Here is a 57,671-nt window from a genome sequence, read left to right on the forward strand (position 1 = left end):
AATGCCATGATCGATCCTTCGTGCGTGGTGAATGGATGTCAGCGACCCAGAACCAGCGGGCTGAGGAGGGGGTCGAAGTCGATGGCCGAGAGCACGGCCGCACTGCGGTACACCCGCTCGGCCGGATGGTCGGCGATGACGCCGTGCACGCCCATGAGCTGGACGCCCTCGCGAGCGGCGTTCCGGTAGAGCTTGCCGATCTGTGCCACGCACCGCGACACCTGCAGCTCCGCGTCCTCAGCATCGGGTGACCGGGTGAGGGCCTCCCACAGGGCGAGGCGAAGGGTCTCGATCTCCATGAACAGATCGGCGAGGACGAAGGAGACACCCTGGAAGCCGACCAGCGGCCTGCCGAACGCGACCCGCTCGCGGCCCCAGTCGGCCGCGTACCGCGTCGTCGCCTCCGCGCTGCCGAGTGAGACGGCGGCCTGAACGAGGCGAGACACGGAGACCGCACCCACGAGACCATCTCGTCCGAGCTCGGCCGAGGCGGGCAGTCGCAGGTCGTCGATCCTCGCGGTGGTGGCCAACCCGAGGGCTGCCAGCGCGACGCGGCGATCATCCGTGCCTTCGAAGGTGACGGCCGACGGGGCACCTTCCACCACGAAGCCGACCAGCCGGTCGGTGTCGTCGCGGGCGATGATCACGGACACGCCAGACTCGCCAGCGAACGCGACCGCCGTCTTCTCGCCGGAGACGACCCACTCGTCGCCGTCACGCCGGGCCCTCGTCTCGATCTCGGACGGAGCACGACCGTAGCCCTCGAAGAGCATCAGGCTCGCCGGGGCCAGGGGGGACTCCGCGAGCCTGGGCAGGTAGGTCTCGCGCTGGTCCTCGGTGCCGCACGCGGCGATGATCCAGGCGACCTGCCGAGAGGTCACCCAGCCCAGCGCAAGCGCGGGGTCTGCCCATGCGAGCTTCTCGGCCGCGATCGCGAAGCTCAGCGGGTCCCCCGTCCCGCCGGCGAACCCGTCCGAGCCGGGCATCGAGACCCGGCTGAGTGCACTGGCAAACTCGCTGGGCACCGAACCCTTCTCCTCCGCGATGGCGGCGAAGGGCCGCAGCGTCTGCGCCGCGAGCTCCTGCAGCTCGTCGCGCAGGGAGATCTGACTGTCGTTCAGAGCAAGATCGAACACGGCCTGATGCCCTTTCCGGTGGATGCGAGGATCACATCCGTAGACGGTCGGCCACCGGCCCGTCAGTTTCCACTGGCTGTTCCGCGCACCTGAACCTGCTTGGTCACGTGCTGCGTAAGGCCTCGACCGGCAACCGGTCGGCGATCTGTTGCACGGTGCGGCGGACCTCCGCGGCATCGCTCGGTGCGAGGACGCGGGCCGGCACGCCGGCCAGCGACACCGCGGCCACGGCCTGCGGCCTTAAAAGACGAGTGCCGCGACACAGAAGACCGCTTGGCGTGACTCTTCTCGATCGTAGGCCAGCCTCGATCGCAGGCCAGCCTCGTCGTGCGGATGCCTCGATCCGCTGGAGCAACAGGCGAGGCAGCACCATGGACGACCGGCGGGCGCGAGGCATCGGCTTGACCAGGATCGTCCGCACCGTCGCGGCCCCGCTGATGGGCAGCAACGACTTGCCCACGGCCGTGCAGGTGGCCGGCACTTGCCCGCCCACCCGTGTCGGCCCAGCGGCGCCTCCCCTGGCGGTGAGCTTCTCCAGGTGCACCACCTCGTCGCCGTCCAACACCCCCAGATGCACGGTCGCCCCGGTACGTTCGAAGAGTCCCGCCAGCGGCACCCTGACGTAATGGGCCCGCTGGAGCCGCTCCGACGAGCTGAGCGCCAACGCAGCTCGAACCAGCTCGGCCCGAGGCTATAGCGGTGTCCTGACCGCCCGACGAATCCCTCGTTGATCAGCTCCGACAAGACCCGGCGAGTTTCTTCGGCGGCTCAGCGAAGCTGCGCGAGCTCGGTGACTCCGGCCTCGCCGTCGCCCGCCACCAGTGACCTCAGGACGCGCGCAGCCTTCGCGATCGAGGACAGTCCGTCGTTTGGGAGAGCATCGTACCCCGAGTCGCAGGCGTCACCGGACATAAGACCCATCCCGTCGACTTCGTCGGGCGGCGAAGCGGCGGCGCCGTCTCTATCGTCAGCAAGTCGAGTTCAGAAGCGCCGAACTGTGACGATCTTCGTCATACCCCTACACTGCTCCTGCCAGGAATTCGCGGAGCACGGCGACGAACCGATCGTGATGCTCGATCTGCGCCCAATGACCGCACTTGCCGATCCCGTAGATGCGGGCGTTCGGGATGTGCGTGAAGTAGTAGACCCCGGCGTCAAACGTTACGAATCGATCGTCACGGCCGTGGATGACCAGCGTCTCCTGCTGGATCGCCGCGAGGTCGGACGGGGTGAAGTCCCACGGAACCTCGAAGGTGAACGTCGCCCGGTGCGATGCCTCGACCTCGGGGCGCAACGCCCGCGGAAGACGCTCGGCGGCGATCTCGTGCAGGCGGTCACCGAACATCGACGGCTCGTAGACGAAGTCGGTCAGCAGCGCCGCCATTGCATCGACAGTTGGCTCGTCGTAGAACCCGATCAGCTTCGGCAGCGAAGGGCCGACCGGCAGTGGGGCACCACCGGAGCCCATCAGCACCAACCGATCCACCCGCTCAGGGATGTCTCGCACCATGCCGAGCGCCCACATCCCGCCCATCGAGTTGCCCACGACGGTGAAGGTGTCGATCCCCATCGCGTCGACCAGTCCTACCAGCGTCTCGACCCGAAGCTGGGTGTACGGCCCGAGAGCGGCGGGGCGCGGATCGGGCTGGCTTGAGTCGCCGAAGCCGATCACGTCGGGCGCGACGCAGTGGAAGTCATCGGCCAACTCCTCGAGGATCGCCTGCCAGTTGGACGCCGCGGTCGCTCCTGGACCCGACCCGTGCAGGAACAGCAGCGTCGGCGAGCCTGGGTCACCCGACTCGTTGACGTTGAACTCCAGGTCGCCGACACCGACGCGCTTCACGCGGACCGCGGGCGCTGTCTGCTGCGCTGCGCTACTCATGCTGCCCACTCTCACACGCGGACGCCCTCGGCGCGCAGAACGGTTCCACACGCCGGAAAGGCCCTGGGCTCCGGACGGGACCGTCCTCCCTTCCGGTCTCAGCCTCCTACATAGTGATCGAACACGTCACCGGCCATGAGCGTCGCAGGCTCCCCGTCGAACACGATCTCGCCACGCCGCATGACGTACGCTGCGTCGGCCATGGCCATCGCCCGGTCCACGAACTGGTCGATGAGCAGGAGCGCCGTTCCGCCTGTTGCCATGGCTCCGAGGAACTCATAGATCTTGTCGACCATCACCGGCGAGAGGCCCAAGGAGGGCTCGTCGACCACGATCAGCCGCACGTCCCTGACGTACGCCGCGGCCATGGCCAGCATCTGCTGCTCACCGCCACTCATCGTGCCGGCCTGCTGGCCGAGCCGATCCCCTAGGATCGGGAAGGCGGCCACTGCACGCTCGATCGCCTCGGTCTCACGGTCCGGCGAGGCCTGCAGCTGGAGGTTCTCCCGGACGGTCAGGGAGCGATAGACGGCCCTGCCCTCCGGGATGTGGCACAGACCCTGCTGCGCGCGCCGGAACGGCTCGAGTCGCGTGACGTCGTCGCCGAAGAACTGGACGCTGCCCTCCTTGACCGGCAGCAGCCCGCTGACGGCCCGAAGCAGAGTGGTCTTTCCCGCGCCGTTGGGTCCGACGAGGGCCGTCACCGACCCGGCGTCCACCCGCAGCGAGACGCCGCGCAGGACGTCTGTCTGCCCGTAGCCGACGCTCAGGTCCGAGACGAGCAGCGCCGCGTCGTTCTCGGGAGCACTCGTCGTGTCGATCGGGCTCTGGCTCATGGTGTCCCTCCGGTGACGAGACAGTTGTCGGCCTTCGGCAGGTGCTGGGCGAAGGACGATCCCAGGTAGGCCGCCTGCACCACTGCGCTGGCCGCGACCTCGGCGGGAGTTCCCTCGAACAACGGCTTGCCGAAGTCGATGACGTACAGGTAGTCGCACACCTGCATCACGAACGCCATGTCGTGCTCGACGAGTAGGATCGCGCAGTTTCTCTCCTGCACGACCCGCTCAAGCACCGCTCGGAGTCGATCGCTCTCGGCGTGGTCCAGACCCGCCGATGGCTCGTCCAGCATGAGCACGTCGAAGTCGCCGGCCAGGCAGCGCGCCACCTCGACGAGGCGGCGTTCGCCCGTCGACAGGTTGCCTGCGGGTACCTCAGCCAGGGCGGCGATGCCACACAACTCCAGCGCCGACTCGGTCGCGGCCGCGACCACGCTCCGCTCGCCGGGAGCGACACGTACGGCCATCTGCGACAAGGGATTCCACCCAGCCGCCGCCGCCTCCCGCCCCATGGCCACGTTTTCCCGCACGGTCAACGAGCCGCAGAGCTCCGTGACCTGGAACGTGCGCCCCAGACCCGCACGTGCCCGGCGTTGCGCGCTGAGGCCGCCGATGTCCTCCCCGTGGAGCAGCACGCGCCCCGTCGTGGAACGCACCAGGCCGCTGCAGGCGTTGAACATCGTCGTCTTGCCCGCGCCGTTGGGACCGATGAGGCCGGTGACCCGACCCATCGGTGCCGAGATGGTCACTCCGTCGACAGCACGCAGACCGCCGAAGTGGACTCTCAGTTCGCGCACGTCGAGACCATCCGCCCCGGGCGGGCGCGGTGCCGCACCTGGAACCGACGGCAGGTCCGCCAGCGTGACGGACCGGCCCTGTGGCGACCATGCGAACCTGGCGAGGAGGTCGCTGAAGCGCTTCGGCAGCGGGGCCGCGCCGCCCTGCAGGGAGACCGCGACGGCGAACGCTCCGAAGAGGAGGTTCAGCCAGTTTTCGAGGCCCTCGCCGTGCAGGTAGGCCGGAAGGATCGCGACGGGCAGTCCGAAGATCGCGTACCAGGGCGCGCCCAGCGGTGCGATCACGAAGATCACCAGCAGGACGAGCGAGTGGAACGACGTGTAGTTCGCGTCGACGTAGGTCGCGTAGCTGACGGTTGTGCCGTACAGGATCCCCGAGAGGCCAGCGAAGAAGCCCGATAGAGCGAACACGAGGACCTTGATGCTGCTCGTGGTGAGCCCCATCGCCTGGACCGCCGTCGGAGACTCCGAGAGCCCACGCAGCATGCGCCCCAGTCGGCCGCGGTCGATCAGGTACATGAAGACGGCTGTCGCGACCGTGATCGAGAGTAGGAGGTAGTAGAACGCCTCGTCGGTCTCGGCCCACGATGGCCTCGGCATCAGACGGCCCACGCCGTCGTTCCCGAAGGCGAAGTCGAGCGGATAGACCAACCGCTCGACCGCAATGCCGAACGCCAGGGTCGCCAGAGCGAGGAACAGTCCCCTCAGACGAATCGCCGGAAGGGCCACGAGCGCAGCCACGGGGACCACGACCAAGGCGCCCAGCAGCACGGCAGGGGCCCAGCCAAGCCCCGCCTGGGTAACGATCTGGGAGAATGTGAAGGCACCGATGCCCGCAAACGCGGCGTGACACATGGATACCTGACCGGAGGTCCGCACAAGCAGCCCCAGCGACAGGAGCATGATCATCAGCGTCAGTCCGTGCATGTAGTTGATCAGCTCCAGCTCGGCGTACCGTGGAGCCAGGGCCAGCAGACCCACGACGATGACCGCCATGATCGCCATCACGGATCCCGGCGCTCGCGTCCGCACCACGATGCGTTGCTGGGTCTGACGCGCTTCGCCGAGCTTCCGCTTCGGAGTGACCATCAGCGCCACGAGCAGGACGATGAAGGGCAGGCTAATCGGCAGGCCCGACAGCCAGGAGACCTCGATCGTCCATCGCTGCAGCAGCGCCGCTACGACGCCGAGCACGAGTCCGCCCACGGACGTCAACGGAATGCTGGTGAAGCCGCCGAAGGCGGCTGCACCGATCGCGGAGACCACGAGATAGGTCAGCGCGATCGACTCCAGACCGACCATCGGGGCCAGCAGGACCCCGGACGCGGACGCCAACGTCGATCCGATGATCCAGGCCGCGCGACGGACCCGGTTCGGGTTCGTGCCGTGGAGACCGACGAGTGCGTCGTCGTCGACCACCGCCCGCATTGCCAGCCCCATGCGGGACCGACGGAAGAACGTGTAGAGAGCCGCCGCGGCGAGCACCGCCACGCACGTCACCTGGAGCTGATCCCAGCCGATGTTGACGCCGGCGAGGTCGAAGGTCGACTTGCCGCCCGGCAGGTACTGATCCATCCGGAGCGGATCCGGGCCGAACTTTAGGGTGGCGAGCGCCTGGACCATGAGGATCATGCCGACCGTGCCGACGATCTGCAGCGCGACCCGGCGGTGCACAATGTGGCGTCCCACCAGCTCCAGCACCACCCCCAGGACGGCACCCAGCACCGGAACGGCGAGGGCGAACGCGATGGGCCATGGCACCCCGTGGACCTGCCAGAGCCAGTAGAAGAGGTACGCGGCGACCGCGGCGATGGCGCCGTGCGCGAAGTTGAAGATGCCCGAGGTCTTGTAGGTGATCACGAGTCCGGAGCCGGCGAGGCCGTAGACGGCACCCGTCGTGATGCCGGCGATGATGTAGGGCAGGAGACTGCTCATGAGGGGTTCCTTGGTCGTCTCGAGGCAGACGATGTCTCTGAAGCACCATCGTCATGGCGGCGCTCCAGAGACATCGTCGCGGCTACAGGCAGGTCGAGGCGAGCTCGCCCGTCTCACCGTTGCCCGACTCGCCCTGTGCGGGGAGCAGCTTCGGCGATGCGTCACCGGCGGTATACTCAGCCATCCAAAAGCAGTTGATCTTCGGCTGAGGGCCGTTCTCCGTAAAGGTCAGGGGCTGGGGCAGGAGCCCGCCGAGCGTCTCGTCCTTCACGCCGCTCAGCGCCTTCTTGACCCCCGCGGGTGAGACGTCGGCCACGTCGGTGCCGTCCAGCGCCTTGCGGAGCAGCTCGAGCTGCACCCACGTGGAGGTGGCGACCGGCGTCCGGGTGACGGTCTTGCCCGCGTGCTTGCTCATCGCGTCGTTGAAGGCCTTGACGCCGGGGTGATCGATCCACCACGGGAACGAGTTGATCGGCCCGATGAACGTGACGCCCTTGACCTTCGACATGGAGTCCTGGTTGAAGCTGGCCGTCGTCGTGCCGAAGACGCCCGCGTATCCCTGGCGGATGCACGCCTCAGCCACGCGGCTGCCGGGCACCGGCGAGAGGTCGAGCTGGATCTCGTCGACCTTCATGTCGATGAGCTGCAGGCACTCGGCCGTATAGTCAGGGGCGGACGACGTCACCTTCGGGCCCGAGTCGTACTCGATGCCTAGCTTCTCGGACGCGGCTGAGTACACGTCGCTGACGCCGGCGCAGATCGGGGACTCGGCACAGTACACGTTCCCGAGCTTCTTGACCCCGTGTGACTTTGCGGCCGTGACGACCGCGGGCACATAAGTCTCGGCTGCTGTCGTTGCGGCGTAGAGATTGCTAAGCTTGCCCACGGCACCGGGTGCGTACGACAGACCGAGCACCGGCACGCCGGACTTCTCCAGGTACTCTAGCACCGGCGCCTCCGCCGTGCTGTCGGCGACGATGACGGCCGACACCTTGTCGCGTTGCACCAACTGCCGGGCCACGGTGAGACCCGCAGCGGGGTCCGCCTTGGTGTCTCCGATGACAATTTCGACCTCGTGGCCCCCGATGCCACCGAGCTCGTTGGCGTACTTGGCCCACGCCTCAGCGACCGGGGCCGTCATGCCGACGAGGCTTGCGCTGTGGCCAGTGACCGAGGTGGCCACACCGATCTTGATGGGCCCTGCCGAAGCCGTACCGCCGTCGTCGTTACTGCCGCCACACGCGGTGACTATGAGTGCCGTGGTCACGATGAATGCCGCAAAGGTGGACATTCGGCGATGAAAGGGTGCGTTGATCAAGGGACTTCTCCAAAACCTAGACGGACCGCTGGAGGTTCGCTCGTGCTATGTCGACCGCGTCGCTCGAGCCCTCGGCGCGTGATGTAATGCACGACACTAGGTATGGGGGCTTGCGCCGACCGACAGCCGTTCAGCACACCGGAACAGTCTGGCGCGCGTGGGCACGCCGCGACGGGCCAGACCGCACCTGATTCGTCCGCCGCCGCGCCCGGTGAGCCGAACAAGCGTGGGCCTCGGTTCCAGAGATCGGAACATCGTCTCGCAGGGATCAGGATCTGTGTTCAAAGTCACGATGCACACCCGAAGCGACCCTGCCCCGATCCCGCGCCACTGAAGAAGTAAAGGGAGCCGCGACGCCATGAACGACCCGAAGGATGCTGGCGCATCGCACGATTTTGAGGACTTCACGCTGACGTCGCTGCTGCGGCGACAGGTCGACGAGCGGCCGGGATTCAGCGCGGTCCGCGACGAGGCATGCGAGTTCACCTACGCGGATCTGTGGACAAGCGCCGCGAAGCTGGCCGGAGGTCTTTCGTCGTTGGGCGTCGCCGAAGGCGACCACGTCCTCCTCATGCTCGACAACTCCGCGGACTATGCGCTCGCCGTCATCGCCGTCAACTTTCTGGGTGGTGTGAGCGTCCCGGTCAACACGATGCACAAGGGAACCATCCTCGAGCATGTCATTCGTGACAGCGGAGCGACGAAGGCAATCGTCGAGGCGAATCACTTTGACACCTTCCTGGTCGCCTGCGCCGAACCGATGAAGACGATCGTCGTCCGCGGGGACCTCGGCGCCACGCCGGCGATCCCGGCGACGCGCCTGGCCACCTTCGCCGAGGTTGCCGCCGCCGAGGCGGTGGTCCCCTTGGAGCGCAAGGTGTGGGACACCCTGCTCATCGGATACACGTCGGGCACGACCGGCAGTTCGAAGGGCGTCAAGCTGTCCAACGGGTACGCGCTGACCGTCAGCCATCCTGTGGAGCTCCAGAAGGTCACGTGGAGCGACCCGGTGTTCTACGTCGTCTGTCCCATGTTCCACATCACCGGGTTGGCTGGTGGCCTGTTCGCTGCGATCACGGCCGGAGGAACCACGCACATCGCGAGCCGCTTCAGTGCCAGTACGTTTGCCGAAGACGCGACTCGCGCCGGCGCGACCGCGACGACGCTGGTCGGCACCATGGCCGACTTCCTTCTGCGCCAGCCCCCGAAGCCGTCGGATGCCGACTGCAGCCTGCGCAGCGTGGCCATGATCCCGGTGCACCCGCGGGTCGAAGAGTTCGCCGACCGCTTCGGCGTGGAGGTTCGGACGTCGTTCGGCTCCACGGAGTCGAACGCCATCCTCACCGTGGACGACCGTGAGGGGATCGCTCGCAGGTCCTGTGGCAAGCCACGGAGGGGTTTCGACGTCCGCATCGTCGATGAGCACGACATGGAGGTGCCTCCCGGAACGGTCGGAGAGGTCATCGCACGCAGCGACCGCCCTTGGCTCATCGGTGGGGAGTACCTCGGGAACGTCGAGGCCAACGCGAGGGCATGGCGCAACGGATGGTTCCACACTGGCGACCTGCTCAAGCGCGACGCGGACGGCTACCACTACTTCGTTGACCGCACCAAGGACGCCATCCGTCGACGCGGAGAGAACATCTCCTCGGTTGAGGTGGAGCGCGAGGTGCTCGCCCATCCTGAGGTCGAGGTGTGCGCCGCGGTGGCGGTCGATGCCGAGCACATGGAGCAGGAGGTGAAGATCTACGTCGTTCGTCGCGCCGGCTCGACGCTGACCGAGGAGGTGCTGGTCAAGTTCCTCATCGACCGGATGCCCCGCTACTCGGTCCCGCGGTACGTGAAGTTCGTCGAGGACCTCCCGCGCACCGCCACGGCGAAGATCCGCAAGGACCTCTTGCGCAAGGAGTCGAACGACGACGTCTGGGATCGGGAGACCGCTGGAGTCCAGGTGCCTCGCTGATCTCGAGCGAGCTGCCGTCATCGGCCTGCAGGAACGCCTGTCCTCCGGCGCGACCGTCGTCGTGCTGAACGTCGTAGAGGCGGGACTGTACATAGCTCCTCTGTCAAGCTGGGGGTGTGGAGTCGGTGCGTAGGGCTTGGTAGACGACGTCGGATAGGCGTCGTTTCAGCACGCGGAGGGCTTCGAGGCCGCCGTCGCCGCCGGGAGGTTGCCCGTCCTTCGCTGGCTCCGTCACCCCACAGACATACCAACCCGCACGCCGTTCCTCCCCCGGACCGCCGAACATGGCCTCAGGTGGACGCCGCCGCGGGCAGGTCCAGCACCAGGAGCTGGTCGTCCGGGCCGACCAGCACGCGGTGCCGCCGGGCGTACGCCTGCGCGGCCGGACCGAAGGCCGGGTCGCCCCGCGGGACCACCCGACCGAGGCCGGTACGGCACCGGCCGCCCCGGCACACCTGAACCTCGGCCGGTCGGCGGAAGTGCCGCCACCAGCACTTGTCCGAGGCGTCGCCGACGAGCACGACATACCGCTCCCCCGCCACGGCGTAAAGCACCGGGAGGCTCACCGCCCGCCCGTCGGCGGCGCGGTATCGCACCTCGCACAGTTGCCCGTCGAGCAGGCCATGCAGGCGCCGGGAACGCAGGACCGCCAGAATCAGCCGGTTGACCACGGCCGGCGGCCGATGGGCGTGCCGGTGCCGTCGGGCGGGACGGACGTCGCTGTCAGCCATGAGTTTCCTCCAGGTCCGCGTACCCCCTCGATGTTCGCCCCGGGCGGGCCCGGGTGCAGGGTCTTGCGGCCCGGTCCGTCGGACGCGTCGGGAGCGGGTCAGCCGGTGTGCACGTGCGGCCGCCGAGTCGGGTCGGGTTCCTGCCGACGCAGGATCTCCCGGGTGACGGGGGCGATCTCACCCTGACCGAAGACCAGGTAGCGCAGGAAATTGCCGGCAGGGTTGCCCTCGGTCCACTCGAAGTAGATGTGGGGGCGGCGATGGGTCAGGTCGCGGATGTGTAGCAGGAGCGCGGCGAGGGCGTTGGGCACGGAGGAACTGGCCAACCGGAGCACCCGGTACCTGCCATGCACGATCGCCCCGCTGACGTGCAACTCGGTCTCGAAATCCGACGGATCGGTGACGGTGACCTCGACGAAGATGACGTCACTGTCGGCCGGAAAGTCATTGTCCTTCACGATCTGGGCCAGTTTGTCGCGATACTCGGCCGGATTCCCCGTGCTCGACTCGTGCGCGATCAGCCGGATGCGCCGCCGGGCGCAGTCGACGACGAACCGCCGGGCCGTCGCGTCCAGTTCGACCGCCTCGACCCGCAGCTCGAACGCCCGGAACAGCCGGGAAAGCAGGGACACCGCGATGATGCCGGCGATGAATGCGGCGGCGATCTTCACACCGTCGGGCCGCTCCACCACGTTCGCGATCGTGGTGTAGACGAAGATCACCGCGATGATCCCAAACGCCACCGTACGACCGTGCTGGCGCCGGTGTCGGGCGGAGAGCGTCACCGCGGTCGCCGCCGACGTGATCAGCACCAGCACGCCGGTGGCGTAGGCGCCGCCCTGGGCGTCGACGCTGGCGTTGAAGATCACCGTGATCAGGAACGCCACCGCGGTGAACACCAGCACCAGCGGTCGCACCGCGCGGGCCCACGTGGGCGCCATGCCATAGCGGGGCAGGTAGCGCGGGACCAGGTTGAGCAGGCCGGCCATCGCCGAGGCGCCGGCGAACCACAGGATCGCGATGGTGGACAGGTCGTAGACGGTGCCGAACACCCCACCGAGGTGCTGGTGCGCCAGGTACGCCAGGGCCCGCCCGTTCGCCGGCCCGCCCGGCTTGAAGGCGTCGGCTGGGATGAGCACGGTGGTGACGATGCTGCTGGTCACCAGGAAGATGCTCATGATCACGGCGGCGGTGGTGAGCAGGCGACGCGCGCCCCGGATCCGCCCGGCCGGCGTCGCGTCGGTGTCGTCCGGGTCGCCCTTGATGTGCGGCATGACCGCGACGCCGGTCTCGAAGCCGGACAGGCCCAGCGCGAGCTTGGGAAAGACGAGCAGCGCGATGCCGATCATGAGTAGCGGGTCGCCGTGCTGCGCGGTCAGTGCGGTGGTCCAGTCGCCGACCACGGTGGGGTGAGTGAGCACCCGCCAGAGCCCGTCGACCACCACCACGGCGTTGAGTGCCAGGTATACCCCCACCAGCCCGACGGCGATGCCGATCGCCTCGGTGAATCCCTTGAGGAACACCGCGCCGAGCAGCGCCACCAGCAGGAGCGTGACGATCACCGGGTGGCCGCGCAGGCTGTCTGGCCAGAACGGGTTCTCATCGATGTGCGCGGTGGCATCGGCCGCCGACAGGGTGATGGTGATGATGAAGTCGGTCGCCGCGAAGCCGAGCAGAACCAGCACGAACACCTTGCCCTGCCAGTAGGTCAGCAGCCGCACCAGCATCGCGATGGAGCCCTCACCGTGCGGGCTGTCGTGCGCGACCCGCCGGTAGACCGGCAGCGCCCCGAGCAGGGTGACCAGGACCAGCACCAGGGTTGCGATCGGGGACAGCACGCCGGCGGCCAGCGCCGCGATGCCCGGCTGATAGCCGAGGGTGGAGAAGTAGTCCACGCCGGTCAGGCACATGACCTTCCACCAGGCGTGGCGGCGCTGCTGCGGCGGGCGGGCGTACGGGCCCTCCCGAGCCGGGCGGGCAGCCGTGTCGGCCAGCAACCAGCCCCGCAGTTGGCGTTTCTCCCGTTCCCGTACCCGGTCGCGCGCGCTGACGCTCATCGTGCCTCCCCAGTTCTCCGGTAACCGGAAGAGCGGGCCCAGCACGTACCTGCTGGCCGGGCAAGACCCAGGCGTTGCCGCACGGCTACCGGACCATCGCCCGGTCAACCACGACGTTCCGTCGCCCATGATCAGGCCCGCAGGGCGGACCGGCGACCGTCACTACGCAGATTTAACGCGTAGCCACGTCTTTTTCACGCCGTTTTGACGCCGACGCCCTTGACCCGCCGCGAGGCCGAAACGCGTACGGTGCCGCCGTCAAGAAGTCAGGGCCGGTAGCGGTAGCCCATACCCGGTTCGGTGATGAGGTGCCGCGGGCGGGCGGGGTCGTCTTCGAGCTTGCGGCGCAGCTGCGCCATGTACTGCCGTAGGTAGTTGGTCTCGTGCTGGTATTCCGGGCCCCACACGTCGTGCAGCAGCTGGCGCTGGCTGATCAGCTTGCCGGGGTGGCGCAGCAGCTTGTCGAGCATGGCCCACTGGGTGGGGGTGAGCCGCACCTCGGTGCCGTCGTCTCGGGTGACGGTGCGGTCGGCGAGGTTGACGGTGTGCCGGCCGACCCGGGCGGCGGCCGTCGTGGCGGGCGCCGCAGTGTCGGCCGGTGTCGAGGTGAGGCGGCGGGTGACCGCGCGGATGCGGGCGAGGAGTTCGTCGACGCCGAAGGGTTTGGTGACGTAGTCGTCGGCGCCGGCGTCGAGGGCGGCGACCTTGTCCTCGCTGCCGGCCCGACCGGAGAGCACGATGATCGGCACGGTGGTCCACCCGCGGAGTCCTCGAATGACGTCGATGCCGTCGAGGTCGGGTAGTCCCAGGTCGAGCACGACCAGGTCCGGGGGATGACTGACGGCGGCCTTGAGGGCCGCGGCGCCGGTGTCGGCGACCTCGACGTCGTAGCCGCGGGCGCGCAGGTTGATCCGCAGAGCACGCAGGATCTGCGGTTCGTCGTCGACGACGAGGATTCGGGTCATTGCGGCGGCCCTTCTGGTGTCGTCTGCGCGGTGGCGGGCAGCCGCAGCACCATAGTCAGCCCGCCGCCCGGGGTGGTCTCGGGGGTGATGCTGCCACCCATGGCCTCGGCGAGGCCGCGGGACAGGGCGAGGCCGAGTCCGACGCCGGTCTGGTTGTCCCGGTCACCGAGGCGCTGGAACGGCAGGAAGACGTGTTCCCACTGGTCCTCGGGGATACCCGGCCCGGTGTCGATGATCCGCAGCTCGACCTGCCCGGCGTGGGCGCTGGCGGTGATGGTGGGCGGCTGCCCGGGTGGGCTGTGCCGCAGCGCGTTGGCCACGATGTTGACCAGCACCCGTTCCAGCAGGCCCGGGTCGGCGGCGGCGGCCGGCAGGTCGGCCGGAATGTCGGTGGTGACATCGGCCGCCATCGGGCCCAGTTCGTCCAGTGCCCGCGGTACGGCGTCCTCCAGCCCGATCGCGGTGGTGGAGACCCCGAGCGCGCCGGCCTGCAGCCGGCTCATGTCCAGCAGGTTCGCCACCAGCCGGTGCAGCCGGTCCAGGGACTCGTCGGCGGTGGCCAGCAGCTCCTCGCGGTCGTCGGCGTCGAACTCGACGTCATGGCTACGCAGGCTGCTCACCGCCGCCTTCGCCGAGGCCAGCGGCGTACGCAGGTCATGGCTGACCGCGGCGAGCAGCGCGGTGCGCATCCGGTCGGCCTCCGCGAGCGGCCTGGCGGTGGCCGCCTCCTCGGCAAGGCGTTCCTGGCGCAGCGCGACGGCGGCCTGGGCGGCGAACGCCTCGACCACCCGACGGTCGGCAGCCTCCAGTCGCCGGCCGGCGAGCACGACGGTGAGCCGGTCGTCGACCGGTACCGCCGTCTCTCCCGCGCTGGGACTGCACACCGGCGCCTCTCCCACGCTGGCCACGACCCGCCAGGCGCCCTCCTCGCGAGCTCGGCCGGGCCGCCCCTCGGCGTCCGCGGCCAGTTCCAGGACGCTGACCGCGCGCAGCGCGAAGGTCTCCCGCAGCCGGTCCAGCAGCGCGGGCAGCGGACGTTGCCCGCGCAGCACGCCGCCGGCGACGGTGGCCAGCGTCTGCGCGTCGGCGGACGCGCGCGCCGCCTCTCTGGTCCGCCTCGCCGCCACGTCGACCACCCCGCTCACCGCGACCGCGACGCCGACGAAGACGCCCAGGGCGAGCAGGTTGTCCGCCTCGGCGATGGTCAGGGTGTAGTAGGGCGGGGTGAAGAACCAGTTCAGCAGCAGGGACCCGCCGAGCGCGGCGGCCAGCGCCGGCCACAGCCCGCCGACCAGCGCCACCCCGACGACTCCGGCGAGGAACAGCAGGATGTCGTTGGTCAGGGTGAGATCCGGCAGTGCCCACAACAGCAGCGTGAGCAGCGGCATCCCCAGCCCGGCCAGCGCGAAGCCGAGCATCCGGCGTCGGCGCGACAGTGCCGCCGGGACCCCGCTCGTGCGCCGGCCCCGACCCGCCTCGGGATGGGTCACCAGGTGCACGTCGATCGCGCCGGAAAGCGCAGTGGTAGTCACCCCGACCCCGCGGGAGAACACCTGGGCGAGGCGTCCCCGCCGGCTCGCGCCGAGCACGAGCTGGGTGGCGTTGACCCCCTTGGCGAAGTCCAGCAGTGCTTGCGGCACGTCGGTGCCCAGCACCTGGTGGTACGTCCCGCCGAGGCTCTCCACCAGCACCCGCTGGCGGGCGAGCTGGGCCGGGTCCGCGCCGGCCAGGCCGTCGCTGCGGGCCACGTGCACGGCGAGCAGGTCGGTGCCCTTGCTGCGGGCGGCGATCCGGGCCGCCCGGCGGATCAGGGTGTCACCCTCGGGACCGCCGGTGAGCGCGACGACGACCCGTTCCCGGGCCTCCCAGGTGGCGGAGATGCCCTGCTGGGTCCGGTAGGCGTCGAGCTGGTCGTCGACCTTGTCGGCCAGCCAGAGCAGGGCCAGTTCGCGCAGGGCGGTGAGGTTGCCGACCCGGAAGTAGTTGCCCAGCGTTGCGTCGATCTTGTCGGGGCGGTAGATGTTGCCGTGCGCCATCCGGCGGCGTAGCGCTTCCGGGGTCATGTCGACCAGTTCGACCTGCTCGGCGGCGCGGACGATTTGGTCGGGCACCGTCTCCCGCTGGGTGGTGCCGGTGATCTGGGCGACGACGTCGTTGAGCGACTCCAGGTGCTGGATGTTGACCGTGGTCAGCACACTGATCCCGGCGTCCAGCAGGTCCTGGACGTCCTGCCAGCGCTTCTCGTTGCGCGAGCCGGGGACGTTGGTGTGCGCCAGTTCGTCAACCACGGCGACATCGGGTCGGCGCGCGAGGACGGCGTCGAGGTCCATCTCGGTGAATTCAACGCCCCGGTAGGTCATCGTGCGGCGGGGCACCTGCTCCAGGTCGCCGATCATGGCGGCGGTGTGCTTGCGGCCGTGGGTCTCGACGAAGCCGATCACTACATCGGTGCCGCGTTCCGCACGGCGTTGGGCCTCCTCCAGCATGGCGTAGGTCTTGCCGACGCCGGGGGCGGCTCCCAGGTAGATGCGAAGCTCTCCTCGTGACACGCAGAAGATCCTCTCTGGTGAGGGCGCTGGGGAAGTCGGCTTCTTCGGCGCCCGCTGTGTGGCGGACCGGCGGGACGGTGTCGGGCAGGGCCGGCACCGCAGCTCGGCCCTGCCCGTAGACCGAGCATCAGCGGGCGGGGAACTTCTCGTCGAGGGCGAGGTTGAGTTCGAGGACGTTGACGCCGGGTTCGCCCATGAAACCCAGCGAACGGCCGGTGGTGTGCTCCTTGATCAGCTTACGGACCGCGGCCGGGTCCGCGCCGCGCTCGCGCGCCACGCGGGCGACCTGGATCTCCGCGTACGCGGGGCTGATGTGCGGGTCGAGGCCGCTGCCGCTGGCGGTGACCGCGTCGGCGGGTACCGCCGGCTCGGCGGGTGCGTCACCCCGGATGGGGGTGACCACGCCGCCCTCGGCGACGTAGTCGTGGCCCGACTGGGCCACCTCAACCGGCACCCCCTGATAGCTGCTCATGAAGGGAGTGGCCGGCGCGACCTGGTTGACGCTGACCACCCGGGTGATCCGGCCGGTCAGTCCGTCGGCCCGGAACACGGCCAGCACCGCGCCGACGCCGTCCGGGGTGCAGTACGGGCGCCGCCCGTCGACGCCGTCGAGGTCGCCGATCGCCTTGCTGCGGGAGCAGACCTGGGTGAGCAGGCTCTGGGTGGAGTCGTCGGGGTTGGTGGCGATGGTGTCGACCACGCTCTCCGGGCCGAGGTTGCTGGCCGCGGTGGCGGTGGGGTCGTAGCCGCCGCCGGCCGCGGACGGCCGGGACTGGAAGTAGCGGCGGACGGGGTTGCCGTCGGCGTCGGTGAAGGACTGCCCGATCAGCGAGCTGCCGACCTTCCGGCCGCCGACGGTCACCAGCGAGCCGTCGGCCTTGCCGTCGAGGCCGGGGAGCCGGCCGACGGCGACGAGGGCGAGCGGGTACGCCAGCCCGAGCAGCACCGTGAAGACGAGCACCGCGCGCAGGGCGGCGAGGTGTTGGGCGAGCCAACTGGGAAGGCGCATGTCAGATCCCCGGGATGAACTGGATGAGCAGGTCGATGAGCTTGATGCCGACGAACGGCACGATGATCCCGCCGAGGCCGTAGATCAGCAGGTTGCGGCTGAGCAGCTGCGACGCCGACGCCGGCCGGTACCGCACACCGCGCAGGGCCAACGGGATCAGCGCGATGATCACGAGGGCGTTGAAGATGACCGCGGACAGGATCGCCGACTCGGGGCTGGCCAGCCGCATCACGTTCAGCGTGTTCAGGCTCGGGTAGATGCCGGCGAACATGGCCGGGATGATCGCGAAGTACTTCGCGATGTCGTTCGAGATGCTGAACGTGGTCAGCGCACCACGCGTGATCAGCAACTGCTTGCCGATCTCGACGATCTCGATCAGCTTGGTCGGGTCGGAGTCGAGGTCGACCATGTTGCCGGCCTCCTTCGCGGCCGACGTGCCGGTGTTCATGGCGACGCCGACGTCCGCCTGGGCCAGCGCGGGCGCGTCGTTGGTGCCGTCGCCGGTCATCGCGACCAGCCGGCCGCCCTCCTGCTCCTTCCTGATCAGGGCGAGCTTGTCCTCCGGAGTGGCCTCCGCGAGGAAGTCGTCCACCCCGGCCTCGTCGGCGATCGCCCTCGCCGTCCGCGGGTTGTCGCCGGTGATCATCACGGTCCGGATGCCCATCCGGCGCATCTCGTCGAACCGCTCACGCATGCCGGCCTTGACGACGTCCTTGAGGTGGATGACGCCGAGCGCCCGGGCCGGCCCACCGTCGACGTGCTCGGCGACGACCAGCGGGGTGCCGCCGCTGCCACTGATCGCGTCGACCAGCTCGCCGACCTGCTCGGTCGGGTGGCCATCGTTGTCGCGTACCCACTTCATCACCGCTGCGGCGGCGCCCTTGCGGATCCGGCGTCCGCCCCCGTCGACGCTCTCCGCGCCCAGGTCGACGCCGCTCATCCGGGTCTGTGCGGTGAAGGGCACGAAAGTGGCGTGCGGGATGAGTCCCGGCTCACGCTCATGCAGCCCGAATTCGTTCTTCGCGAGGACGACTACCGACCGGCCCTCGGGCGTCTCGTCGGCCAGGCTGGAGAGCTGCGCGGCGTCGGCGACCGCCACCGCGTCGACGCCCTCGACCGGCAGGAACTCGGCGGCCTGCCGGTTGCCCAGGGTGATGGTGCCGGTCTTGTCGAGCAGCAGTGTGTTGACGTCACCCGCCGCCTCGACGGCCCGGCCGCTCATCGCCAGGACATTGCGCTGGACGAGGCGGTCCATGCCGGCGATGCCGATCGCGGACAGCAGCGCGCCGATGGTGGTCGGGATGAGGCAGACCAGCAGCGAGACCAGGACGATGCCGGTGACGCCGGCGTCGGTGACGGCACCGGAGTCCAGTGCGGCCGCCTGGTAGCCCTTGGAGAAGATGGCGAGGGGCTGGAGGGTGACGACGGCCAGCAGGAAGATGATCGTGAGCGCGGCGAGCAGAATGTTCAGCGCGATCTCGTTCGGGGTCTTTTGCCGGTTGGCGCCCTCCACCAGCGCGATCATCCGGTCGATGAAGCTCTCCCCCGGCTTCTGCGTGATCTTGACGACGATCCGGTCGGAGAGCACGCGGGTGCCGCCGGTGACGGCGCTGCGGTCACCGCCGGACTCCCGGATCACTGGCGCGGACTCGCCGGTGATGGCGGACTCGTCGACGCTGGCGATGCCCTCTACGACGTCGCCGTCGCCGGGGATGATCTGCCCAGCCTCGACCAGGACGATGTCGCCCTGCTTTAGGTGCGGCGCGGGGACGGCCTCGTCGCGGTAGGCGTTCGCCGCCGCGCCGGGCATCCAGCCGACGAGCCGGGTGGCGATGGTGTCCTGCTTCGCCCGGCGCAGCGTGTCGGCCTGGGCCTTGCCGCGTCCCTCGGCGACCGCCTCGGCGAGGTTGGCGAAGAGCACGGTCAGCCACAGCCAGACCGCGATCGCGATCGCGAACACCGACGGGTCGGCGACGGCGAGCACCGTGGTGAAGAGCGCGCCGATCTCGACGATCAGCATGACCGGGTTGCGCCAGAGCGTACGGGGGCCGAGCTTGCGCAACGCGTCCGGCAGCGAGCGGATCAGTTGCTTCGGGTCGAGCAGGCCGCCGCCGCCCCGGTTGCCCTGGGTGGCCGGTGTGCCGGCGGTGCCCGCGTCGGCGGTGCCGTGCGGTGCCGGCGTGGACGTGGTCATGTCCTTCTCTCTCATGGTGGTCACAGCCCTTCGGCCAGCGGGCCGAGCGCGAGGGCGGGCAGGAAGGTGAGGGCGACGAGGATCACCGTGACGCCGACGACCATGCCGATGAAGAGCGGCTTGTGGGTCGGCAGGGTGCCCTCGGAGGCGGGGGTGGGTTGTTGGCGGGCCAGCGAGCCGGCCAGCGCGAGGACGAAGATGATCGGCAGGAACCGCCCGAGCAGCATGCACAGCCCCAGCGCGGTGTTCCACCACGGCGTGTTCACGGTGATGCCCGCGAACGCCGAGCCGTTGTTGTTGCTCGCCGAGGTGAACGCGTAGAGCACCTCGGAGAGCCCGTGCGGGCCCGCGTTGAGCGCGGTCGAGTTGTTGCCCGTGGCGAATGCCGCAGCCGCGCCGATCAGCACCAGCGCCGGCGTGACCAGGAAGTACATCGAGGCGAACTTGATCTCGCGGGCGCCGATCTTCTTCCCCAGGTACTCCGGGGTTCGGCCGACCATCAGGCCGGCGACGAACACGGTGATCACCGCGAGGATCAGCAGGCCGTAGAGACCGGAACCGGTACCGCCGGGCGCGACCTCGCCGAGCATCATGTTGACCATCGTCATCATCCCGCCGAGCGACGTGAACGAGTCGTGGAACGAGTTGACCGCGCCGGTCGAGGTAAGCGTGGTGGCCGCGGCGAAGGTGGCGGAGTTCGACACGTCGAACCGCACCTCCTTGCCCTCCGGGGCCGCGCCGACCGCCTGCGGGACCGTGCCGTGGCCGGCCAACTCGAACACGTTGGTCAAGGAGATGCTGGCCAGCGCGAGGAGGGCCATCACCGCGGCGATCGCGTACCCCTGCCGGTTCTGCCCGACCATCCGGCCGAAGACCCGGGGCAGGCTGAACGGGATCACCAGGATCAGGAAGATCTCCAGCCAGTTCGTCCACGCGGTCGGGTTCTCGAACGGGTGGGCGCTGTTGGCGTTGTAGAAGCCGCCACCGTTTGTGCCCAGTTCCTTGATGACCTCCTGGCTGGCCACCGGCCCGCCCGTGACGTGCTGCGTGCCGCCGGTCAGCGTGGTCACGTCGGTGCCACCGGACAGGTTCTGCACCACGCCGCCGATCATCAGCGCCAGCGCGCCCAGCACCGCGATCGGCAGCAGGATCCGGAGCACGATCCGGGTCAGGTCGACCCAGAAGTTGCCCAAGTCGCCGGTGCGGCTGCGGGCGAAGCCGCGCACCAGCGCCACCGCCACGGCGATGCCGACGGCGGCGGAGACGAAGTTCTGCACCGCCAGGCCGGCCATCTGCACCAGGTGACCCATGGTCGACTCACCCGAGTACCACTGCCAGTTCGTGTTTGTCACGAACGACACGGCCGTGTTCCACGCACCGTGCGGCACCACCGGATCGAAACCCAGCGAGAGCCAGAGGTGGTTCTGCAGGCGCTGGAACGCGTACAGGAACAGGATCGACACCGCGGAGAACGCCAGCACGCTGCGGGCGTACACGCCCCAGGACTGCTCGGCCGCCGGGTTGACCCCGACCAGGCGGTAGATCCCCCGCTCGAACCGGGACGGCCGCTGCCCGGAAACCGCCCGGAACATGTAGTCACCAAACGGCTTATAGACCGCGACCAGGGCGGCCACCAAGGACAGGAGGAAGACGACGCCTGCTGTTGTCATGGTCATCAGAACCGCTCCGGGAACAGCAGGGCAACCACCAGGAACACGGCCAGGCCGATCGCCAGCACCAAGCCCACGGCATTGACAGCACTCACAGCTTCTCCACCGCCCGCACCATTAGGGCGAGCGCTGCGAACAGCGCCACCGTCAACACCACGAACACCACGTCAGACACGGCTGGCTCCCCTTACCGGCAATGAGTTCGTCACGACCGCCATCCGGTCGCGCCGGGCAATCAAAGCGCCTCAGGCGCTCGCCGGACAGGGCCGTTAACGCAACCATGACGCCGGCCGGTGGTTTCTTGACGCCCTTTTGACACCAGGGCCCCGGCAAGGTGGCGGTATGACCGTTGTGGGCGTTTGGGTGCAGACGCTCCGGATCATGGTGGTATAGAGACGGGCGTGGCCTTTCGATGATCATCCAGGTGTCGAGTCTGGGAAGATCAAAGAGGACCACGCCCGTTGGGATCGTCATCGCTGATTGACGTGTTGGCCGTGCACGCGGACCGCCTGGACGAGTCGTTGCCGGCGCAGCGCCGGTCGAGCCTGGTCGCGGCGTTGAGTGCGGTGCCGGACCGGCGAGATCCCCGCGGTGTCGTCCATGCGTTGCCTGGGGTCCTGGCCACGGCGGTCGCGGCGGTGCTGACCGGTGCCCGTTCCGCGGCGGCGGTCGCGGAGTGGGCCGCTGACGCGCCGCAGCAGGTCCTTGCTGAACTGGGCGTGTTCCGGGATCCGTTCACCGGGCTGTATCGGGCTCCGGACGAGTCCACGTTCCGGCGGGTCCTGGCCGGTGTCGATGCTGACGCCCTGGACGACACGGTCGGCCGGTGGGTCCTCGCGTGCCGGCCGGCGGCGGACACCGAGCGGCGGGTGTACAGCGTGGACGGCAAGACCTTGCGAGGCAGCGGCCCGGCCGGCGCCCAGGTGCATCTGCTCGCGGTGCTGGACCAGCACACCGGGACGGTCCTGGGTCAGGTCGACGTCGACGGCAAGACAAACGAGTTGACCCGCTTCCGGCCGCTGCTGGGCCCGCTTGACCTGACCGCGGTGGTCATCACCGCCGACGCCATGCACACCCAACGCGAGCATGCCCGCTGGCTGATCGACGACAAGAAGGCCGCCTACGTCTTCACCGTGAAGAAGAACCAGCCGCGCCTGTATCGCCAGCTCAAGACCCTGCCCTGGGCGAAGGTCCCGATCCAGGACGAGACCAGCACCCGCGGGCACGGTCGCTACGACATCCGCCGCCTGCAGGCAGTCACCTGCACCGGGCCACTCGCCCTGGACTTCCCGCACGCCACCCAAGCACTACGGATCGTCGCCGACGACTGAGCCTGACCACCGGCCGCTGGTCCACCGTCACCGTCTACGCGATCACCAACCTGAGCGCCGCCCAGGCCGGTCCCGCCGACCTAGCCGACTGGCTGCGTGGGCACTGGGCCATCGAAACTCTGCACCACATCCGCGACACCACCTACGCCGAGGACGCCAGCCGCCTGCGCACCGGCAACTCACCCCGCGTCATGGCCACTTTGCGCAACACCGCGATCAGTCTGCTCCGACTGGCTGGCGTCACCGCCATCGCCGCAGCCCTACACCACAACAGCCGAAACCCGCACCGGCCACTCCAACTACTCGGGATCACCTGAAACGGTCATATAGCTACCTTGCCCGAGCCCTGGGCCGCCTGGCCGCACTGCACCAACTCGTCCTCCAATCCCCGGCACCGGTCGTCGCCCAGGCCCTCGGCTTCCACCACACCACCACCCACCGCCACCACGCCGCTGCCGGTGGAACCTGGAACCGCTACAGCCCTAGCCGCAACGCACTGTGATCAGCGGACAGGGAATACAGGACAGTCGGATTACCGCACCCTGCCAGTCGGGCGGACCCTAAAGATCAACTAAATGATTCCGGTGACATGAGCGCTAGGAAACCCCTAAGGCCCGTGAAACTCAAGAACTAAAACTAAGGCAGAAGGTGTTAATCAAATGGCAACTCAAGACCTTGACCCGTTCCGGGTGGCGGTGGAGGGGGCGGCGGCGCCGCCTCCCGCCAATATTTCCCGACCGATTCTTGGGTGATCAGTTTGCCGGATAGTGTGGCTACCTCATCCTCGGTGTAGCGGTGGCCGTCGGGGGCGGTCTTACCCTGTAGTCCCTGTGCCCAGGCTTTCACCCATGCGGCCATCCCCCAGGGCTCGGGCAAGGTAGCTATATGACCGTTTCAGGTGATCCCGAGTAGTTGGAGTGGCCGGTGCGGGTTTCGGCTGTTGTGGCGTAGGGCTGCGGCGATGGCGGTGACGCCAGCCAGTCGGAGCAGACTGATCGCGGTGTTGCGCAAAGTGGCCATGACGCGGGGTGAGTTGCCGGTGCGCAGGCGGCTGGCGTCCTCGGCGTAGGTGGTGTCGCGGATGTGGTGCAGAGTTTCGATGGCCCAGTGCCCACGCAGCCAGTCGGCTAGGTCGGCGGGACCGGCCTGGGCGGCGCTCAGGTTGGTGATCGCGTAGACGGTGACGGTGGACCAGCGGCCGGTGGTCAGGCTCAGTCGTCGGCGACGATCCGTAGTGCTTGGGTGGCGTGCGGGAAGTCCAGGGCGAGTGGCCCGGTGCAGGTGACTGCCTGCAGGCGGCGGATGTCGTAGCGACCGTGCCCGCGGGTGCTGGTCTCGTCCTGGATCGGGACCTTCGCCCAGGGCAGGGTCTTGAGCTGGCGATACAGGCGCGGCTGGTTCTTCTTCACGGTGAAGACGTAGGCGGCCTTCTTGTCGTCGATCAGCCAGCGGGCATGCTCGCGTTGGGTGTGCATGGCGTCGGCGGTGATGACCACCGCGGTCAGGTCAAGCGGGCCCAGCAGCGGCCGGAAGCGGGTCAACTCGTTTGTCTTGCCGTCGACGTCGACCTGACCCAGGACCGTCCCGGTGTGCTGGTCCAGCACCGCGAGCAGATGCACCTGGGCGCCGGCCGGGCCGCTGCCTCGCAAGGTCTTGCCGTCCACGCTGTACACCCGCCGCTCGGTGTCCGCCGCCGGCCGGCACGCGAGGACCCACCGGCCGACCGTGTCGTCCAGGGCGTCAGCATCGACACCGGCCAGGACCCGCCGGAACGTGGACTCGTCCGGAGCCCGATACAGCCCGGTGAACGGATCCCGGAACACGCCCAGTTCAGCAAGGACCTGCTGCGGCGCGTCAGCGGCCCACTCCGCGACCGCCGCCGCGGAACGGGCACCGGTCAGCACCGCCGCGACCGCCGTGGCCAGGACCCCAGGCAACGCATGGACGACACCGCGGGGATCTCGCCGGTCCGGCACCGCACTCAACGCCGCGACCAGGCTCGACCGGCGCTGCGCCGGCAACGACTCGTCCAGGCGGTCCGCGTGCACGGCCAACACGTCAATCAGCGATGATGATCCCAACGGGCGTGGTCCTCTTTGATCTTCCCAGACTCGACACCTGGATGATCATCGAAAGGCCACGCCCGTCTCTATACCACCATGATCCGGAGCGTCTGCACCCAAACGCCCACAACGGTCATACCGCCACCTTGCCGGGGCCCTGGCCGATCGCCCAGGTGAGTGAACGCGCGTTCGAGTTCCAGGCGCCCCATCAGGACGCCGTCTGACCCGCTCATTGGTGCACCCTTGTCTCACTCGAGCTGACGTTGGTTCGAGTGCACCGGTGACCGTCGGGCCATCGCCCAGCTCGCTCGACCTTCGAGGTCCAGCGTGAGTTCTGCGAGGCCCGGCGGCCCGGGACACCCCGACTGGCAACAGGGCTATGCGCCATCGAGCGCCGCTCAATGAGCGACCGGCAGTGGTGTCCCGGAACCGCCAGGTGCTTCCCCACTGGTAGCGCAGCGGAGAGGCAACTATGAGTGTGACCGACACCGCCGCGTCGGCGCGAGGGAACTCGGCCGGGGTGGACTGGGCCAAGGACGACTACGCGGTCTGCGTGGTCGACGCCGACGGTGAGCCGTTGGAGCGGCTGACGCTGAAATACACCAGGACCGGCCTGAGACGGCTGATCGACCTGCTCGACCGGCATCGGGTGGACGCGGTCGGCATCGAACGCCCGGACGGGCCGATCGTAGATGCGTTGCTGGCCGCCGAGGCGACCGTGTACGTGATCCCACCCTCGCAGGTCAAGGCACTGCGCCGACGGTACGGCTCGGCCGGGAACAAGGACGACCGGTTCGACGCCTACGTCCTGGCCGACACCGTCCGCACCGACCGGCGCCGGCTGACCCCGCTCGTGCTGGACAGCGAGACAACCACCGGGCTGCGCAAGCTGTGCCGCGCTCGCAAAGACCTGGTCGCCCACCGCATCGCGGTCGCCAACCAGCTGCGCGCCCACCTGGCCACGGCGCTGCCGGCCACCGTCGAGCTGTTCAACGAGATCGACTCGTCGATCAGCCGGCAGTTCCTGACCCGGTTCACCACCCAGGACGCCCTGGACTGGCTGTCGCCCAAGCGCCTGGCCGCCTGGCTGAAGAGCGTGAGCTACTGCGGCCGCACCGACCCAGCCGTGCTGCACACCCGCATCAACGCCGCGCCTCGCGGCGCCACCGGCGACTACGGACAGACCCTGGCCGGCATCACCCGCGCCTACCTCGCCACCCTGGCCGCCATCGTGGCCCAGATCGACACCCTGAACCAGCAGATCACCGAAGCCCTCGACCTGCACCCCGACCGGGACATCTTCACCAGCCTGCCCCGCTCCGGCACCGTCCGCGCCGCCCGGCTGCTCGCCGAGATCGGCGACGCCCGCGGCCGGTTCCCCACCCCAGCGTCCCTGGCCTGCCTCGCCGGCGTCGCACCCTCGACCCGCGAATCCGGCAAAGTCCGCATCGTGACCTTCCGCTGGGCCGTGGACAAACAACTGCGCGACGCCGTCTGCGACTTCGCCGGCGACAGCCGCCACGCCAACCCCTGGGCCGCCGACCTCTACCAACGAGCCCGAGCCCGCGGCCACGACCATCCCCACGCGGTCCGTATCCTGGCCCGCGCCTGGCTGGACATCATCTGGAAATGCTGGACCACCAACACCCCCTACGACCCGGACCGCCACCGAGCCCTCCAACACCTGCTCAAACAAGATCATCAAGTGGCGGCTTGACACAGGGCAACTCACGCCGCAGCCAGGTCGTGAACGGACAGGTACACGCCATGCTTTCGGAATGCAGCCGGGGCCCATGCCAGGGCGTCGGCCCGGTGGATGGCCAGTTCGGCCGGGAACCACGCCCGGCGCAGCACACGTGCGTCGACCCATGCGGGCGGACCAAGATCCGCCTGAGCTAGCAAATGCTCCGCGACCGCGGCAAGCAGCGCGTCCCACCGCGGGTCCCCGGTTAGTACTGCAACGGCGGGTCGTGGCTTCGGCTGCTGATCGTTCGTTGACTGGTTGTGGTGGATGCGCAGTTGGTCGGGTCGTGGGATGCCGGGTTGGAGGAGTTGTTCTTCCGGTTCTCGCATCGGTTTACTCGAGTGGAGCCGCGGCGGCGGGCGTGGGCGTATGTGCGGGGGTTGCTGGCGCCGTTGGAGCGGCGCAACGGCTGGACCCTCGCGGAGCAGGCTGGGCATGTCTCGCCGGACGGGTTGCAGGGCATGTTGTGCAGCGCGGCGTGGGACCGGGACGCGGTCCGCGATGACGTACGCGACTACGTCGTGGAGCAGATCGGCGATGCGGCCGGGGTGCTCGTCGCCGACGAGACCGGGTTCGTCAAGAAGGGCCGCGCCTCGGCGGGGGTCCAACGGCAGTATTCAGGCACGGCGGGCAAGACGGAGAACTGCCAGATCGGCACGTTCCTGTGCTACGCCACGAGTCGGGGCCGGGCGTTGATCGACCGGGAGTTGTACCTGCCCAAGTCGTGGACCGGCGACCGGGACCGGTGCCGAGCGGCGGCGATCCCGGATGAGGTCGAGTTCGCCACGAAGCCGCAGCAGGCTCGGGCCATGCTGGAGCGGGCGATCACCGCCGGGGTGCCGTTTTCGTGGTTCACCGCCGACGAGGCCTACGGGCAGAACCCCGGCCTGCGGGGCTGGCTGGAGGAGCAGGACATCGCGTATGTGATGGCCACCCGATGCGACGACGAGGTGCCCTCCGGGTTGCATACCACCACCCGCGTCGATGAGCTGATCGCCAGAGTACGTGCGGGCGCGTGGCAGCGGCTGTCGTGCGGCGATGGCGCGCACGGACCACGCCGCTACGACTGGGCCCGGGTGCCGATCCGCCGCACCTTCGCCCACGGCCGCCGCGGCTGGGTCCTGGCCCGACGCTCGATCAGCGACCCTAGCGACATCGCCTACTACGTCTGCTTCGGCCCCCGCGGCATCCGACTGCGGGAACTCGTGCGGGTCGCCGGTAGCCGTTGGTCGGTGGAGGAATCGTTCCAGACCGCGAAGAACGAGGTCGGCCTGGACCAGTACCAGGTCCGCCGCTACGACGCCTGGTACGGCCACATCACCCTGGCCATGGCCGCTGCCGCGTTCCTCGTCGTCACCCGCGCCCGCGAAGCCGCAAAGGGGGCACCACCGGCAGCGAGGGCAGCCTGATCCCGCTGAGCAGCAACGAGATCCGCCACCTGTTCGCCCACCTCGTCCTGACCATCCGCCACCACGCCAGCCACATCCTGCACTGGTCCAACTTCCGCCGCCTACGCCAGGAACAAGCCCGAGCCGCCCACTACCGCAAACGACTCGAACCGCCATAAGTCACGACCCGCCGTTGCAGTATTAGGCCGGGCTCATCGCTTAACAGGTCAACCCTGGTTTCGGCGGGTTCCCAGCGGTACTCCTCGAGAAACTCCCATACGAGCTTCCAGCGAGTCTGGTCGGTGTCCGCGGAGACCAGATGGGTGGCCAGCCTGGCCAGACTCATCGGTTCGTAGCTGGTACCCATCGGGCAAGCCTCACCTTCGAGCGGACAGCTTCATCCGTTGCAGACTATCGCGGCGCCGCTCGCGAACACCGCAGAGGTGAGGTGGCGACGGGGCCCGATTTTCTTGCTGCACCCCTGCTCGGACCGTTCACTCACGCTGCGCTTACGGCATCGCTCTTGTGATCTTGGTGGAAGGCGGCGCAGTCTGTGGCGTTGCCGTGAACTTACAGGGGGTGCATGCGAGCGTGACTCTCAGTCAGATTGCGATCGAGAAGACGACGAAGCTGGTCGAGTTTCTCGCGGACGTGACGGCCGCAGTCGAGCGGGACCCAGTGTGCGACATTCTGGAGGACCCAGACGCGCCTGATCCGGTCATTTGGCTCGATGCCCTGCCGCGGGGTATTCAGTGGATGGCTAGCCTCGGGCCTTCGGTAAGGCCTGTCCGCATCGCGGATCTTGAAAGAGGAAGTGCCTTCTGATCTGGGATGATCTGACTTGTCTAAGCCTCGATCCACCGACGCAGTTGAGGGCGATCGCTAGTTGATCATTCCGATGTTGAGTGGTTCGGGGGCGTGCGGGAGTTGCCGATCACGTGATCGGTTTGCTCCGGGTGATTGTTCGGGGGCGGTAGTGGGGGTTGTGGCCTGTGGTCGGGCCGCCCGGTTCTGCTGGTGGGTGTGGTCAGCCGGGTGTGGTGTGGACGGCGGTGAACAGGTTGTCGAACCCGGCGGCCCACGGCCAGTGGTCGGGTAGGTGCAGGTGGATGGTGCGGGCTCGGTGCGCGATCCGGGCGGCGATGTTGATGATCCTGGTCCGGATTGTCGCGGGCCGGGCGGTGGCGTAGGCGCCCGCGGCGAGGTGGCCGGCGGTGCGGGTGAGGTTGTGCGCGATCGCGGCGCAGGTCAGCCAGGCGTTGTTCGCGCTGAACCGGCCGGAGGGCAGGTGCGCGAGAGGCCCGGCGATCAGGTCCGCGTTGACCTGTTCGATGATCGCGTGGGCGCGGTGCTGGGCCTCGGCCTGGACCAGGGTGAACGGGCTGTCGGTGAACACGGCGTGATACCGGTAGGTCGGCACCAGTTCTTCCTGGCCGGGAATCTGTGCCGGGTCGTCGCGACGGATCCGGCGCACGATCAGCCGGGCGGTCACCGCATGTCGGGTGCCCGCGAACGCGGTATACGTGGTCTCGGCGATCTGCGCGTCGGAGATCCACCGCCCGGCGTCTTCGTCCCAGACGGCCTGCGGGTACTTGATGTCGACCCACTGGTCGTCGGTGATGCTGTCGCACGCGACGCGGATCTTCGCGTCGATACGAGTGGTGACCGAGAACCGGACACCACGGCGCCGGCAGCAGCTGATGACGGTCTTGGCGTAGAACGCCGAGTCGGCCCGCACCACGATCTCCCCGGCTGCGCCGCATGATCGGGCGGTGGTGATCGCCTCGGCGATCATGCTCGCCGCGCCGCGGGCCGAGCCTGCGTTACCCGAACGTAGCCGGGTCGCTGCGATCACCGGCGCCGACAGCGGTGTGGAGATGGTGGCGACGAGAGGGTTGTAGCCGCGTAGGTAGACGTTGTAGCCGCCGACTTTGGTGTGGCCGAAGCCGATGCCCTGCTTCTGCTTGCCGTAGACACGGCGCAGCATCGAGTCGACATCCACAAAGGTCAGCACGCCGGCGCCGGCGAGGATCGGTGCCCGGCCGGCCAGGCCGATCAGGGTGTCACGGGCGGCGGCCTGCAACTGCCGCACGTGTCCGTGGGTGAACGTGCGCAGGAACGACCCGAGCGTCGACGGCGCGTACACGCTGGTGAACAGCGGCCGCATGCCGCCGTGCCGGGCGATGTCGAGGTCGTCGATGCTGTCCGCGCCGGCGAGCATCCCGGCCACGATCGTGGCGACCTTGCCCGCCGGGTTCGCGCCCTTGTCGGTCGGTAGCCGCACCCGGTCGTTGACCGCGTCATGCAGGCCCGCCTGCTCGGCCAGGCGCATCACCGGAACGAGACCGGCACAAGACACGAGATTCGGATCATCGAACGAGACGCGCGCCACCGGCGCGTCATGACGTAATCTCACCTGCGAGGTGCCCTCTCGAGCGAAGCGATAGAAGCGTGAGAACTCCTATCTTTCCAGCTCAGAGGGCACTCCCTATCTCCGGGATCCCCACCGATCAGACATTCATCGGTGGATCGAGGCTAAGGTCTAGATCGCCCGTCACGGAAGGCATTTGCTGGGTGAAGGCTACCGAAACGCGTCCGAGGGTGGTGGTCAGCGGTGACGGGCGGGGTGTGGTCGGCCATGCCGGTACGCGGCTGCTCGCCGATATGGCTGATGTCAGTGGGTTGACCAGCGGTTTCAGTGACGCTCTGGCGCTGCTGCGGCAGCGGCGGGCAGGAGAGTTGGTCCAGTACCATCTGTACCAGGATTCGATCGTCCAGTGCATGAAGGGTAAAGATTTCCTTTACACGCCGCCTCCGTTCGTTGACATCTACGCCGGGCTCACCGACTTGCAAGGGCTTTCAGGAACATGGTTCGCCGAGACGACCGAGACCGGCCTCGGCGTCGCGGATTCCGCAGTTAGACTAGCGCCACTTGATGTGGAAACCTCCAATCCGGGCTTCCAACGACTCGATCCAAAGGGCCAGAGACTCTACGACGATGCGTTGACGGAGTGCACGCCCACGAGCACGCCCGACGTCTACATCCCCGCCAACTCATCCAAACAGAATGACAAGCTGCTCGATCTATTTGCGAAGATGGAAAAAAGCAGGAGGTAGCGAAGGCGATTTCAGCCTACCGCTCCTGCATGAAAGGCAACAACCTAATCGTGGATAATTCCGACCACCTGATCGAGCAGTTGCAGCAGAAGTTCGGCAGTCTACCGCACGAGGCGATCGGCAAGCCAGACCGACCTGAATGGGCCGCCGCCGTACGGGAGGAACGCGCAGCGGCTGCAGCAGATGCAAAGTGCAGGAAGCCGGTACGCGACTTGTCGGCCATGCTTATCTCAACCGAGTTGGCGCAGTTCGAAGCAGATAACCGAGCTGGCATCCAGCAGGCTCAGCCTCGATCCACCGACGCAGTTGATGTCGTTCGCCGGTTGATCATTTTTGGTATTGGGTGATTCGGTGGGCGTGTGGGAGTCGCCGATCACGTGGTCGGCTTGCTCCGGGTGCGGGTTGTTGGGTGGGGGTGGAGTTGTGGCCTGTGGTCGGGCCGCCGGGGTTCTGCTGGTGGGTGTGGTCAGCCGGGTGTGGTGTGGACGGCGGTGAACAGGTTGTCGAACGCTGGCTGCCAGGGCCAGTGGTCGGGTAGGTGCAGGTGGATGGTGCGTGCCCGGTGTGCGAGGCGGGCGGCGACGTTGATGATCCTGGTCCGGATTGTCGCTGGCCGGGCGGTGGCGTAGGCGCCGGCGGCGAGGTGGCCCGCGGTGCGGGTGAGGTTGTGGGCGATCGCGGCGCAGGTCAGCCAGGCGTCGTTGGCGTTGAAGCGGCCGGAGGGCAGGTGGGCGAGGGGTCCGGCGATCAGGTCGGCGTTGACCTGTTCGATGATCGCGTGGCCGCGGTGCTGGGCTTCGGCCTGGACCAGGGTGAACGGGCTGTCGGTGAACACCGCGTGATACCGGTACTGGGGCACGAGTTCTTCTTGGCCGGGGATCTGTTGCGGGTCGTCGCGGCGGATGCGGCGCACGATCAGCCGGGCGGTCACCGCGTGTCGGGTGCCGGCGAACGCGGTGTAGGTGGTTTCGGCGATCTGCGCGTCGGAGATCCACCGTTGCTCGTCTTCGTCCCAGACGGCCTGCGGGTACTTGATGTCGACCCACTGCTGTTCGGTGATGCTGTCGCACGCGGCGCGGATCTTGCCGTCGATCCGGGTGGTGACCGAGAAGCGGACACCACGGCGCCGGCAGGCGCCGATCACGGTCTTGGCGTAGAACGCCGAGTCGGCCCGCACGACGATCTCCCCGGTCGCGCCGCAGGATCGGGCGGTGGTGATCGCTTCGGCGATCATGCTCGCCGCACCTCGGGCGGAGCCGGCGTTACCCGCCCGCAGCCGGGTGGCCGCGATCACCGGCGCCGACAGCGGTGTGGACAGTGTGGCGAGCAGGGGGTTGTAGCCCCGCAGGTAGACGTTGTAGCCGCCGACCTTGTTGTGGCCGAAGCCTATGCCCTGCTTCTGCTTGCCGTAGACACGGCGCAGCATCGAGTCGATGTCGAGGAAACACAGCACGTCGGCGCCGGTCAGGATCGGGGCCCGGCCGGCCAGGCCGATCAGGGTGTCCCGGGCGACGGCCTGCAGTTGCCGTACGTGTCCGTGGGTGAACGTGCGCAGGAACGACCCGAGCGTCGACGGCGCGTACACGCTCGTGAACAACGACCCCATCCCACCGTGGCGGGCGATGTCGAGATCGTCGATGCTGTCCGCGCCGCTGAGCATCCCCGCCACGATCGTGGCGACCTTCCCGGCAGGGTTGGCGCCCTTGTCCGTCGGCAGCCGCACCCGGTCGCTGACCGCGTCGCACAGACCGGCCTGCTCGGCCAAGCGCATCACCGGAACGAGGCCGGCACACGACACCAGATTCGGATCATCGAACGTCGCGCGCACCACCGGCGCGTCATGGCGTAATCTCACCTGCGAGGTGCCCTCTCGAACCGGCGGAATAGAAGCGTCAGAACTCCTATCCTTCCAGCTCAGAGGGCACTTTCTATCTCCGGGGTACCACCGCCCCGACACTCATCGGTGGATCGAGGCTCAGAACGATTGGGAGGGCCTGGTGGAGCAAGCCGGGAAGTATCCGGAAGCGGCTACCTTGGGGTTGCGCTAACGCGTCTGCCTCACGCAACGCCTACGCGGGCCAAGTCAACGCAGAAGGAGTCCGAAGAGTTCTGCTGTGGCTCGCCCCGGGACGGTAAGGAGTTGAATCCGTAACCGGGGCGAGCAACGCCTCGCGCGGCTTGCGGGCGACGCGGCCAGGGCACCTGACGGTCTCGCTCTACTGGCTGGCGGACCTGTGGGACTCGATCAGCGAGGACGACCGCGAGGACACGATCCGCCACATCGACTACATCGTGCGTCACCGCCACGACTGACCTGCGGTGCCCACGCGATCACCGCCGGGCGACGCCCCGGACGTCGGCGTCGATAGCCCGTCCGTCGAAGCTGGGCCAGCTGACGCTGGGCGAGCAGCGCGGCCGGGGCCGCCCACCTTGCCGCGAGAGTGTCCTTCCGCAAGGTGGGCAGTGCCCAGCGCCACCCGGTCCGTGCGCCCCGTCTGCTCGGGCACCAGCGGGCCGCGCCGGCCGGAGGCTGCCGACGGGCCAGCGCGAGAAGTCGAACCCGCGCGGACGGCCGGCAGTCCGGCCACCGGGTAAGGCGGTCACCTGGCAGGCGCCCGGCCGCCCGTGTGGTGATCGGCAGGCGGGCAGTTCGTCCTTGACGATGACCGTCAGGCCGCAGGCCGAGCCCGGGAGGTCAGATGGCCGTGATGTCGATGTCGTGCCAGCCGCGACGCCGCTCACACGTACGATCTGGGTCAGGAGGTAGAGACATGGCCAGCGGCAGTGGTGCACCGCCTGGGTCGCGGTATGTGGACCAGCGGCATTTCGTGGTCGCCGCCTCCCTGTCCGACCTGCGCGGTCCGGTTCACGGTGTGGTGACACTCGATCGGTGGCTGGACTGGTCCGGCGACAGCACCTATGACCTGGACGACGCCGGTGATCTGCAGCTGATGTACCAGACGGTGCTGAACCAGGCCAATTCGGTCGACGACTTGCACCGGTGGCTGCACGGTCCCACGCTGCGCCGCTTGTGGCCCACCTTGTGGCTCCCGGCCCGGCTGCGGGCGTTGTGGCAGGCGCGCTTTCCCGAGCTGAGCACGCCGCCGCAGACGCTGGCCGGGTAGAAGTGGATCAAGTTCACCTCCGCTTGGCCGAGATCGGATTGCGGGTCGCTGCCCGCTACGGGTTCGCGTTGGCCGGCGGCTACGCCGTTCAGGCCCACGGCATCCTCGATCGCCCGAGCGAAGATATCGACCTGTTCACGGCGTGGGAGCGTCGTGGCGAGTTCGCCGCAGCAGTGGACGCGGTAGTCGACGGCTACCGCGACGGCGGGTATTCCGTCGAGGTAACGCAGCAGTTCGACACCTTCGCCCGGCTCGCGGTCACCGATCCCGCTCAACCTGAGCACCCGTACAAGGTCGAGCTGGCGGCCAACTGGCGCGCGTTGCCGCCGGTGATGATGGACGTCGGGCCGGTGCTGCACGCCGACGACGTCGTCGCGGGCAAGATGTCCGCCCTGTACACGCGTGCCGAGCCCCGCGACTTTCTGGATATCGACGCGGCCCTCATGACTGGTCGCTACACCCGGACACGGCTGTGCGAGCTGGCCGAACAATCCGACGCGGGATTCGACCGGCGTGTCCTGGCGGACCTGTTCGGCATGCTGGAGCGGTACCCGGACCGACGTTTCGCCGCCTACGGCGCCCACCCCGCCCACATCAGTGAAATGCGCAAACGCTTCGCGCAATGGCGCGAAGAACTCACCGCCAACCTGCCGTAGCGTTCGCCTGAAACGTGAACAGCTCGACGGCTCGGACGGTCACCGACTCCTGGCTCTGCCGGCCGGTCGCCCGGTGCAGAAGCTCCTGCAGCGCGGGCACCCGTCAGGCGCGCTTGCCAAGCGCTACGGTGAGGGCGAACAGCGGCCCGTAGCGGCCACGCTCCATGGCGGCTCTGCCCCCAGTTGGACAACCGGTCGGCGACCATGACCTCCTGCCTGCGCCGCAGCACCACGTCGAACCGGCGCAGCATGGGCGCCTGCGCGGTGGAGCCGACCACCGGGGTTCCACAGATGATCGGGGTCCTGTGGCACGTCTGCCGGTCCTGTCGCTGGTCAGGGCGCTGCGGTCTAGCGGAAGCGCCGAAATCCCCTAGTGACACGGATCGTTCGATCACCGGTAGTGAGGTGGGACTTCGTCTTGATGTCCTAGTGGCTTGATCGCTAGGGTCACTGATCGTGTATGTGAAGCGTTCGACCCGGCGGATGGCGGACGGTCAGACGGTAGGCTATCTGCAGCTGGCCCACAACGAGTGGGATCCGGTGGCGAAGGTGTCGCGGACGAAGGTGCGGTACTCCTTCGGCCGAGAGGATCAGCTGGACGTCGCGGGGATCCGGCGGCTGGTCGCGGCGCTGTGCCGGCTGTTGGAGCCGGGCGAGGCGCTGGCGTCGACCACCTCGGCGGACCTGCGGTTTATCGACTCCCGTGCGTTGGGCGGGGCGTTCGCGCTGGACGGGTTGTGGCGTGCTCTGGGGATCGACGCGGCGATGCGGCGGCTGCTGGCCGACACGCGGATGGAGCCGCGGTTGAGCGGATCGTGTTCGCGCTCGTGGCGAACCGCGCACTGGCCCCGTCGTCCAAGCTGGCCGCGACCCGCTGGATCGCGCACGACGTCGTGATCGACGGCTTGGACCTGCCCGTGGTCGACGAGTCCTGCTACCGGGCGATGGACTGGCTGATCACCGCCGAGCCGGAGCTGGGGCGGATCGTGTTCGACAACACCGCCGATCTGCTGAACCTGGAGGTGGACCTGCTGTTCTTCGACACCACCTCCACCTACTTCGAGACCGCCGACGCCGACGTGCCGATGGCCCGCGACGAGCGGGGCATGCGGGTCGGCGATGGAGACCCAACGGTGAAGGAGACCGGGTTCCGGACCTGGGGCAAGTCGAAGGACTCCCGGGGCGACCTGCCGCAGATCGTGGTCGCAATGGCCGTCACCCGCAACGGCATCCCGGTCAGATGTTGGGCCTGGCCTGGGAACACGTCAGACAGCGCACTGATCCGTCAGGTGCGCGACGACATGCGGGACTGGTCGCTGTCGCGGATCGTGTGGGTCGCCGACCGCGGTTTCACCTCCGAGCAGAACCGGCGCTACCTGCAGAAGGCCGGCGGGCACTACATCCTCGGGGAGAAGCTGCGCGGCGGCACGCCCGAGGCCGATGCCGCGTTGTCGCGGCAGGGCCGCTACCGGCACGTCGCGGACAACCTGCAGGTCAAGGAAGTGCCACTGTCCGGCGACCTGGCCGACGACCGGTTCGTGATCTGCTTCAACCCCGAGGCCGCCGTGCGCGACGCCGCGATCAGGGCCCGCATGGTCGCGATCCTGGAAGAGATGATCGACGGCTCTGACAAGCTCGGCCGGGACAAGCGCGCCGAGTTACGCGGCGTCGTCTCCACCAAGCCCGGTCTGAAGCGCTACCTGCGCACCACCCCCGGCGGGCTGCTGCGCATCGACCGCAAGGCCGTCGAGGCCGAGGCCAACCTGGACGGCAAATTCCTGCTGCGCTGCTCCGACCCGAAGCTGTCGGCCGAGGACATCGCCCTGGGCTACAAGCAACTACTGGAAGTCGAACGCGGCTGGCGGGACATGAAATCGATCATCGACCTGCGGCCGGTCTACCACCGCGCCGAGGACCGCATCCGCGCCCACGTCCTGCTGTGCTGGCTCGCCCTGCTGCTCATCCGCATCATCGAGACCCGCACCGGGCAGACCTGGCCCGCGGTCCGCAACGAACTCCAGCGCCTTCACCTGGGCACATTCACCGGCCCAGCCGGCTCCTACCGCCAGCGCACCGAACTCAACACCGGCCAGAAGAAGATCCTCACCGCCCTCAGCCTGCCCGAGCCCCGCCGCGTCTTCGAGGCCACCCCCGCAACCTCCTGACCAGCACGAACACCCTGGCCTAGTGACACGCCCCGCCACCGGGCCAACCCACGTTTCCCCAGGTCAATCCGCGATTTCGCGGACTAGCCAGCCACCTGATCTGTGGAACCCCGGAGTGTCGGCGATGGTGGAACCAGCCGAGATGGCGGCGGTTGTGGCGCCTGCCTGCCCGATCCGCTTGAGAGCACCAACGCGGGCGGGTCGGCTGGGCCGTCATCCGCCGGTGGGGTCTTTCCGTGCATCAGCGGTGACGGCGTGGCTCGGGCTCGTCGACGAGCCCAAAGCCACCGACGACATCGCATCCTGGGTCTGCAGCCTGGTGACCGTGGTTATGGCTGATCACTCGTTGTGCTCAACTACGCGTTCACCCTGGCGCGCGAGGCCCACGGGAGGCTGGCGTGACGCGCCGGTCATCGAGTCCAGCGGCCTAGCCTGTGCCGCGGAACGGTAGCGCTGGACCTGATCACGTTCGCCGGATCGGCGGCTCGACAGGCTGCACCGAAGGCTGCGGGCGCCCTCGCTGTTCGACGACCAGTGGGTGGGGTTGGCCGGTGAGGGCGGCCAGCGCGGTGGCGACGGCGTGCAGGTCGGCTTTGATGTAGGTGGTGGTGGCGGGTCCGCGGCGGTCAGTGTGTCCGGCGTAGGCGCGGGCCACGGCATAGCCGAAGTGGCGCTCCACCCAGGTGAGGGTGGTGTGGCGCAGCCAGTGGGCAGAGATGCCTTGGACAGCGACCCACGGCAACTGTCGGCCGATGCGGGCCCACAGCAGGTCGTAGCGCCGGTGGGTGGCGGGTTGGCCGTTGCGGTAGCGCAGCAGCGCGTCCGTCGGTGCGACGGCGCCGCGGACTCGGGCGTGGTCGTCCAATCGGTTGGCGAGCATCGGTGTGATGGGCTGCCAGCGTTGCGTGCCGCCCTTTTCGCGCAAGCGGATCAGCGCATGGTCGGTGTCGAGGTCGGTCAGGCGTAGCGCGAGGGCGCCGCCGCGTCGGCAGGCCGTTTCGGTGTGCAGGCGCAGCAGCAGCGCGTCGAGCACGATGTCGTTGCCGCCGCTGCGGGCGGCGGCGTTGATGTCGGAAAGTTCGTCGGGGGTGAGGGCGCGGCGAGTGTTGGGTAGCCGGCGGGGTTTGCGGACCCGGTGGGCGGGGCTGTCCACGGTGGTTGTCGGGGTACGGCCTGGAGTGCAGAGCTAAGTACAGCTGATCTTGCAGAGGTGCGCACTGTTTGTCCGTCGTCAGCGGGTGACTGAGGGTGAGGCTGCTCGGGTCGTGATCGGGCAGACGTGGGGCGGCTGGCGATGGGAGCGATGGATGAGCAGCGGTGGCTGGATGTGCGCCGGTTCCGGGCGTTGCACGAGGCTGGTGCGAGTGTCTCGGAGATCGCTCGTGAGACGGGCCTGAACTGGCGGACGGTGAAGAAGTACCTGGCTGCTGGTAGCGGCGAGGTGGTGCCGCCGGTTCGGGCGCGGCCGGCTCGGGGGCAGTTGATCGACGTGTTCGCGCACGTGGTCGATGCGTGGCTGCGGGCGGAGTTGCTGCTCAAGGGCACGGTGATCCATGAACGCCTTGTCGAGCAGTACGGGTTCACCGGCAACTATCAGCGGGTGAAGCTGTATCTGCAGCAGGCCCGGCCGCGGATCGCTGCGGAGTTGGGGATCAGTCCGGATCAGCTGGCCGGGCTGCACCGCCGGTTCGAGGTCGTTCCGGGCGCCCAGGCGCAGGTGGACTGGGGCGACGAAGGCGGCATCCTGGCCCATGTCGGGATCCCGAAGGTGTACTCGTTTCACATGGTGCTGTCGTACTCGCGGGACCCGTTCTGCTGTTTCACCACCAGCCGGGACCTGGCCGCGTTCTGGGAGTGTCACCGGCGGGCGTTCGCGCACTTCGGCGGGGTTCCCGGGGCGATCGTCTACGACCGGACCAAGACCGTGGTCCGCCGGCATGTCGCCCCGGGCCAGGCGGTGCCGCTGCACCCGGAAGCGGTCGCGTTCGCCGGGCACTACGACTTCGACATCGATGTGCTGGCCGCCTATCGGCCGACCGGCAAAGGGCGGGTCGAACGGCAGGTCACCATCATCCGCGATCATGTCCTGGCCGGGCGGGCCTTCTCGTCGCTGGCCGAACTCGACGCCACGTTCATGGCCTGGGTGCCACAGCGGCGGGCCGTAAGGCATCGCACCCACGGCGAGATCATCGGCGTGCGGGCGGTCCGCGACCACGCCGCGCTGCGACCGATCCCCGCCCGGCCGTATGTGGTCGCCGACCGGCATCTGCGGCACGTCGGCAAGGACTGCCTGGTCGCCTACGCCGGCAACCTCTACTCCGTGCCGGCCCGACGGGTCCGCCACCGCCAACTCGTGGAGATTCGGGCGACCGCCGCCACGATCACTATTCACGCCATCGTGCCCGGTCTGGACGGCACCACGCTGCTGGCCACGCACCAGCGGGCCGTGGGCCGCGGCGCCCGCGTGGTCGACGAGAGCCACTGGGACGGTCTGCCCGACGGACACACCCGGGCCGTCACCATCGGCGACCCCGACAGCGGGCAGTCGACCGCACGCCGACCGGCCCGTCACGACGGCGGCCAGGGGCCGCTGCAAGCCCTGCTCAACCGGGCCGCCGCCGCCCAGATCGCCGTCGAGGCCCGGCCGCTGTCGGTCTATGAGCAGATCGCTGCGGCCAGCCCGTTCACCAACCGCCCACACCTGAAGGACGTCTCGAAGTGAGTGAGCTGGTCACCAACCGCATCCACGCCAGCGCCACCAAACTCGGCCTGCCTCACCTGGCCAAGACGCTGCGGGAACTCACCGGCCGGGCCGACACCGAAGCCATGGGCTACCTGGAGTTCCTCGACCTCGTCCTGGAAGAGGAACTCGCCGTCCGCGACGAACGCCGCTTCCGCGCCGGGCTACGCCTGTCGAAGCTGCCGCACCACAAGACCCTCGACGACTACGACTTCAGCTTCCAACCCGACCTGGACCCCCGCAAGGTCCGTGACCTCGCGACCCTCGCATTCGTGCAGGCCAAGGCCAACGTCGCTCTCCTCGGCCCACCCGGCGTCGGCAAGACCCACATCGCCGTGTCCCTCGCGGTCGCCGCCTGCCGAGCCGGATTCACCGTCTACTTCACCACCCTCGACGACATGGTCCGCCACCTCACCGCCGCCGACGCGATCGGCCGCCTGGCCCGCAAGCTGCAAACCTACCTACGCCCCACCGTCCTGGTCATCGACGAAGTGGGCTACCAACCCCTCGAACGACCCGAGGCCAACCTCGTCTTCCAAGTGATCTCGAAACGCTACGAGAAGGGCTCCACCCTGCTGACCTCGAACAAAGGCTTCGGCGAATGGGGCCAAGTCTTCGGCGACGAGGTCCTGGCCACCGCCATCCTCGACCGGCTCCTGCACCACTGCGACGTCGTCCCCATCAACGGCCCCAGCTACCGACTCAAGAACCGCCTCACCGCCATCGAGAACGTCGCCTGATGCCCACCCCGGACGACCCCGCAGCCACCAGCGACACCAACCGCGGCGACCTGCTGCAACTCCTGCTCCAGATCTGCGAGGACTTCCTCGCCCGCACCACTCCGGCGACCCACCACGAGGTCGACACCCTCCTACGCGCCCGCGGCATCACCGGCGGACCCGGATGGCTGATCGACATGCTCGGCCTCACCCGCCTGCGCCTGCAAGACGCAACCCACCGTGACGAACAAGGCGCCCCACCGCGACACCTGACCTCTGCAAGATCAGCCGTACTCACCTCTGCACTCCAACGAGTACCCCGACAGTGGTGAGGTAGCCGTCGGCGATGGCGCGGTTGTAGAAGGCGCGGGCGGCGGCGATGAGATGCTCGCCGGCGTGCCGGCCGTTTCGGGAGTTGCGGCGAGGGCGGGCACCGGCGGCGGCCTGTCGCATGAGGGCTTCGAGGTCGCTGGCGCGCACCGCGTCGATGCGCCGATCGCCGAGGGCGGCGGCCATTCGTCGCCAGGAACTGCCGTAGGTGCGTCGTGTGCCCGGGCTCGCCGCAGCGACGACAGCAGGAAGGTAGTCGGCGACGGTCGGCACGGTAGGCGGGCTGGTGCCGGTGAGGTCGGCGGCGGTGAGGCCGAGGTGCTCGAGCAGCGCTCGGGCGGTGGCGGCACGATCGGGATCCATGGTCATGAGGGCTCTCCGAGGATGCGGGCGTGCAAGTCGGCCAGGACCGCCGTGATGGTGTTTAAGGGGTGCACGACAATGCGGTTCTGGCGTGGCAGGGCGGCTAGGAGCACGGGTTCGCCGGTGGCGATGCCGCACAAGTGTCGGGCGGCGGCCGGTAGGGGCAGTTCCTCGCGGGTTCCCACGGCGTGCGCGCCATCGGCGGCCGGGGTGATCAGGATTGCGCCGTTCACGACGTCGACGTGCAGCGTGAGGCCCGGTGTCCAGCCCAAGGCCCGCAGCAATGCACGAGTGCAACGCGGCCAGCGGCGTCGGGGCGCGCCACGTCGAACAGCAGGCGGCCATCGCCACCGAGGGCGGCGGGCGCGGGCAATGTCGGCAGCAGTGCCGGCCCCGGTACCGCGACGGGCAGCGGGGTTGGCACGAGGGCCTCGACGAGCTGCTCGTCGGGCTGGCGGGGACGCGGCCGCCCGGAACTCGCCTAGGCCCCCGCCAGGGCGGACGCAGCGGTGTCAGCGCAGGTAGAAGCCACTCCCGGCGTCCGGGTGCACAAGCTGCGACGTGCCGGTTCGCGTCCCCACGCGAGGGGAGTTGATCTCGCGTGGATATCCACACGTACTGGTGTCCGAGGGGGGACCCCCACGCGTAGCACCCAGGCATAAAAATGGGTGCTCATGCGATTAAGGATAGCTCAATACAGAGCGTAAGCGCTACAGGTGTAAGCCGGCCATGGGCACCTGTTGCAGCTACCAAGGCGATAGATTTCATCCGCTTCTCCAACGCCCAGCGCATTTTTCAAGCTGGCCAGGAGGATGAGGATTCCGGCGAGCAGAACCTGTGCGAGGTGCGCCCCTCGGCGCAATGCTATTCGGTGAAGCGCCACCAACCGATCCACGGAGGGATGCGCTCTGGTGTTGTTGTCGCCCAGCCAGGAATCTTCACCTGCCATGCTGCCGGCGGCGCTGCGGCGCGATGGAGAGCCACTCCCCTGTCTGTCAGCAACTCCGCCAAACTGCCCTCATCGAGCGAGGCCAACTCACCAAAGACAAGTCAGTGGTTCGCGGCACGCACGGGCGGAGGCACCACGCCGGCAATCTTAGCCGTCCGCGTTGTTGGTGCCATCGCCGCTTTGACGCCGACGCCTACCCCGCTTCATGAACTGCTGAACTTCGCGGGCTTCCGGCAACTCCCCCGACCCCCGTTGATGGTCGCCCGCGAGGTACCGGCCCAGTTGAGCAGGGGCCTCGTCAGCTTGGTCAGATCGCGGTTCATGACCACCCACCCCGCGACATCCATCAATATCACAATCTCGCCCGGCATCGGGGGGCGCCGCTACGGCTGCCGTCGTCAGTCACGCAACGACACCCGCAGTACGCCGGCCGACGTACTCTCCGGCCTCGGCCGCGGGCCGTTTCCGCCTGACCGGTCGTCATGACCGCTCGAACCGGCGGCGTGCGGCGAGGACCTCGTCCAGGTGGCGGCGGCTCCAGTGGCAGAAGCCGTTGATCGTGCCGTGCAGATCTCGACCGGCGAGGGTAAGCCGGTACTCGGTACGGGGCGGCACGGTGGGATGAACCATACGGTCGACCACCCCGTTGCGCTCCAACTGCCGCAGGGTCACGGTGAGCACCCGGTGGCTGATGCCCGCGACCTGCCGGTGCAGTTCGCCGAAGCGGCGCGAGTCGGTGCCGATGGCCTCGATCACCGGCAGCGCCCACTTGGTGCCCACCACGTCGAACACCTCGCGGGCCACGGCATGTACCCGCGCCACGTCGGACGCCGTCGGCGTGCCCGGGGTCGCCTCGTCCACTCGCCATTCCTCACTTCGGGTGCGTCTCTTACCAAAAAGTGCGTACTTACCCTGCTCACAGCCATTGTCCTACGGTCTGGTCGGCAACCCGGACAGACAGGAGTGGACATGACCATCCTCAAGACGTATGCCCGGCTCTGGGCGGACGACCTGGACGCCTCGCTGCCGTTGCTGCGGACCCTGGTCGACGCGGAGCCGGACCTGCGGTTCGCGTTCGGCGCGATCGAGCTGGCCGCAATCGGCGACTTCCTGGTGATCGCGGGCCCGGCCGAGGAACGGGCCCGCTACGGACACGCCTCCGCCACCGTGATCGTCGACGACCTGGACGCGGTCGTGGACGAGGTGACGGCCGAGGGCGGCGAGGTCACCACCCCGGAGGCGACCAGCCCGACCGGCCGCTACGTGTACGTCCGGCACGCCGGTGGGGCAGAGATCGAGTACGTCGAGTGGATGCCGGAACTGGTCGACCGAATCATCGGCCGAGCCGGGGTGCGCTGACCACGTCCGACCCGGTCGGCCCCTGCGGCGACCCCCGCGGCGTCCTCGACCTACCAGCCGGGCGGCGACACAACTTGCGGCTTCGGAAGTGGCAGATTGGCTGCGGTCAGCGCCAGCGGTACGGTGACCGGGAGCCGGCCGGCGATCTGATCGCGCACCGGCACCTGGGTGACGTGGCGCCTGGTGAGGGCCCGGACTGGCGGCTGCCGGTCCGGGCCCTCACCGTTGCGGGATCAACTCATGGCGTCGGTATTGTCAGGGCCGTGCGGCCCAGAGCAGCGCTCGGCCCAACTGCGGCTGCAGGCCCTTGGGGTGCAGCCGGAACGTCGGATCGGTACCGAAGAGCACGACACCGTTGCCGCCGGGGCTGGTGCTCCGAACGATGCTGGCCTGGTTCGCGGCGGCGGCCTGCCCGTTCGTGCCGGTGCCGGCTGCCGCCCACCAGCCGGCGCCGAGGAGTCCGCGGACTTCGCCGAGATCCAGCTCTCCCACATCCAGGCGTTTCGCGCCCACCATCCGGACGGCAGCCGGGCCCGCGTCTCCCAGGGGCTGGTCGTCATCCCCACCGACACGGCCACGCCGACTCAACGGGCCCGCTACCCGCACCCCGCGTTCGCGTAGTCACCGAGGTCGCGTTCGCCCTGCCGTTCACCTTCGACCACACGGACTCCCGCCAGATCCTCACCGACATGGCGACCCCGAGCGCCGCAGCTCCTCGAACGGGGTCAGCAGGTCCCGGAACATGTCCAGGGCGTGGCGGTGGGTTCGCCGCCGTGCCACACGACGCTCACGGGATGGCTGCTGTTCTGCTGCGCGATCGACTCGGCGCACGCCTTCGCGACCGCCTTGCTCATCAAGCGGCGGGAGCTGCGGTCGGGCAGGTAGGAAAGTTGACGGCCGGGCCCAGGTGATCGTCGGTGCAGGTCTGGGGCCCGGGTTGCGATCCTCGCCCCGCGCGGTGGCCGGGCGCAGCCCACCCCTCCACTTCTGTATCCGAATCCGCGTTGCCGAAGTTGCGATCCTCGCCCGGCGCGGTGGCCGGGCGCAGCAGCTCCTCAGCAGCGCATATTCCTAGTCTTCGAGGCCGAGGAAGCCGAAAGAAGAGGCCTGACCCGCGTTTCCGCAGGTCAGACCTATCGTGATCTTGCCCGAAGGAACCCCAATCTTTTGTCCGTAGGCTATTCGGAAGATATAAAGGAGAGAAGAAAAAGCCTTTCGGTGCCGTTTGCGATATTATCCGACGTCGCTCGATCAACACTCACAACAGTGGGAGGGTTCCGCACATTCCAGCGCTCGACGTAAAACCCGCATTTGCTGCCGGCTCGAGCGACCCCGCCCTTGCCGATTAACACGAGAGGTCCATCAGGCACCTCGTCTATAGCGGCCGCATCGACGAGATCCCCGGACAGGAGCTTTAGTGGATCGCCGTTCGGGTTTCCCACGTACGCAACGTTCCAGGAAGCCCTTTCTGAATACGAGTCAACCTTGCGGCAACCCTCGACGTTGACACTCGACGAGCACCGCTCAAGGCCGGTGAGCGCCTTCCGGTCTCCTGCTCCGCAAGCCGCGAGGGTGGAAGCAGTAAACAGATAGAGTACCGATAACCATACCGTTGTCCTACGCATCCACGTCCTGGGGGTGTGCCGAGTGCAGTGCGTGTCGTGCTTCGTGTCCCTGACGCGCGTCCGCCGGAGGGTACGACTCGATCCAACTGTCGGTGACACTCGCCGGATCGTCGTGATCGTGGGCAGTCCCGCCTGCGGCACGAGCAGTCGGTCTCTCGGCCACGGTCGCAGGCCTCCTTGCAGGTCACAGGTGCGGACAGCTACCTGACCTTACTCACCACCAGCCGAAAGTCCACCCGACCCATCCCACGAACAGGTGACAGGCGACCATCTTTCGGCGACCCCGGTCACCCGGCACGATCTGACACAGGCATGGACGGATGAAGCGCGACGGCGACGCGCGTCGTGGCGGGGGGCCGCCTCGACAAGGAGCACGACCCATCAGGGTCAACGACGAGGGCGTCTGACCAGTTGGGTCTGCCGCACCGCGGTGACGACGCCGATGCCGGCCATGGCGGCGGCGGCGAGGACACCGGGATGGCGGCGCGCTGCGGACCGAACTGTTGCGGTCACATCGCGGATCGTACGGACAGCGGTGGTGCCTGCCTGCTTCGCTGCGGCTCCGCCGCTGCCACGAAGCTTCTCCGTCGTCCGCTTCGCGTGCTGGCGCTGCGTATTGCCGCGCTGTTGCAAGCTGGACATAGCCTCAGTCAGTCCTGCTCTGTCCGCCCGTTGGCGTGCTGTCCGGAGCACGGCTGCGCTCTTGCCGCGCATCGCCTGGGCCGCACCGACCAACTGTTGCCGAGCACGGCCTTTGATCTGCGGGCGCTGTCCAGGCCGCGCGCCTTCACGTCCGTTTTGGCTGCCAGCGCGTGTACCGTGTCGGCCAGTTCAGCTCGGGTCCGCTGGATGTCCGCGCCGGTGTGACCCGGGTCGCTGGCGTCGCTCGCTGTCATCGCCGTCTACCCTCCTTGGCGGCCTGCTGCACCGACTCGACGTCCTTACGCACGCTGCCCAACGTCGACTGCGGCGCGAGCGGCATCGCCCGTTCGGTCTGCTTCTTCCCGGACAACGCGAGCAGCCCAGCCACCGCAAACAGGACCACCGCCACGACCAGCGCGGCCAACCACGCCCACATCACCGTGGCCACTAGCAGGATGAACGCGGCGACAAGGGCACCCCCGCCGTACAGCGCCACCCCGCCCGCGCCGCCGAACATGGCGGCAGCGAAGCCAGCGCTCTTGCCCTTGCCGGTCAACTCCGCGCGGGCCAACGCCAACTCGTCGCGCACCAACTGGCGGATCTGGTCGGTGGCACGCTCAATCAGCTGCGCCACCGTAGGCTCCTGGGCCTTCCGGTCGTCACCGGGAGCGCCGCTCATGTGCCGTCACCTTCTATTCAGGGGGATGGAAGCCCAGCGGAGATGCGCCGGTCAGCCGCGGGGTGCCGTACGCCCCGCACCTGTCTTGCAGAGCACAGGTCAGCGAGCTGCTGCCGCCGTAGAGACAAGGTCATTGGTCGCGCCAGCCGCGGTGGCGCCCAGTGGCGCTTCCACCCCGCCGACGACAGAGGATCCGCTGTCCGGAGCGGAGAGGTGGTCCGGCGTCGCGGCACCTTGAGGGCGTCGCCGGCCGGCACGCACAATGGCCACCGCAGCCGCCGCTGTCAGGACCATTGCCGCCGCTTGCAGCATCGGCCCTTTCCTGCTTCGCCTACGCCTCATGTCCCACCTGCTCCTCCCGTACTCGATTTGGATTTACCTATCCTGCGCCATGCGATTAGGGAAAATACGGCCATGGGGGACGCATACCCCGTTCGTGTGTCGTCGTACGGGCCAACGTGCGACGACATCGTGCGTCCCACGCGACGCGGCGGCGCCTGGACCCGCCGGTAGCAGGGCACGGGCGGGCTGGTTGTGACCTGCCCGCCCGTGAGCGTTGCGGGCGATACCTCCGTCATCGGCGTCGTCGGCTGGACTCGGGGATGTTCGCCTCGACCTCCTCGTGGCGGACCCGCTCGTCGATCGGCTACTCCTCGACCACCTCGTTTTGGACAGGTGCACCCGCTCGACCGGCACCCGGTCCTTGGCCACCACAGGGCGTTCCGCACGCAGGGCATCTCCTGCTGACCCGAACCCGCCGTGGTACACCGGCCCACCGCTGGAGTGATATCCGTCTCGCCCCGCCCACTGGCTCCTTGTTCCGGTCGGGCACTGCCCGCCGGCGCCACATCGATGCTAGTGCGCTGTCGACGTCCGCCGCGCCGGCTCCGGATCACGACCGGCGGCGTTGAGGCGTGCTGGACCACCGCCCTGGGCCTTGCCGCAACACCGGCAACGTTCGTGGAGACGCACCAGCGGACCTCCACGTCGGCCCTGCACAGGCTGGTCAGCCGTCGTAGGGTGGTCGATCATGGCTTCTCGCCGACCGCATAACCTCCGTGCGCTTCTCGCCGTGCCGTCGCTGCGCCGGCTGCTGGCCGTCCGTTTGGGGGGACAGTTCACCGACGGGGTGTTTCAGGCCGCTCTCGCCGGCAGTGTCCTGTTCAACCCGGACCGGCAGGCGACACCGACCGCGATCGCCCTCGCCGCAGCGGCGCTGGTCCTGCCGTACTCGCTGGTGGGTCCGTTCGCGGGTGTTCTGCTCGACCGGTCGAGCCGCCGGACGGTGATCGTCCTGGCCAACCTGGCTCGAGCGGGTCTCGTCCTGCCGATCGCCGCGATGATCTTTCTGGGGTCGGAGGGGCTGCTGTTGTTCGTCACGACCCTGGTGGTGATCGGGCTGGGGCGGCTGCTGCTGGCCGGGCTGTCGGCCGCGACTCCGCATGTGGTGTCCGACGAGCGGCTGGTCACCGCCAACGCCGTCGCGGGCACGGCGGGTTCGGTGGCGTATTCGCTGGGGTTGGGATGTGCTCTGCTGTTGCTTCAGACGGCCTTCCCAGTCGGCGATACCGGCTATGCCGGCATCGCCGTGCTCACGCCGGTCGGTTACTTGGCCTGCGCCGTCGGGGCCCGGTTCTCCTTCGCCCGCTACGACCTGGGCCCAGAGCGGGCCGCCGTGGACCGATCAGGCCTTGCTGGTGAGGTGGCGGCGGTGGTGCACGGCATGACCGAAGGCCTACGACACCTGGCGCAGGCGCGCAGGGCCGCATATGCGATGGCGGCGCAGACGGGTTTCCGGCTGCTGTTCGGGGTGCTCGCCCTGGCGATGCTGTTGCTCTACCGCAACCAGTTCGCCGGTGACGACCTTGACGGCGTGCCGGCGCAGCTCGGCCTGGTCTTCGCCGCGGGCGCGGTCGGGGTCCTGGTCGCCGCCGTCGCCACTCCGCCGATGACGCGGCGGATCGGTGGGTGGCGGTGGGTGACGCTGCTGCTCGCCGCGGTCGCGGTGGCGCTGCCGGCGTTCGGGCTTGCGTTCGACCCGCTGCTGCTGGTGCTGGCCGTGCTGGTGGTCAACGTCGCGGGTCAGGGCATCAAGATCGTGGTGGACACGATGGTGCAGCAGGAGTGCGCCGACGGCTTCCGAGGGCGGGTGTTCGCCGTGAACGACACCGTGTTCAACCTCGCCTACGTGCTGGGCATGGCAGCGGCGGCCCCGATCATCCCGGACAACGGGCGCTCACCACTGCTGCTTGCTCTGTCGGCTACCGGCTTCGCCGGCCTTGCCCTCGGCTACGGAGTGCTCGCCGGCCGGTATGCCCGCGTCGGCGGCGGCGACCTGACGGCGGCAACCAAGCAACGGCGGCTGCCGTATTAGCTAGCCCGGACGAGGTTTTCGGCACCCGCAGGGGCCTCCGTGGTGCGTATCTCGATGTTGCCGACGACCCAACGGGTTCCCCTGGGACCGACGACCCGGATCACGGCGACCGCGGTGAGCTGGTATCCCGGTGTGCCGTTACCGTCAGCCGATTCGATGGGGGTACCGAACCGGATGATCTCGCGCCGCTGCCCATAGCCGCCCGCGCTCTGATGCTGCGCCGCCTCAACCCCTGCGATCGGCACCATCGGTGCGCCGTAGTTGTTGCCGTCATGAACGAGCGGGTCGGTGTGGCTGAAGCCGAGCGTCGGGATTACTGACGAGGCGACGGTCGTGGCGAAGGTGTCGGTGTTGGCGTAGACGCTGTCGATGGCCACGTTCCGACTGGTGCTCGTGGATCCTGACGCATACAGCGCAAGCTGGATCGACGTACCCGGTGCGCCGGCGCGGCCGAGCAATCGACCCACTGCAGCCGGTTCCATGATGGTGACCTTGCCTGAGCGGGCAAGCTGGGCTAGGCGGGGGAAGATTCCTTCCGCAGAAACGGAATTGTGCAACTGATCGTCGCCGGCAAGAGAGGGGTCGACGGTCCGGATCGCTTCGGCGAGTTGCGCCACGGCATCGAAGTCATACACAGAAAACCCTCGGCTCGGCCGCCAGGGCGCACCGGCCACCAGCGCACGAATTTCCGCCGGGACCTCCATGTCGATGACCGTGTCGGTGGAGGGGGGTACGACGAGTGTCGGGTCGGACGTGAACATCGCCGGCTGGACGCGCCCCTGTTCGGCGACTGGGTCCCGAGGCGTCTCTGCCTCGCTGAAACGCAACGTGACCAGGGCTGGGACAGCCAGGTGCGACTCGCTGGTCGCGCTCACCCTCGGCAGGTTCTGCCAGGCCAGCCGGACGAGCCGACCCACGGCGAGGAGCCCGTTGACTGCGGCCCTACCCGCAGCGACGATGAATGCGTCGCTCAACGGCATCGATCGTACGGTCACGCCGAGTGTGTAGGGGATGCGGTCGAACTGAGTGGTGGAGAGGGTGCGCTGCCAGGTGCGGTCCTCCCGTAGCGACGTTGCGGCGTTGGCGCGACTGTGCTGTGTCGCGATCGCGAGATGCGATTGCGGCTCGTGTTCTTCCCGTTTGACCAACGGCGAGAAAGCTACCTTGTTGCTGATGGCTCGGGTGACGCTTTGTTTGCTCGCACCTGCGATCTGCAGGGATCCGCCCTCACCGGACGAGTGGGCCAGGACAACGTCCAGGCCTGCGGTGGTCGAGGTTTTCCGGCCGCGCAGCCCCGCGAGCTGGGCGGCAGTCTGTGCGGGCTGGGCGGTGATCTCCACCTCCACCAGTCGCGGTCCGAGCCACGACCGATGTACGAAATGGAAGGACGTTCGGCCTTTGGGACCAGCGCTGACGAGTGAGCGCAGAGCGAGCGGGGAGCTGTGGTCGGCGATCCGCGACAAGACGCCAGGCAGGTAGGCCGAATGGCCGGGACGGGTCACCCCCGGCGCCTGCGCCTCGACCAAGGCACGGATGCCTTCGCGGAAGAGCGGACGCGGACCCCGGGGTATCACCGCGGTGGCCACGCCGAAGCCAAGCTCCCCGCCGCTGCGAACGAACCAGTGGGGAAGCATCCGGTCGGCGGGTTCGGCGGGCCTGGCGGGGTCGGCTTGCGGGATCCCTGGGATCTGCCGCAACTCCGGATAGTTGAACAGGTCGTTCTCGGTGAGGAGGAACTCCACGGCCTCGGGCAGTTCCACCGCGAGCTGCTTCTCGAAGAACGGGCTGCCGGAAAGGGTCCCGGCCACCACGTTGCGGCTGCCTTTCGTGACGGTGACGATGTAGATCGCCCTGGCCTTGAAGCGAAACACCGAGATATCGTTCTCGGTCGTCACCCTGAACGCCATCGTGTTGTCGCTGAACGTCGTCTGGGCGTCCGCGCGGGTGCCGTAGGTGTAGGTCCCCGAGGGTACGAATTGCGTGTCGCTGCCGTAGGTGCCGGTGAACGTCGTCGGCACTTCTCGCAAGACGCTGCTCTCTGCCGTCTGCGACGACCCGTCAAAGGACTGCAGCCAGTTTTCCATGTCCATGGTTCCTGGCGGTGGCAGGGTCTCCACATCGGTGAGGTAGCCCTCAACCGTTACCGACACATCGGTGCCCCACACCATGCCGTGCTCGCCGATGTTCTCGGACACATACTGGTTGTCGAAGACCTGCAGGGCGTTGGCCGCCAAATGGTGGGGCGACACCGCGGCGTGCGCCACCTCCTGGCCCATGCTCTCAGGTCGACTCAACGACTCCCCGATCGCCCGCCGCTTCGCCCACGTCCAGCCACCCACCACCATCCCGCCGAACCACGACGCCGTACGACCTGCACTGCCCGAAGACGCGACCGTCTGGTCGTCGGCGACCGGCTCGTTCCCCCGCACCTGGACCGGCCCGGTTGCCTCGTCAGGAGGGAAAGCGCCAGGCATGGCTGGCGTCCAGTCCTCCCGTGCCTCCCCATGGAGCATGCGCGCTTGAGCCGAGTTGGTTCCCGCAGATTCCGGCCGCGACTCCGCAGTCTGTATCTGCATCTCTATGTCATCCGCGACCTGCGGCGGCACAACCGCGTCGTCTACCGTCGAGGTGCCGGGCATGAGGTTGCTCGAAGCGGCGGATCGTTCCGCGGCCGCGGCGGCGCGGCGTACGGCCCCGATGAGGTCGCTGACCACCGCGCGGATCGTTTGGCTGCCCTCCACCCGGTCCACATGCGCCGACTCCGGCAGCCGAAGCACTCCGTTCTGGTAGACCGCATCACCGTCCGGTTGGTTCAGCCTGGCTCGATCCTGATCGGTGACCGCACGAGGTGCGGGCATCTGGTACGGACTGACCTCCACCGGCTGTGGGAGAGTGCGGTAGGTGGGCACCGCCAACGCGATCATCCCGTCGACGTTGCTCGGCTCGGGCACGGGGCCGTAACTCCACGACATCTCCATCCGTAGCGTCACCGGCACCTCGAAGGTGTGCGACCCGTCGGCGCTTGGGCTGAGCGCGTACAGTTCCTGCCCGAAGCCGATGCTGGTTTCCGTGGTCGTGGCAGGGCGAGAGGAGCGGTTCATTCCGCTGGAAATACTCTGCAGCGGCCTGCTTTGATCGGCCACACCAAGTGGATTGGAGTAGGAGCCAGCAATGCCTGCGTTCCAGCCGAACGGAGACCGGGTGCGCTTTTCGATGGCTGGATGAGTCGAACCGGTCCAATTCATCGTCTGGACGTCGGGCAGGAACAGCTTGTGGCTGACTCCTCCGTCGGGCTCGTCGGTGAAGCGGCGCTCTGCGGACAGGCGCACTTCGACCCGCCGTATTTCACCGCGGACCGGCAGTTCGAACACGATAGGATAACCGCCCTCGATCATCTCGTCCGCAGCGCCACGCAGCCCCATACCGGAGCGTGCCAAATCAAGCTTGCGAACATTTTCCAACCGCTGGATCCGGGTCGCCTCGTCAGTCAGTCTGTCCGCCAGGGACGGATCCCTGTCCGGCGGCAGGAAGCCCCGCTGCCTGAGCCAAGTCTCGACCGATGCGAACAGCGGCTCGGCACCCGTGACCCGCAGCGGCGTAGTGGAGACGCCGAGCGAACGCAGCTGCGCGATCTCAAGCGGCAGGTAACGCGGAGTGTTTGGCTGCGTGACGGTGTCCGCCGGCGGCACGCGCAGAATCGCCCGGTGCGGCGCGCCAGACCACCCCAAGGGGGTCGACGGCGCGGGGCGGACCGCAGCACCGTCCGCCCGGACGAGTTCCACATCGAAAATAACGTCGGCGGCCAGCGGGATCAGCGGCTTGCTCGTCCGCAAAGAGTGCGAGGTGCGTGCGCCACCGCCTGATCCCAGTGTGTGCGATACCTGATGCCGCGCACCGAGTTGCCCCCGGACAGTTACGCCGGTCGGATCGACCCCCGCGACAGAATCGGCGGGCGCACTTGACATGCCAAGGCTCACGGAACCGCCAACGCCGACCGAGTTGGTGACCTTGGCGGAACCCTCGACGCGCAGAATTCGCAGCACGTGCGACTCCAGCACGGCATTCTGCGTCGCCGGACCGGTGACCTCCCGCGCGTGTAAGCCCACACGCACCCGCAGGTAGCCGATTACCGAACCGTCTTCTGCGAACAACAACGGCGATGGGTGGCTTCCCATCGACATCAACGGGATATTCGCGCGCAGGCTGTATTCGCCGAAGAACTCCTGCAGCTCACGTCTCGACGCTTTCGACAGCGACTTGAGCTGCGGCCGGAACGACGCCATGACATCGCTGAGGATCCGGTCGGCATTCGGCACCGACTGCACCCCGAACAAGGGCATGTCGTTGCGTAATGTGTCCAACCGCGCTGGCCGGGGCTGCTCCGTGTTCTCGGGTGGGATCTCCACGGCATGCTTCGGGAACCACACCGTCAGCCGCTCGGTTGGCGGGGTGAGGTCGGTCCACGGGCGGCTCACGTCGTCACCCACGCGCATCTGCCAGTGCATCTTGTACATGTACGGCCAGGAACGCTCGCGACTGCGCAGGATCGTCAGCGCCTGCACCCCGCCAGTGACCCTGACCGAGGTCGACGTCTGGTTGTATGTGACGGTGGGCTGCACCGTCAGCACCGCCCGCCGCAACTTACCGAGGTTCTCGATCGGCCATTTGTGCGAATACGAAAACGGGAGATTCATGGATCGAAGATCGGAGGCGGCCGCGGTCTCAGCCACCTCCCATCCGCCGATCGCCCAGCGCTGGAATGCGACCGGCGGGCCGTCGCGCAGTTGCTCGATTCCGGGGTCCGCGGCCGCCGCGTCGAGCAGCACCATCCGCAGCCAGACGGCCTGCCCGCGATCGGCAGGAATCGACAGCGGTAGTCCCAATTTGCTACGCACCCGCGTCCACTCCGCAGACAGGTACGTCGCGGTAAGCCGCCGATCGAGCTGCGTGCCGAAGGCGGCTTGCGATCCCCGAGCGCCAGCCGCCGCCTTCACCTGCTCGCGCAGCCACTCGACAACGCTCTCCGGCACGCGCGTGACGTGCTCGAATCCCTGCATCCCATCCAGCTGTGACCCGTATTGCCGTACCGCCTCCGTCATGCCGCCGTGCGCAGGGTCGGGTGCTGGTGCCTGCGCAGACTCGTTGATCTGCGGAACAACAGGCTGCGGTTCGATCTGCCGCGTAGCGGTCAGTAGTGACTCCACATCCTGTCGCACCAGATCGCCGGCCCCCCGGTGGTGCTCCGCGAGCGCACCACCGGAGGCCACTGCCTGAGTCTGCTGGCCGGTCTGCTCCTGCGGGTCTGGCTGCCTGAGGGGGTCGGCCGGGTCGGGGGAAGTGGTGTCTGCCTGCATCGCCCGGGACGGGCCGCGTGGCGGGCTGGTGGAGGCGAGCAGGAGCGCGCTGGTGTCGGTGCCGGTCGTGGTGATCGGTTGCGGGTAGCCGGTGGTGTGGTCGGGTAGGAGGTCGGTGATGGTGGCGGGCTGCCCGTCCCCGTCGAACGCGGCCACCCAGGTGCCGGACATGAACAGGTGTCGCAGCCACGGGTCACGTATCGGATCGTTCGGCTCGGGCGGGTCGAAGGGGTCACGCTTCCAGGTGTCCCGCACCTTGATTTTCGGCGGCCCGGAAGTTTGTGGCTCGTTGTGAAGGGCGAACACGTGCTGCGGTTCGTTCGGTGGTTCGGCCCTGACCACGACCATCGACCCCGGCACCGCCCGCAGCGCGGCCAGTACGTCCGCTCCGGCGACCCAGTCGGGGTGGGCGGCGACACGCTCGGGTACCGCGTCGAGAATCTCCAACAGTTGCGGCCAGCCAACCTTGGCCGCGAATCGGCCGTCCGGTCCGATGAACCGGTCGTCGAACACCCCCCGGTTGCCCCACCGCCCATACACGTCTTTGAACGCGTCGAGAGTGGCCGGCACACACCACAACCGGTCGCCGCTGCTGACCGGGCGCGCCACCGTCTGGTCAGCAGCCGTGACCGGTTGCGCGGACCCCGTCGCCCCGACGGCCGGCCCGGTTGCCGCGACGGCCGGCTCGCGGTGTGTGCCGGGGTCGCCGCTGAACGACTCGTCCGGCAAGGACACGTCACTGATCGACGTTGTGTCGCTGGTGCCGAGGTTGCTGAACATGTCATCGCTGGAGACAGACATGTCACTGGCGCTGTCACGGCCGCTGGCGCTGGCGTTGTGGCGGATCGGCGTGCCATCGGCGCGGGAGGCAGCGCCAGCCGGCACCGTGCCACGGGCGCTGGCCGCGTCCGGCGTGCCTGGCGTCCCAGCTGTGCCGGGCGTGCCGGGCGTGCTGCCGTCGGCCTGGCTGAGCACCTGGTGGTATCCGTCCACCCATTCCCCTTGGAGCGATTCGGCGAGAATGTCGTGGCTGGCCGAATCGACGCCGTACCGGTGGGCCAACGCGGTGACCTGGGCCTCCGTCAGGCCGCTCGCCGCCGCGGTGTGCTGCTCGGGCGTTATCGGCACGGTCTGCGCGCCGGTGCGGCCGCTCCCTTGAATGTCCGCGGTAGACAAGTTCGCGCCATGTCCGGTGGTGCCGGGGATGCCCGCGGCCGTGAAACGAGCGGGCAGGTCGGTGACCACCTGCCGGACCACGTCCGCCACGGCGCTCACCTGCGCGGCGTCAGGACTGGCCACCACAGCGGGCAGCACGGCCGGCAGCACGGCGGGCAGTGCGGAGGTACCGAGGATCGCGTCGACGTTTCGGTCCACCTGGATCCGCAGGTCGCGCTCGACCGCCTCGCGCACAGCGGCGGACGGTACCGCCGCCCGGGCGCCCCTCGGCACGCCGACGCCCCCCGGCGTGCTGGCGCCTGTCGGCGTGCCGACGCCCGTCGGTAGGTCGACGGCGAGGTACTGGTCGATGTGAAGTTGGACGGCCAGTTGCGTGATCGAGCGCAGCGCCTGCCGGTCGAACTCCGCCGGCAGCGCGGCGACAACCTGCTCTGGCCGCACCTCGGCCGGGATCTGCTCACCCGAGGACGCCAGGGCCTCGGCCATCCGGGCCACCGCCTGCTCCCGAACACCCGCCAGGAACCGCTCGGTGAGCGCGGCACCGGGCAGACCGACCTCGGACAGGAAAGCCGCCACAGCCGGATCACCCTGCCGGGCATCGACCCACCCGGCGAAAACCCGCTCGACCGGCACGGACAGGTCCGGCACCGACCACGACGGCACGGACAGGTCCAGCTTCGGCGTGGGCAAGCTCAGGTTCGGCGTGGGCAGGTTCGATGCCGGCAGCGGCGGGGGCGGCGGGGCCTGCCTGCCGGTCACCGCAGCCTTCGGGTCGTCGACCCCAGCCTGGTACCCGGTGGAGGTGTCTCCACCAACCGGTGTCGGCCCCACCGGCAGGACCGGCTTACCGTCCGACGTGAACGCGAGGCGAGGCACCTGCACCCGGGGCTGCATCACGGCGCGACTCACGGCCAGCCCGAGCCCGCTCGCGGCCGCCCCGCCCGCCCCCGAAATCGCCCCGGACAGCAGATCCGCACCAAGATTATTGGGGTCCCAGTACCCCTCGACCATCAAGCTGGCACCGATACCGAACAGCCCCTCCCCGAGGGTCTCCGTCACCGGCCGCGACAGCACATCGGTCAGCAGATGCTTGGTGGTGTCCGACACGGCGAGCTTGCCGACCGCGCCGGCGACAACGCCAGCGGCCCTGCCCAACGCCGGCCCGCCCACCGTGGTCAGGAACGCCACCGCCCCCGCGAACGCCGCCTGCTTACCGACCGTCGACCAGTTCACCCCCGACTGCAAACCATCGGTCATCATCGACACCTGCGCCAACAGCGCAGAACCCGGCATGAACAACATCTGCATCGCCGTGCCACTCGCCGCCGACCGCACCAACGCCGAACGCAGAATCGCCTGGATGATCGTCCGCGTCTGGGCGATGTGCGCCGCCGCCCCCACCGGATTCCAGAACCACATCGCCGCGGCGACAGCGAACTCGGCCTGCATGAAGGAGAACATGGCCACCGCCGTACGCTTGCCGGTCTCCGTCTCCAGGAAGAAGTCCCCCATCGCCTCGACCGCGGCGAGCATCAGGTCGGCCGTCTCGGCCATCTTCTTCACAAACGGAACGGTCTGCGCCACGAACCGGTCGAAGGCCTCACCCTCCCCCGCCTCCCGGACCGCCCTGATCGTCTGCTCCAGCAACGGACCCAGCACCGTACGCACCCGATGCTCCAGCGCTTTCAGCGTGCCGATGTCATCCCGCAACAACGGCAGCTCCGCCCGGGACACCCTCATCCCGGTGAACCGTTCCAAAGCCTGCAACCAGCTCTCATTGAGCTCAAGGGTCGGACCGGCGGCGGCCATCGGGCAACGCTCCCTTCCTGCCCCGAATCAGGGGCACCGAGTGCGGATCAGTCAGCCGCGCTGACCGCCACCCAGCCCCCGACCATCTGGCCGGAGCCGTCACGGAATCCGGCGACCCACTCGCGCCGAAAGCCGGCCGCGAGCCGTTCGGTATCAGTCGGGTCGCGGCGTGCGCGGCAAGCTGGGTCGACGCGGCCTCCGCCGCCACGTCCACGTGGTGCTCGAAGGCCAACTGAGGCCCGAGACGTCGGCGAGCCGGTCCAGGGCGGCATTAGCCGGCAACCTCGGCCGATCGGGCCAACGGGAAGCGCGCGGCGAAGTTCCCGTCCACGTGTGCCAGGTACACCGAACGGATCCGCCCCAGCGCTGTCGTCGATCCTGCCGACCAGGTCCAGGGCCAGTGCCCAGAGCGGCCGTGGACGGCGAGGCGCTGTGCGGCGCTCGCACCGCCACCGCTCCGGTGTTCCTACTCGCGGCGATTGGGCGCGGCACCGGTCTGATCCTGGAACAGCGCCAGGTCCACGTGAGTCGTGTTCTGGCCAGCAGTACGGCGGCGCGGGTTTCACGCGAGTCCCCGAGCAGGGCGAGCGTCTCGTCCCCGAGCAGGGCGAGCGTGTCGGCCACTGCGCTGTCGTGAGCGGCGGCATGACCGGAGACGAAGACTCGGAGCGAGTCCTGGACCGCTCTGGGCAGTGCCACGCCGGCAGCCCGACCGTTGGACATTGCTGATGCCCCGCGCCATCTGGCGATCCAGCCGATCGCCCAGATGGGCTGACGATCTGGGCGGGTCGTGCCTGACCGGACATGGGCACTCTCCTTGGAATGCATACCGCGTCCCCACTCGATAACCCGGAATTCCTATCGGTGAACTAGGGTATTGGAAGAACGCCAGCAAGCGATACCGCAGAGGTTGAGCAGGGA

42 protein-coding genes and 3 pseudogenes (1 of these 45 running past the window's edge) are annotated in these 57,671 nt (G+C 68.5%); 16 read left to right on the forward strand and 29 right to left on the reverse strand.

What is annotated here, in order from left to right; translation table 11 throughout:
- From JD77_RS01305 to JD77_RS01335, 7 genes are all read right to left on the reverse strand, one after another.
- Positions 1 to 8: the 5' end (the start) of an acyl-CoA dehydrogenase family protein gene (locus JD77_RS01305; protein ID WP_145772673.1), read on the reverse strand. It extends 1,189 nt beyond the left edge of the window; the window shows 8 of its 1,197 coding nt (coding positions 1-8); it begins with the start codon at positions 6 to 8; its stop codon lies off the left edge, out of view.
- A gap of 30 nt (positions 9 to 38) precedes the next feature.
- On the reverse strand, positions 39 to 1,136 hold the full coding sequence (locus tag JD77_RS01310; protein ID WP_170286348.1) for an acyl-CoA dehydrogenase family protein: 1,098 nt from the start codon (positions 1,134 to 1,136) through the stop codon (positions 39 to 41).
- A 103-nt stretch (positions 1,137 to 1,239) separates the two neighbouring features.
- Positions 1,240 to 1,800 carry an IclR family transcriptional regulator domain-containing protein gene (locus tag JD77_RS01315; protein ID WP_145772675.1) on the reverse strand — a complete coding sequence of 187 codons (561 nt, stop codon included), beginning with the start codon at positions 1,798 to 1,800 and terminating at the stop codon, positions 1,240 to 1,242.
- A 354-nt stretch (positions 1,801 to 2,154) separates the two neighbouring features.
- Positions 2,155 to 3,018 (reverse strand): alpha/beta fold hydrolase, encoded by an 864-nt coding sequence (locus tag JD77_RS01320; RefSeq protein ID WP_145772676.1) that lies wholly within the window; start codon positions 3,016 to 3,018, stop codon positions 2,155 to 2,157.
- Positions 3,019 to 3,116: 98 nt separating this feature from the next.
- Positions 3,117 to 3,854 (reverse strand): branched-chain amino acid ABC transporter ATP-binding protein, encoded by a 738-nt coding sequence (locus JD77_RS01325; RefSeq protein ID WP_145772677.1) that lies wholly within the window; start codon positions 3,852 to 3,854, stop codon positions 3,117 to 3,119.
- Entirely contained in the window at positions 3,851 to 6,586 is a 2,736-nt protein-coding gene (locus JD77_RS01330; RefSeq protein WP_145772678.1) for a branched-chain amino acid ABC transporter permease/ATP-binding protein, read from the reverse strand. Before JD77_RS01330 ends, JD77_RS01325 begins: the two co-directional genes overlap by 4 nt.
- 82 nt (positions 6,587 to 6,668) lie before the next feature.
- On the reverse strand, positions 6,669 to 7,877 hold the full coding sequence (locus JD77_RS01335; RefSeq protein WP_145772679.1) for an ABC transporter substrate-binding protein: 1,209 nt from the start codon (positions 7,875 to 7,877) through the stop codon (positions 6,669 to 6,671).
- 385 nt (positions 7,878 to 8,262) lie between these two features.
- Here JD77_RS01335 and JD77_RS01340 point away from each other — a divergent pair, with 385 nt between their 5' ends.
- Positions 8,263 to 9,867: an AMP-binding protein gene (locus JD77_RS01340; protein WP_145772680.1), complete on the forward strand. Its 1,605-nt coding sequence runs from the start codon at positions 8,263 to 8,265 to the stop codon at positions 9,865 to 9,867.
- Positions 9,868 to 10,157: 290 nt separating this feature from the next.
- Here the strand turns inward: JD77_RS01340 and JD77_RS01345 are convergent, their stop codons facing one another.
- The 8 genes from JD77_RS01345 to kdpF form a co-directional block, all read right to left on the reverse strand.
- Complete coding sequence (locus tag JD77_RS01345) at positions 10,158 to 10,598, reverse strand: hypothetical protein (protein ID WP_145772681.1); 441 nt, start codon at positions 10,596 to 10,598, stop codon at positions 10,158 to 10,160.
- Positions 10,599 to 10,696: 98 nt separating this feature from the next.
- Complete coding sequence (locus JD77_RS01350; protein WP_145772682.1) at positions 10,697 to 12,655, reverse strand: APC family permease; 1,959 nt, start codon at positions 12,653 to 12,655, stop codon at positions 10,697 to 10,699.
- A gap of 266 nt (positions 12,656 to 12,921) precedes the next feature.
- Positions 12,922 to 13,620, reverse strand: coding sequence for a response regulator (locus JD77_RS01355; RefSeq protein WP_145772683.1), 699 nt, complete (start codon positions 13,618 to 13,620; stop codon positions 12,922 to 12,924).
- Entirely contained in the window at positions 13,617 to 16,169 is a 2,553-nt protein-coding gene (locus JD77_RS01360; RefSeq protein WP_145772684.1) for a sensor histidine kinase, read from the reverse strand. The genes JD77_RS01355 and JD77_RS01360 overlap by 4 nt, the downstream gene beginning before the upstream one ends.
- 127 nt (positions 16,170 to 16,296) lie before the next feature.
- Positions 16,297 to 17,178, reverse strand: a complete 882-nt coding sequence (locus tag JD77_RS01365) for a potassium-transporting ATPase subunit C (protein ID WP_145772685.1) — start codon at positions 17,176 to 17,178, stop codon at positions 16,297 to 16,299.
- A 1-nt stretch (position 17,179) separates the two neighbouring features.
- A complete protein-coding gene (kdpB, locus tag JD77_RS01370; RefSeq protein ID WP_145772686.1) occupies positions 17,180 to 19,372 on the reverse strand; it encodes a potassium-transporting ATPase subunit KdpB in 2,193 nt (730 codons plus the stop codon).
- A 20-nt stretch (positions 19,373 to 19,392) separates the two neighbouring features.
- On the reverse strand, positions 19,393 to 21,048 hold the full coding sequence (gene kdpA / locus JD77_RS01375; protein ID WP_145772687.1) for a potassium-transporting ATPase subunit KdpA: 1,656 nt from the start codon (positions 21,046 to 21,048) through the stop codon (positions 19,393 to 19,395).
- On the reverse strand, positions 21,048 to 21,137 hold the full coding sequence (gene kdpF, locus JD77_RS01380) for a K(+)-transporting ATPase subunit F (RefSeq protein ID WP_074475088.1): 90 nt from the start codon (positions 21,135 to 21,137) through the stop codon (positions 21,048 to 21,050). The genes kdpA and kdpF overlap by 1 nt, the downstream gene beginning before the upstream one ends.
- A gap of 399 nt (positions 21,138 to 21,536) precedes the next feature.
- Between kdpF and JD77_RS01390 the strand changes: the two genes are divergently transcribed.
- Complete coding sequence (locus tag JD77_RS01390) at positions 21,537 to 22,373, forward strand: ISAs1 family transposase (RefSeq protein WP_281292072.1); 837 nt, start codon at positions 21,537 to 21,539, stop codon at positions 22,371 to 22,373.
- Between the two features lie 651 nt (positions 22,374 to 23,024).
- Here JD77_RS01390 and JD77_RS01395 read toward each other — a convergent pair.
- Together JD77_RS01395 and JD77_RS01400 are read right to left on the reverse strand one after the other, a co-directional pair.
- A complete protein-coding gene (locus JD77_RS01395) occupies positions 23,025 to 23,249 on the reverse strand; it encodes a hypothetical protein (protein ID WP_145772688.1) in 225 nt (74 codons plus the stop codon).
- A gap of 335 nt (positions 23,250 to 23,584) precedes the next feature.
- Entirely contained in the window at positions 23,585 to 24,421 is an 837-nt protein-coding gene (locus JD77_RS01400; protein ID WP_281292072.1) for an ISAs1 family transposase, read from the reverse strand.
- A 487-nt stretch (positions 24,422 to 24,908) separates the two neighbouring features.
- Here JD77_RS01400 and JD77_RS01405 point away from each other — a divergent pair, with 487 nt between their 5' ends.
- From JD77_RS01405 to JD77_RS01415, 3 genes are all read left to right on the forward strand, one after another.
- Positions 24,909 to 26,153 carry an IS110 family RNA-guided transposase gene (locus tag JD77_RS01405; RefSeq protein WP_145772620.1) on the forward strand — a complete coding sequence of 415 codons (1,245 nt, stop codon included), beginning with the start codon at positions 24,909 to 24,911 and terminating at the stop codon, positions 26,151 to 26,153.
- Between the two features lie 302 nt (positions 26,154 to 26,455).
- Complete coding sequence (locus JD77_RS01410; protein ID WP_145777361.1) at positions 26,456 to 27,589, forward strand: IS701 family transposase; 1,134 nt, start codon at positions 26,456 to 26,458, stop codon at positions 27,587 to 27,589.
- Between the two features lie 570 nt (positions 27,590 to 28,159).
- Positions 28,160 to 28,393, forward strand: coding sequence for a hypothetical protein (locus JD77_RS01415; protein WP_145772689.1), 234 nt, complete (start codon positions 28,160 to 28,162; stop codon positions 28,391 to 28,393).
- A 202-nt stretch (positions 28,394 to 28,595) separates the two neighbouring features.
- Here JD77_RS01415 and JD77_RS01420 read toward each other — a convergent pair whose 3' ends face one another.
- Positions 28,596 to 29,984, reverse strand: a complete 1,389-nt coding sequence (locus JD77_RS01420) for an IS1380 family transposase (RefSeq protein ID WP_211372460.1) — start codon at positions 29,982 to 29,984, stop codon at positions 28,596 to 28,598.
- Between the two features lie 158 nt (positions 29,985 to 30,142).
- Here JD77_RS01420 and JD77_RS01425 point away from each other — a divergent pair.
- Positions 30,143 to 30,304 (forward strand): annotated as a pseudogene (locus tag JD77_RS01425) (IS1380 family transposase); the annotation flags it as partial.
- Between the two features lie 410 nt (positions 30,305 to 30,714).
- Positions 30,715 to 31,032 (forward strand): hypothetical protein, encoded by a 318-nt coding sequence (locus JD77_RS01430; RefSeq protein WP_145772690.1) that lies wholly within the window; start codon positions 30,715 to 30,717, stop codon positions 31,030 to 31,032.
- Between the two features lie 119 nt (positions 31,033 to 31,151).
- Here the strand turns inward: JD77_RS01430 and JD77_RS01435 are convergent, their stop codons facing one another.
- A complete protein-coding gene (locus JD77_RS01435; RefSeq protein WP_145772691.1) occupies positions 31,152 to 32,540 on the reverse strand; it encodes an IS1380 family transposase in 1,389 nt (462 codons plus the stop codon).
- Positions 32,541 to 32,863: 323 nt separating this feature from the next.
- On the opposite strand from JD77_RS01435, the gene JD77_RS34620 reads away from it, so the two are divergent.
- From JD77_RS34620 to JD77_RS01450, 4 genes and pseudogenes are all read left to right on the forward strand, one after another.
- Positions 32,864 to 32,998: a hypothetical protein gene (locus JD77_RS34620; RefSeq protein ID WP_281292075.1), complete on the forward strand. Its 135-nt coding sequence runs from the start codon at positions 32,864 to 32,866 to the stop codon at positions 32,996 to 32,998.
- A gap of 458 nt (positions 32,999 to 33,456) precedes the next feature.
- Positions 33,457 to 33,810 (forward strand): hypothetical protein, encoded by a 354-nt coding sequence (locus tag JD77_RS01440; RefSeq protein ID WP_145772692.1) that lies wholly within the window; start codon positions 33,457 to 33,459, stop codon positions 33,808 to 33,810.
- A gap of 2 nt (positions 33,811 to 33,812) precedes the next feature.
- On the forward strand, positions 33,813 to 34,466 hold the full coding sequence (locus JD77_RS01445) for a nucleotidyl transferase AbiEii/AbiGii toxin family protein (RefSeq protein ID WP_145772693.1): 654 nt from the start codon (positions 33,813 to 33,815) through the stop codon (positions 34,464 to 34,466).
- 456 nt (positions 34,467 to 34,922) lie between these two features.
- Positions 34,923 to 36,631 (forward strand): annotated as a pseudogene (locus JD77_RS01450) (IS1634 family transposase).
- Between the two features lie 463 nt (positions 36,632 to 37,094).
- On the opposite strand, the gene JD77_RS01455 reads toward JD77_RS01450, so the two are convergent.
- Positions 37,095 to 37,784, reverse strand: coding sequence for a tyrosine-type recombinase/integrase (locus JD77_RS01455; RefSeq protein ID WP_145772694.1), 690 nt, complete (start codon positions 37,782 to 37,784; stop codon positions 37,095 to 37,097).
- Positions 37,785 to 37,934: 150 nt separating this feature from the next.
- Between JD77_RS01455 and istA the strand changes: the two genes are divergently transcribed.
- The 3 genes from istA to JD77_RS01470 are packed head-to-tail and all read left to right on the forward strand — an operon-like array spanning position 37,935 to position 40,422.
- Positions 37,935 to 39,353: an IS21 family transposase gene (gene istA, locus JD77_RS01460; protein WP_145772695.1), complete on the forward strand. Its 1,419-nt coding sequence runs from the start codon at positions 37,935 to 37,937 to the stop codon at positions 39,351 to 39,353.
- A complete protein-coding gene (gene istB, locus JD77_RS01465; protein WP_013289162.1) occupies positions 39,350 to 40,111 on the forward strand; it encodes an IS21-like element helper ATPase IstB in 762 nt (253 codons plus the stop codon). The genes istA and istB overlap by 4 nt, the downstream gene beginning before the upstream one ends.
- Complete coding sequence (locus tag JD77_RS01470) at positions 40,111 to 40,422, forward strand: hypothetical protein (RefSeq protein WP_246140487.1); 312 nt, start codon at positions 40,111 to 40,113, stop codon at positions 40,420 to 40,422. Before istB ends, JD77_RS01470 begins: the two co-directional genes overlap by 1 nt.
- Here the strand turns inward: JD77_RS01470 and JD77_RS01475 are convergent.
- The 3 genes from JD77_RS01475 to JD77_RS01485 form a co-directional block, all read right to left on the reverse strand.
- The gene (locus JD77_RS01475) at positions 40,385 to 40,789 is read right to left on the reverse strand and encodes an integrase (protein WP_145772696.1); all 405 of its coding nucleotides are present in this window, start codon (positions 40,787 to 40,789) and stop codon (positions 40,385 to 40,387) included. The two genes, JD77_RS01470 and JD77_RS01475, sit on opposite strands and share 38 nt — an antisense overlap.
- Entirely contained in the window at positions 40,786 to 41,067 is a 282-nt protein-coding gene (locus JD77_RS01480) for a hypothetical protein (protein ID WP_145772697.1), read from the reverse strand. Before JD77_RS01480 ends, JD77_RS01475 begins: the two co-directional genes overlap by 4 nt.
- A gap of 1,145 nt (positions 41,068 to 42,212) precedes the next feature.
- Positions 42,213 to 42,593, reverse strand: coding sequence for a winged helix-turn-helix transcriptional regulator (locus JD77_RS01485; RefSeq protein WP_145772698.1), 381 nt, complete (start codon positions 42,591 to 42,593; stop codon positions 42,213 to 42,215).
- Between the two features lie 108 nt (positions 42,594 to 42,701).
- Here JD77_RS01485 and JD77_RS01490 point away from each other — a divergent pair, with 108 nt between their 5' ends.
- Positions 42,702 to 43,091, forward strand: coding sequence for a VOC family protein (locus JD77_RS01490; RefSeq protein ID WP_145772699.1), 390 nt, complete (start codon positions 42,702 to 42,704; stop codon positions 43,089 to 43,091).
- A gap of 255 nt (positions 43,092 to 43,346) precedes the next feature.
- Here JD77_RS01490 and JD77_RS01495 read toward each other — a convergent pair whose 3' ends face one another.
- The 5 genes and pseudogenes from JD77_RS01495 to JD77_RS01520 form a co-directional block, all read right to left on the reverse strand.
- The gene (locus tag JD77_RS01495; RefSeq protein ID WP_246140488.1) at positions 43,347 to 43,604 is read right to left on the reverse strand and encodes a hypothetical protein; all 258 of its coding nucleotides are present in this window, start codon (positions 43,602 to 43,604) and stop codon (positions 43,347 to 43,349) included.
- 183 nt (positions 43,605 to 43,787) lie between these two features.
- A pseudogene (locus tag JD77_RS33225) lies at positions 43,788 to 43,975 on the reverse strand (cyclophane-forming radical SAM peptide maturase AmcB); the annotation flags it as partial.
- 1,128 nt (positions 43,976 to 45,103) lie between these two features.
- On the reverse strand, positions 45,104 to 45,358 hold the full coding sequence (locus JD77_RS01510) for a hypothetical protein (RefSeq protein ID WP_145772700.1): 255 nt from the start codon (positions 45,356 to 45,358) through the stop codon (positions 45,104 to 45,106).
- Positions 45,359 to 45,366: 8 nt separating this feature from the next.
- Entirely contained in the window at positions 45,367 to 45,612 is a 246-nt protein-coding gene (locus JD77_RS01515) for a DUF3618 domain-containing protein (protein ID WP_145772701.1), read from the reverse strand.
- Complete coding sequence (locus tag JD77_RS01520; RefSeq protein ID WP_145772702.1) at positions 45,609 to 46,037, reverse strand: phage holin family protein; 429 nt, start codon at positions 46,035 to 46,037, stop codon at positions 45,609 to 45,611. Before JD77_RS01520 ends, JD77_RS01515 begins: the two co-directional genes overlap by 4 nt.
- Before the next feature lie 1,030 nt (positions 46,038 to 47,067).
- Here JD77_RS01520 and JD77_RS01525 point away from each other — a divergent pair.
- Positions 47,068 to 48,411 (forward strand): MFS transporter, encoded by a 1,344-nt coding sequence (locus tag JD77_RS01525; protein ID WP_145772703.1) that lies wholly within the window; start codon positions 47,068 to 47,070, stop codon positions 48,409 to 48,411.
- Here the strand turns inward: JD77_RS01525 and JD77_RS01530 are convergent.
- Positions 48,408 to 56,750: a hypothetical protein gene (locus JD77_RS01530; RefSeq protein WP_145772704.1), complete on the reverse strand. Its 8,343-nt coding sequence runs from the start codon at positions 56,748 to 56,750 to the stop codon at positions 48,408 to 48,410. The genes JD77_RS01525 and JD77_RS01530 overlap by 4 nt on opposite strands.
- Positions 56,751 to 57,671 lie beyond the last annotated feature (921 nt).

It is taken from the genome of Micromonospora olivasterospora, from assembly GCF_007830265.1.
In the GTDB taxonomy this organism is placed as follows: Bacteria; Actinomycetota; Actinomycetes; order Mycobacteriales; family Micromonosporaceae; genus Micromonospora; species Micromonospora olivasterospora.

Coding starts and splice junctions, on each gene's coding strand:
- kdpB (WP_145772686.1), bottom strand. CDS start 19,372: ATGACCACGTCCACGCCGGCACCGCACGGCACCGCCGACGCGGGCACC.
- kdpA (WP_145772687.1), bottom strand. CDS start 21,048: ATGACCATGACAACAGCAGGCGTCGTCTTCCTCCTGTCCTTGGTGGCC.
- JD77_RS01430 (WP_145772690.1), top strand. CDS start 30,715: ATGAAAGGCAACAACCTAATCGTGGATAATTCCGACCACCTGATCGAG.
- JD77_RS01345 (WP_145772681.1), bottom strand. CDS start 10,598: ATGGCTGACAGCGACGTCCGTCCCGCCCGACGGCACCGGCACGCCCAT.
- JD77_RS01405 (WP_145772620.1), top strand. CDS start 24,909: ATGAGTGTGACCGACACCGCCGCGTCGGCGCGAGGGAACTCGGCCGGG.
- JD77_RS01520 (WP_145772702.1), bottom strand. CDS start 46,037: ATGAGCGGCGCTCCCGGTGACGACCGGAAGGCCCAGGAGCCTACGGTG.
- JD77_RS01330 (WP_145772678.1), bottom strand. CDS start 6,586: ATGAGCAGTCTCCTGCCCTACATCATCGCCGGCATCACGACGGGTGCC.
- JD77_RS01475 (WP_145772696.1), bottom strand. CDS start 40,789: ATGACCATGGATCCCGATCGTGCCGCCACCGCCCGAGCGCTGCTCGAG.
- JD77_RS01440 (WP_145772692.1), top strand. CDS start 33,457: ATGGCCAGCGGCAGTGGTGCACCGCCTGGGTCGCGGTATGTGGACCAG.
- JD77_RS01320 (WP_145772676.1), bottom strand. CDS start 3,018: ATGAGTAGCGCAGCGCAGCAGACAGCGCCCGCGGTCCGCGTGAAGCGC.
- JD77_RS01490 (WP_145772699.1), top strand. CDS start 42,702: ATGACCATCCTCAAGACGTATGCCCGGCTCTGGGCGGACGACCTGGAC.
- JD77_RS01325 (WP_145772677.1), bottom strand. CDS start 3,854: ATGAGCCAGAGCCCGATCGACACGACGAGTGCTCCCGAGAACGACGCG.
- JD77_RS01510 (WP_145772700.1), bottom strand. CDS start 45,358: ATGTCCAGCTTGCAACAGCGCGGCAATACGCAGCGCCAGCACGCGAAG.
- JD77_RS01470 (WP_246140487.1), top strand. CDS start 40,111: ATGCCCACCCCGGACGACCCCGCAGCCACCAGCGACACCAACCGCGGC.
- JD77_RS01530 (WP_145772704.1), bottom strand. CDS start 56,750: ATGGCCGCCGCCGGTCCGACCCTTGAGCTCAATGAGAGCTGGTTGCAG.
- JD77_RS01350 (WP_145772682.1), bottom strand. CDS start 12,655: ATGAGCGTCAGCGCGCGCGACCGGGTACGGGAACGGGAGAAACGCCAA.
- JD77_RS01525 (WP_145772703.1), top strand. CDS start 47,068: ATGGCTTCTCGCCGACCGCATAACCTCCGTGCGCTTCTCGCCGTGCCG.
- JD77_RS01515 (WP_145772701.1), bottom strand. CDS start 45,612: ATGACAGCGAGCGACGCCAGCGACCCGGGTCACACCGGCGCGGACATC.
- JD77_RS01340 (WP_145772680.1), top strand. CDS start 8,263: ATGAACGACCCGAAGGATGCTGGCGCATCGCACGATTTTGAGGACTTC.
- JD77_RS01355 (WP_145772683.1), bottom strand. CDS start 13,620: ATGACCCGAATCCTCGTCGTCGACGACGAACCGCAGATCCTGCGTGCT.
- istA (WP_145772695.1), top strand. CDS start 37,935: ATGGATGAGCAGCGGTGGCTGGATGTGCGCCGGTTCCGGGCGTTGCAC.
- JD77_RS01365 (WP_145772685.1), bottom strand. CDS start 17,178: ATGCGCCTTCCCAGTTGGCTCGCCCAACACCTCGCCGCCCTGCGCGCG.
- JD77_RS01335 (WP_145772679.1), bottom strand. CDS start 7,877: ATGTCCACCTTTGCGGCATTCATCGTGACCACGGCACTCATAGTCACC.